This is a genomic window from Streptomyces montanus, assembly GCF_005786655.1.
Taxonomy (GTDB): Bacteria; Actinomycetota; Actinomycetes; order Streptomycetales; family Streptomycetaceae; genus Streptomyces; species Streptomyces sporangiiformans.
In genome coordinates this window covers 1-57,671 of sequence record NZ_VBZC01000003.1, presented here as the reverse complement: position 1 = coordinate 57,671, position 57,671 = coordinate 1, and the positions used below count along the sequence as shown (strand labels likewise).

The window sequence follows — 57,671 nt, the reverse complement described above, 5'->3', positions numbered from 1 at the left end:
CCTTGTTGATCACCACGATCTCGGGCACGCCGGTCGCGCCCACGTCGCGGACCACCTCGCGTACGGCGGCCAGCTGCTCCTCCGGCGCCGGGTGCGAACCGTCGACCACGTGCAGGATCAGGTCGGAATCGCCGACCTCCTCCATGGTGGAACGGAACGCCTCGACCAGGTGGTGCGGCAGGTGTCGTACGAACCCGACGGTGTCCGCGAGCGTGTAGAGCCGCCCGCTGGGCGTCTCGGCCCGGCGCACGGTCGGGTCGAGGGTCGCGAACAGCGCGTTCTCGACCAGCACACCCGCGCCCGTCAGCCGGTTGAGCAGCGAGGACTTGCCCGCGTTGGTGTAGCCGGCGATGGCGACCGAGGGCACCTTGTTGCGCCGGCGCTCCTGGCGCTTGATCTCGCGGCCGGTCTTCATGGCCGCGATCTCCCGGCGCATCTTCGCCATCTTCTCGCGGATACGGCGCCGGTCCGTCTCGATCTTGGTCTCACCGGGACCACGGGTGGCGAGGCCGCCGCCCTTGCCACCGCCCATCTGACGGGACAGCGACTGACCCCAGCCTCGCAGCCGCGGCAGCATGTACTGCATCTGCGCGAGCGCGACCTGCGCCTTGCCCTCGCGGGACTTGGCGTGCTGGGCGAAGATGTCGAGGATCAGGGCGGTCCGGTCGATCACCTTGACCTTGACGACGTCCTCGAGGTGGATCAGCTGGCCCGGCGAGAGCTCACCATCACAGATGACGGTGTCCGCGCCGGTCTCGAGCACGATGTCGCGCAGCTCGTAGGCCTTGCCGGAGCCGATGTACGTGGCCGGGTCCGCCTTGTCACGGCGCTGGATCACGCCGTCGAGCACCAGAGCGCCCGCGGTCTCGGCGAGGGCGGCCAGCTCCGCGAGGGAGTTGTCCGCGTCGGCCGCGGTCCCCGAGGTCCACACACCGACGAGCACCACACGCTCCAGCCGAAGCTGCCGGTACTCGACCTCGGTGACGTCCTCGAGCTCGGTGGAGAGGCCCGCGACGCGGCGCAGTGCCGCGCGGTCGGAGCGGTCGAACTGGTCGCCGTCCCGCTCTCCATCGATCTCGTGGCTCCAGGCGACGTCCTCTTCCATCAGGGCATCGGCCCGAAGACCTTCGGGGTAGTTCTGCGCGAGGCTCTGCGAGTCCTGGGAAGGGGAAGAAGAGGAGGTCATTGGGTCCTTACGTCGATGGGGTACCTGTGGTGCGACGGACTGCGATCCGTCACTTGCGACAACGTCCGGAGGTGCCGGGAGATTCCCGGCCCCCAGGTCTGTCCGGAGGGCCGCGTCGTCGACCCGGGTCCGAAAGGCCGCGTCGTCGACGTGAAGATATTCGCACGGCACGGCCCGTCTCGTCACCCGAGTTATCGCGCGCTCCCCGCGCCCTGCCCGGCGGGCGCGGCACTGCGCCAGTCCGGGTGCCCCGGCATGGGCGGGGTCTTCTCTCCGTAGAGCCAGGCCTTGAAGAACCCGCCCAGATCGCGGCCCGCGACGGCTGACGCGAGGCGCTGGAAGTCCGCGGTCGTCGCGATGTCGTCACGGTGGGCGTTCACCCATGTCCGTTCCAGCCGCTCGAATGCCGGGTGCCCGATCTCCTGGCGCAGCGCGTACAGGACCAGAGCGCTGCCGTCATAAACGTTCGGCCTGAAGATGCTCATCCCCTCGTCCGAGCCGGGTGCCTTGGGTGCCGCGGGCGGGCCTCCGGCGGCCCGCCATGTGTCGGACGCGCGGTAGGCCGCGCGCATGCGCTTCTCCAGGGGCCTGTCCGCCGTTTCCTCCGCGTAGAGGGCCTCGTACCAGGTGGCGTGTCCTTCGTTGAGCCACAGGTCGGACCAGGTGCGTGGGGTGACACTGTCGCCGAACCACTGGTGCGCCAGCTCATGCACCATGATCGACTCGACGTACCACTTCGGGTACTCGGGGCGTGTGAAGAGCTCTCTCTCGAAGAGAGAGAGTGTCTGCGTCTCGAGTTCGAAGCCTGTTCGCGCCTCGGCGACCAGCAGCCCGTACGTCTCGAAGGGATAGCGGCCGACCTTCCTCTCCATCCAGGCGATGTGGTCGGGGGTCTTCTCGAGCCAGGGCTCCAGCTGCTCGCGGTCCTTGGCGGGCACCACGTCCCGTACGGGAAGGCCGCCCGGTCCGCTCCGGCGCAGCACGGAGGAGCGGCCGATGGACACCTGGGCCAGCTCGGTGGCCATGGGGTGGGCGGTTCGGTACGCCCAGGTGGTGGTCGCCGCGCGGCGGGCCACGGCCACCGGCAGTCCGTTGGCCACGGCCGTGTAGCCGTTGGGCGCGGTGATCCGGACGGTGAACATCGCTTTGTCGGACGGGTGGTCGTTGCCCGGGAAGACCCGGTGCGCGGCGTCGGCCTGGTTGGCCATCGCGAGACCGTCACGCGTCCGCACCCAGCCGCTCTTCACGTCCTCTTCGGGCACCGGGTTGCTGTCGTGTCGCACGGTGATCCTCATCCGGCTCCCGGGCGGCAGCGGCGTCGCCGGCGTGACCACCAGGTCCTCGCCCGCGCCCCGGTACTTCGCGGGCGCCCCGTTGACCTCGACGGATCTCACGCTCCCGTTCGAGTAGTCAAGGTTGACCTGATCGAGCCACTCCGTCGTCCGGGCGGCGATCGTGGTGACCGTCGGCAGCGGCTTGGTGTTGCTGCCGGGATAGGTGAAGGCGAGGTCGTACGCCAGCACGTCGTACCCGGGGTTGCCCAGGTGAGGGAAGAGGCGGTCGCCGATGCCGAGCGGTGCCGGGGCCGGGGCGCTCGCGGCGATGAGACAGACGGAGACGGCGGAGGCCGCTGAGGCGATCAGCGCCGTACGGATGCGTCTGGAGGGCTTCGGGAGCGCTCTGGGGGCCTTGGGGAGCGGGGGGCGGGTCCTGGGGGTGAGCAGCATGGACCACGGCTATCAGCGCCCGCCCCGAGCGCTGCGACGACTCGCGTCGTGCCCACCCGAACGGGTCCCTACGGGGCCGTCGCCTGATGCTGGGCCCGGTTCACGTCGTACACACCCGGCACGTTGCGCATCGCCCGCATCAGCGCGGGAAGGTGTGCGGCGTCCGGGAGTTGGAGCGTGTACGTGTGGCGTACGCGCTGCTGGCTGGGGGGTTCGACGGTCGCCGAGACGATGGCGACGTCCTCCAGGGCGATCGCTTCGGTGAGGTCGGCGAGCAGATGGGGCCGCCCGAAGGACTCGGCGACCAGCGTGACGCGGCACTCCGTGGTGTCGCCCCAGCGCACCTCGACCTCCGTGCGCCCCACGCCTTTCATGCGCGCCACGGCGGAGCACTCCACGCGGTGCACGGTCACCACTCCCCCGCGTACGGCGAAGCCGGTGACCGTGTCGGGCGGTACGGGCGTACAGCAGCCGGCGAGGCGTACGGTCGCGCCGGGCTGGTCGACGACGGCGTTCGCTTCGGTCGGGCGCACGGTGAGCCCGTCGACCGGAGGCCTGGGAGACGCGGCGGGGACCTCCGCGTCCGGCGCGTCGCCGGGCGAGGGGTGTGCGGCGAGCCAGCGCTGGATGGCGATGCGCGCGGCGGGCGTGTGCGCATGCTCCAGCCACTCCCTGGAGGGCTCCGAGGACGCGTCCTGGCCCATGAGCAGTTGCACGGTGTCGCCGTCCTGCAGAACCGTGCTCAGCGTCGCCAGGCGGCCGTTGACGCGCGCGCCCATGCAGGCGTGGGCGTCGTCGCCGTACTGGGCGTACGCGGCGTCCACACAGCTGGCGCCCGCGGGCAGGCCGAGCGTGCCCCCGTCGGGGCGGAAGACGGTGATCTCCCGGTCCTGGGCGAGGTCCTCGCGCAGGGTCGACCAGAACGTGTCGGGGTCCGGGGCGGCCTCCTGCCAGTCGAGAAGACGGGAGAGCCAGCCGGGGCGGGTGGGGTCGGCGCGCTCGCCGTCACTGTCGGCCTGCTGCTCCTCCGAAGGAGGAGCGTACGGATTGCCGAGCGCGATGACGCCGGCCTCGGCGGACTTGTGCATCTGGTGCGTGCGGATGAGGACTTCGACCACCTGGCCGTCCGGGCGGGCGACGGCCGTGTGCAGCGACTGGTACAGGTTGAACTTGGGGACGGCGATGAAGTCCTTGAACTCCGAGACCACCGGTGTGAGACAGGTGTGCAGTTCGCCGAGGACTCCGTAGCAGTCGGCGTCCTCGTTCACGAGCACCAGGACACGTCCGAAGTCGGCGCCGCGCAGTTGTCCGCGCTTGCGGGAGGTGCGGTGCACGGAGACGAAGTGCCGTGGCCGGATGAGGACTTCGGCCTGCAGCCCGGCCTCGCGAAGGACCGCGCGCACGTCTTCCGCGATCTCCGCGAGGGGGTCGTCGGCACGCGCCGCGTTGTCGACGATCAGCTCCCTGGTGTGCTCGTACTCCTCGGGGTGCAGGATCGCGAAGACGAGGTCCTCGAGCTCGGTCTTGAGCGCCTGGACGCCGAGACGTTCGGCGAGCGGGATCAGAACATCCCTTGTCACCTTGGCGATTCGGGCCTGCTTCTCGGGGCGCATGACGCCGAGCGTGCGCATGTTGTGCAGCCGGTCGGCGAGTTTGATCGACATCACGCGTACGTCGTTGCCGGTGGCCACGAGCATCTTACGGAAGGTCTCGGGCTCGGCGGCCGCGCCGTAGTCGACCTTCTCCAACTTGGTGACGCCGTCGACGAGATAGCGGACCTCTTCGCCGAACTCCTCCCGGACCTGGTCGAGCGTCACATCCGTGTCCTCGACGGTGTCGTGCAGCAGAGACGCCGTCAAGGTCGTGGTCTCCGCGCCGAGTTCGGCGAGGATCAGGGTCACGGCGAGCGGATGCGTGATGTAGGGCTCGCCGCTCTTGCGCATCTGGCCGCGGTGCGAGGACTCGGCGAGGACGTACGCCCGGCGCAGCGGATCCAGGTCGGCGTCGGGGTGGTGGGCACGATGGGCCTCGACCATGTGACTGATCGCGTCCGGCAGCCGGTCGCGGGCCGCCGGACCGAGCAGCGCGGCTCGGCCGAGGCGGCGCAGGTCGATCCGGGGGCGGCTCTTCCTGCGATGCGCTGTGGGCGTCACAGGGCCGGGCGTCGCGGGGTTCGTGGCCTCCGCACTCATGGGCACCTCCGGCTGCGTTGACCGGCGGACGGGCGCCCCATGGCGTACACGGCTCTGAGGATGTGTCATTCCCCCGTCCGGCCGGTGCTTGATGCTACCGAGCTCAACACGCCCGGCTGACCACCTCTCGCCGAGCGTGAAACGGATCACCCATTCGAGCGAAGGTTCAGGGGGTGATGGTTTCGAGCCACTCGGCGTCGATCTCGCCCTCGGCGACGATCACGGCGGGGCCGGTCATCTCGATCTCGCCGTCGGGCCGCTCGGTGATCACCAGGCGTCCTCCGGGCACGTCGACGGTGTACGTCGCCGGGGTGCCGGTCACGGCGGGGTCGGCTCCGTCCCGTCGCGCCGCGGCCACGGCGACGGCGCACGCGCCGGTGCCGCACGAGCGGGTTTCGCCGGCGCCGCGCTCGTGCACGCGCAGGGCGACGTGCCGGGGGCCACGGTCGACGACGAACTCGACGTTCACCCCGTCCGGGTACGCGGACACCGGGCTGAACGGCGGGGGTGCGTACAAGTTTCCGGCGTGGCCGAGGTCGTCGACGAAGGCGACCGCGTGGGGGTTGCCCATGTTCACGTTGCGCGCGGGCCAGCTGCGCTCCCCGACACTCACGGTCACGTCACCTTCGGGAAGGAACGCCTTGCCCATGCCGACGGTGACGTCGCCCTGCTTGGCGATGTGGACCGACTTCACGCCCCCGCGCGTGGCGATCGCGAGGTCCCCTTCGGTCACCTGGCCGGCGCGCTGGAGGTAGCGGGCGAACACCCGCACTCCGTTGCCGCACATCTCCGCGATCGAACCGTCGCCGTTGCGGTAGTCCATGAACCACTCCGCCTCGGCCGCCATGTCCTTGGCCTCGGGATGCGCGGCGGACCGTACGACATGCAGCAGACCGTCCCCGCCGATGCCCGCGCGGCGGTCGCAGAGGGCGGCGACGGCGGCCGGGGGCAGGTCGATGGCATTCTCGGGGTCGGGGACGATCACGAAGTCGTTCTCGGTCCCGTGTCCCTTGAGGAAGGCGATCCGCGTGCTCATTCCTCGATCGTACGGGGTCGGTACGACACCGTGTCCGCTCCGGGGCCTCAGCGCAGGCGGGCCACGCGCCACACGGCGAGGACGACGACCACGGCGACCACCACGGCGTACGCGATCACGACCCGCCAGTCCGAGCGACGGTCGGAGCCGCGCTGCGGCAGGCCCGGCCAGGTGTGGCCGACGCGGCGGGCGGCCATCATGCCCCAGCCCGCGGCGCAGGAGGAGATCAGCAGACCGAGCATGGCGATCATGGCGCCGCTGTCGCCGAAGTTGAACGCCAGGGGGAAGGCGAACATCAGGGACCCGAGGGCGGCGAGGCCCACGATGGGCGCGAGCTGCCAGATGCGCAGCCGGCGCTGCGGGCGCAGCTCGACCTCGACCTCGGGCTCCGCGAACATCTCGCCGGGCTCGGGTCCGTCGGCGGTCACGCCGCCCGACGTCTCGTCGGGCCCGTCGGGGCTCAGTCGGTCCCCTTCCGGATCCCGCGGATCCTGCGCGGTGTCACGCTCCGCGCCTTGTGCGGTGTCGCGAGGGCCGGCCTCCATCGCCACGCGCCCTCCCAACTCGGACTCCACTTGGTCGATCGAAGCTCGATGATGGCACGGCCCCGGCGGCCGGGATGGCGGCCGGAGCGTCCCGATGCCATGACGTGATCAGGCTGTAACCGGTCGTTCGACCAACGCCAGCGCACGCTGCGGAAGTTCCGTGAGATCCGTCGCGGCCCCACTCAGCCAATGCACCCGCGGGTCGCGCCTGAACCAGGAATCCTGGCGGCGCGCGAAGCGCTTGGTGGCGCGTACGGTCTCGGCTCGCGCCTCGTCCTCGGTGCACTCCCCGGAGAGCGCCGCCAGTACCTGCTGGTAACCGAGCGCCCGCGATGCCGTACGCCCCTCGCGCAACCCCTGTGCTTCCAGTGCGCGCACCTCCTCGACCAGTCCGGCCTGCCACATCCGGTCCACCCGGCGGGCGATGCGCTCGTCGAGCTCGGGGCGCGCCACGTCGACGCCGATCTGCACGGTGTCGTACACGGAGTCGTGGCCGGGGAGGTTGGCGGTGAAAGGCTGGCCGGTGATCTCGATGACTTCGAGGGCACGGACGATACGGCGGCCGTTGCTGGGCAGGATCGCGTGGGCGGCCTCGGGGTCGGTGGCGGCCAGCCGGGCGTGCAGCGCGCCGGAGCCGCGCAGGGTGAGTTCGTCCTCGAGTCGGGCCCGCACCTCGGGGTCGGTGCCGGGGAACTCCAGGTTGTCGACGGCCCCGCGGACGTACAGGCCGGAGCCGCCGACGAGAATCGGCCAGCGCCCCTCGGCGAGCAGCGCGTCGATACGGGCACGGGCGAGCCGCTGGTACTCGGCGACACTCGCGGTCACCGTCACGTCCCAGATGTCCAGAAGGTGGTGGGGGATGCCGGCGCGCTCCTCGGGCGTCAGCTTGGCGGTGCCGACGTCCATCCCCCGGTAGAGCTGCATGGAGTCGGCGTTGACGACCTCACCCCCGAGACGCTGGGCCAGGTGGACACCCAGATCGGACTTTCCTGCGGCGGTCGGACCGACGACGGCGATGACCCGCGGAGCGGGGGCTGAACTACTCACCGCAACAGTCTCGCAAACCCCAGGGCCTCTTCTCGAACGAGATACGTGACGCCGCGGGCCCGGGGTCGTTGCCTGTTGGGAGGTTCCAGCCGCCGGTTTTGAGGGCCGGCGACCCGGGCGAGGCAATGGGACGCACCGGGCGACGCGGAATTTCGCCCGCACGAGTAGTGTATGGAGATGATATGGGCGTTTTTGCAAGGCTTCTAAGGAAAGATGGATCTAAGTCCAAGAAGTCCGAAGATACGTCAAGCACCGAGGCGCAGGCCGACACACCGACGGCCGAACCCGAGGTGAAGGCCGAGACGAAGGAAGCCGCGAAGGGGGCGAAGGGGTCGGCCGAGACGGAGACCGAGTCCGCGGCAACGTCGGGCGAGCCCGCCGAAACTGCGTCGGGGGACGGCGTCGAGATCCCCAAGCAGCAGTCCGCCGAGGAGGCGGCCGACAACCAGGCCGACGAGGGCGCCCACAAGTAACTGTCCCGCGAGGGTGGGTGAACCATGGGTCTCCTGGACAATCTGAAGGGCAAGCTCGCGCCTGCCAAGGAGAAGGTCTCAGACCTCGCACAACGGCATCCCGGCAGGATCGACAAGATCGAGCACGGTCTCGACAGGGCCGCCAAGCTGGCCGATGACAAGACCAAGGGCAAGTACAGCGACAAGATCCACACAAGGGCCGACAAGGCCAAGGACGCCCTGGACCGGCTCGCGCACAAGGAGAGTGGCGGGACGGAGGGCGGCGCTGCGCCTCCGCCGCCCCCGACCTCGTGAAAACAGCACGCCGGCGGACGGCTTCGCGGAGCACCTGAGGCTCCGGGCCGTCCGCCGCGTGCTTGGCCAATGCCATCTGCTGCCGCGCGAAGCCACGCCCCGCGCCTCAACCGGCGACCATGCCCGGGGGCCAACCGACCACTGCGCCCCGGGGCCAACCGACCGCCACGCCCGGAGGCCAACCGACCACCACGCACCGCGCCTCAACCGGCCACCACGCCCAGTGCCTCAACCGACCACCACGCCCTAGGACCAACGGGCCACCGCACCCTCGGGGACCAAGCGGCCACCCGCCCTGGGACCAACTCGCCACCACACCCCGGGGGGCCAACCGGCCACCACACCCAGCGCCTCAACCGGCCACCACGCCCTAGGACCAACGGGCCACCGCACACCCCGGGGCGAACCGGCCACCGCGCCCCGCGCCTCCACCGACCACCACGCCCCGGGGCGAACCGGCCACCACATCCCACACCTCAACCGACCACCACGCCCGGGGGGCCAACCGACGACCACGCACCGCGCCTCAACCGACCACCACGCCCCGGGGCGAACCGGCCACCACGCACCGCGCCTCCACCGACCACCACGCCCCGAGGCGAACCGGCCGCCACGTCCCGCGCCTCCACCGGCCGTCACGCATCTGTGCCCGCGAGAGGTCCTGCGGCGACGGCTCCGTGTAGCGGCTCTCCGCCCCGCAGAACAGCATCTGCGGGCGATCGCGCCGGCCACCGCCATCCCGCCCGGATACTGCGGCGCCCCGAGGACCGCGCCCCGTAGCCGGCCGGCGTCGGGCGACGGGCGCCTACGACCAGGCCGTCACCAAGTACCCCACGCCGTAGGGCGCGTCCTCGTACAGCAGCGTGCCGCCGAGGCCCGCGCCCTCGGCCGCGCCCGCGAGCACGTGCCAGGAGGCGCGGCCGGAGGCCTTCAGCTCGTACGCCAAGTCGGCGTCCAGTGCCTTGAGGGCCGCCACGTCCGCCGTCCCCAGCGCACGCGCGGCCGCCGCGTCGAACTCCGCCGCCCGATCGTCCAGATACCCCGGCGCCTTGACCGTCCGGCACGCGCTGGCGTCGCCCATCACCAGCAGCGCCACCCGTCCGGCCCGCGCGGCGATTTCCCTTCCGGCCCGAAGGCAGCGCTCGACCGCGAGACGTTCCTCCACGCCGAGACCCTCGACCGGGGCGTAGGACCAGTCCGTTCGTCGGAGCAGCCAGGCCGCGACGGCCAGCGAGAGCGGAAGTTCACGTACCGACGTGTCGGACGGGTCGACGCCCGGCCCGTTCCCGCCGAGGCGCACATCGAGGTCCACGCCGAAGCCGCGGAACGAGCCGCGCGAGCCTTCCGGATGCGGTCCGCGTCCGCTCGGCTCGGCGGGGCCGACGACGATCAGCCGGTCGGGCCGCGCCGCGGCGAGCACCCCGAGGGCGTCCTCGCAGGCCGCTCGCGCGGCGTCCAGCTCGGGGGCCGCGCCCGCCGCGACCTCCGGCACGAGCAGGGGCGGACAGGGGCAGACGGCGGCGGCGACCAGCATGATCGCAGCCTACTGCCGCGGTTCCCCGTCGCAGTGGGCGCGCTCAGTGCGGTCAGTGGGCGGAGCAGCCGCCCGTCGGGGCCGGCAGCGGCGCCGGGACGCCCACGGCGGGCAGCCCGAGCATCACGCCCGCCGGCTTGGTGGTCTCGGCCGCGTTGCGCTTCTCCCAGGCGTCTCCCGCGCGCGTGCGGCGCACGTCGAGGACGGCACCCTCGGCGAGCAGGTGGTGCGGGGCGGCGTACGTGATCTCCACGGTGACCACGTCGCCGGGGCGGACCTCGACGTCGGGCTTGGTGAAGTGCACCAGACGGTTGTCCGGGGCACGGCCGGAGAGGCGGTGCGTGGCGCCGTCCTTGCGGCCCTCGCCCTCGGCGGCCATCAGCTCCAGGGTGCGGCCGACCTGCTTCTTGTTCTCCTCCCAGGAGATCTCCTCCTGGAGGGCGACGAGGCGCTCGTAGCGCGACTGCACGACCTGCTTGGGGATCTGGTTCTCCATGGTGGCCGCCGGGGTGCCGGGGCGCTTGGAGTACTGGAACGTGAACGCCTGGGCGAAACGCGCCTCGCGGACCACGTGCAGGGTCTGCTCGAAGTCCTCCTCGGTCTCGCCGGGGAAGCCCACGATGATGTCCGTGGTGATGGCGGCGTGCGGGATCGCGGCACGGACCTTCTCGATGATCCCGAGATACCGGTCCTGCCGGTACGAGCGACGCATCGCCTTCAGGACGGGGTCGGAGCCGGACTGCAGCGGCATGTGGAGCTGGGGCATCACGTTCGGCGTCTCGGCCATCGCCGCGATCACGTCGTCCGTGAAGTCACGGGGGTGCGGCGAGGTGAACCGCACGCGCTCCAGGCCGTCGATCTTCCCGCAGGCCCGCAGCAGCTTGCTGAAGGCCTCTCGGTCGCCGATGTCGGCGCCGTAGGCGTTGACGTTCTGGCCGAGCAGCGTGATCTCACTGACGCCCTCGCCGACCAGCGCCTCGATCTCGGCGAGGATGTCACCGGTCCTGCGGTCCTTCTCCTTGCCGCGCAGCGCCGGGACGATGCAGAACGTGCAGGTGTTGTTGCAGCCGACGGAGATGGAGACCCACGCGGCGTAGGCGCTCTCGCGGCGGGTCGGCAGCGTCGAGGGGAACGCCTCGAGCGACTCGGCGATCTCGACCTGTGCCTCTTCCTGGACGCGGGCGCGCTCCAGGAGGACGGGCAGCTTGCCGATGTTGTGCGTGCCGAAGACGACGTCCACCCAGGGCGCCTTCTTCACGATGGTGTCGCGGTCCTTCTGCGCGAGACAGCCACCGACGGCGATCTGCATCCCGGGCCGCTTCGACTTCATCGGCGCGAGACGGCCGAGATTGCCGTACAGGCGGTTGTCGGCGTTCTCCCGCACGGCACACGTGTTGAAGACGACGACATCCGCGTCGCCGTCCGCGCCCTCGGGCGCACGCACGTAACCTGCGTCCTCCAGCAGCCCGGAGAGCCGCTCGGAGTCGTGGACGTTCATCTGGCACCCGTAGGTGCGCACCTCGTAAGTCTTCGCGCTCATCTCGTACACCAGGGTACGGGGTCGCCACGCGCGCGTGGCCGGGTATTCGCGGCGGGCAAGGCCGACACCGGCGCATGGAGGGTGGCTCATGGACCCTGCCCTGGTCATCGCCGCCGGTGAGCTGGCAGGATCGCGCGCATGTTCCAGGCACTCGGCCGTATCGGCAGACGCCGCGTCCTGCAGGGTTCGACCGCCGCCTTCGTGGCCTTCGGGCTGCTGTTGTGGTGGCTGCTGCCCCTGGGCGAGAGCTCGCCGGGCGGGACGGTCACCTTCAGCACGGGTACGCGGACCGGGGTCTACCAGCTCTACGGGGAGCTGCTGCAGAAGGCACTGGCGAAGGACATGCCACGCCTGGACGTGAAGCTGCTGAACAGCGAGGGCTCGCAGGAGAACGTGGCGCGGGTGGCCACCGGGAAGGCGGACTTCACGATCGCGGCGGCCGATGCGGTGGAGAAGTACAAACTGGCGGGCGGACCGGGTGCGGACCAGCTGCGCGGCTGCGCCCGGCTGTACGACGACTATGTGCACGTGGTCGTTCCGCGCGCGTCCTCCGTGGACTCCATCAAGGATCTCCGGGGGAAGAAGGTGGCCGTGGGGCAGCCCGGCTCGGGCGTACGGCTGATCGCGGGGCATGTGCTCGAGGCGGCCGGTCTCGACCTGGGGAAGGACATCACCCCGGTCTCCGAGGGCATAGGAACCATGCCGAAGCTGCTCGAGGAGGGCAAGATCGACGCCTTCTTCTGGTCCGGCGGGCTGCCGACCAGTGCCGTGACCGACCTCTCGACGAGCGTGGACATCAGGCTGGTCCCGATCGACGAAAACCTCATCGAGAAGCTGCACAAGCAGGGCCGCGAGTCCCGCTACTACCGCGCCGCCGTCATGCCCGCGGACGCCTATCCCAAGGCACAGGCGGGCGCCGCCGTACCGACGTTGGCGGTGGCGAACCTGCTCGTGACGCGGGCCGACACCGACGCCGAGCTGACCGAAGGGCTGACGCGTACGGTGATCGACAGCCGCGACCGCATCGGCGGCGAGGTGCACGCGGCGCAGCTCGTGGACCTCCGGACGGCGATCTACACCGATCCCCTGGGCCTGCACGAGGGCGCGCGCCGCTACTACCGCTCGGTCAAGCCGTAACCCGGTTGAGCCCTGGCAGCAGGCCATGGACGCCGAGTCATCAGGCCGTGGACGCCGGGTCATCAGGCCGTGGACGCCGGGTCATCAGGCCGTCGGCGCCGAGTCATCAGGCCGTAGGCGCCGAGCGCGGCACAATCACTGTCACCTTCAGACCGTGCGGCTCGTGATGGGCGTACGCGATCGACCCGCCGCCCGCCGCGAGCAGCGCCCGTGAGATCGATAGTCCGAGACCCGAACCCTTGATGTTCTGGTGGCCGGCGCTGCGCCAGAACCGGTCGCCGATACGGGTGAGTTCGTCGTCGCTGAGCCCCGGACCGCGGTCGGTGACCACGATGGTCGAGGTCTCTCCGTTGGAGGCCACCTCGACCTCGACGCACTTGCCCTCGGGCGTGAACTTCAGCGCGTTGTCGATCACCGCGTCCAGTGCGCTGGAGAGGGCGACCGGGTCGGCCCAGGCGGTCGTGGCCGGGCAGTTCCCGACCAGGCGTACGCCCTTGTCGTCGGCGACCGGCGACCAGGACGCCACGCGTTCGGCGGCCAGTTCGCCGATGTCGGTGAGCCGCAGATCCGCCTCGGCGTGCTCGGCCAGAGCCAGATCGAGCAGGTCGTCCAGGACGTTGGCGAGGCGCTTGCCCTCGGTGCGGACGGAGGCGATCTCCTCGTTGCCCTGGGGGAGTTCCAGGGCGAGCAGCTCGATGCGCAGCAGCAGGGCGGACAGGGGGTTGCGCAGCTGGTGCGAGGCGTCGGCGACGAAGGCGCGCTGCTGTTCCAGGACGTCCTCGACGTTGTCGGCCATCTCGTTGAACGAGCGGGCCAGACGCCGGAGTTCCGGTGGGCCTCCGGCGACCGCGACCCGGGACTTGAGGCGTCCGGTCGCGATGTCGTGCGTGGTGGCGTCGAGGACGCGTACCGGCCGCAGCACCCAGCCGGTGAGGCGCAGCGCGGCGCCGAGGGCGAGGAGCATCGCGGCGGCCTCTCCCGCGCCGATGATGAGCCAGGCGTGGAGGATCTTCGAACGCATCTGTCCGGTGGGCGAGTCGGTGACCACGACCGCGATGACGTCGCCGTCCCGGATGACCGGGGACGCGACGACGAGCCGGTTGCGCTGCCAGGGCCAGACCTGCTCCGGGTCGTGGCTGCGGCGGCCCAGGAGCGCCTCGTTGAACGCCTGGAGGCCTTCGCTCTCGTCGGGCAGGTACCAGTCCGTAGGCGCGTTGGCCATGGGTTCTTTGCTGCGGTAGAAGACCCCGGCCCGGATGTCGTACACGCCGTGGTACTTGGTGAGTTCCTGGCGGAGGGTCTCGCGGCGCTCGTCCGTGGGGGTGGAGGCGACCCGGGAGCCGGTCGGGCGGTCGGTGACGAACTGTGCCAGCGACGCGAAGCGTGCCGTGTCGTCGATGCGGTCGACGACCACTTTCTGCTGCTCGGCCGCCGCCACGCTGATGGCGAGCGGGAGACCGAGAGCGAGCAGTACGGCCGCCATCAGAACGATGAGCAGCGGAAGGAGGCGTGCGCTCACCCGGGCCCGCTACGACGCAGGGGCGACGAGCCGGTAGCCGACTCCGCGCACGGTCTCGATCAGGGTCGGCATCCGCAGCTTGGAACGCAGGGAGGCGACGTGCACCTCCAGGGTGCGGCCTGTTCCTTCCCAGCTGGTGCGCCACACTTCGCTGATGATCTGTTCCCGTCGGAACACGACTCCGGGGCGCTGGGCGAGGAGCGCGAGAAGGTCGAACTCCTTGCGGGTCAGTTGGACGACCGAACCGTCAACACTGACCTGTCGGGTGGGCAGTTCGATGTGCACGGACCCGAGTTTCAGCGCGGTCTCCCCGGGGACCGCCGCGTCGTCGGGAGCGGTGCGCCGGCTGACGGCGTGGATACGGGCGAGCAGTTCCCCGGTGTCGTAGGGCTTCACCACGTAGTCGTCGGCGCCGAGGTTGAGGCCGTGGATCCGGGAACGTACGTCGGAACGCGCGGTCACCATGATCACCGGAGTGCTGGTGCGCTTGCGGATCTTGCCGCAGACCTCGTAGCCGTCCTGGTCGGGGAGGCCGAGGTCGAGAAGTACCACGCCGAAGCCCTCGCCTTCCGGGACGAGCGCCTGCAGGGCCTCCTCGCCGCTGCGGGCGTGCACGACCTCGAAGCCGTGCCGTGCGAGGACCGCGGACAGCGCGGCGGCGACATGGTTGTCGTCCTCGACGAGGAGCAGTCTCATTCCGGCCCCCTTCCCTTCATCAGTCATACAATGTCGGCACATATACGTGCGCACGCGCGGGTTCTCCAAGGAAGTCACGCCGATGGACAAGGACGGCGTCAAGGGGGAGCGGGGCGAGGGCGGTTTCCGTTACTCAGCCGGTACTCAGCTCGTGCTGGTACACCCTGGATGGCTCCCTTCACGAAGAGTGTCCGCTTGCTACCAGATCGTTATGCTCAATTTCCCCTCAGATGTAATGACGCTGGTCGTACGGCGTTACTACTGTCTCCGCAACCGAGGAGGACGGAGCAAGAGGCCGATGACCGAAGTATCGGTGACCAAGGACGCCGTACCCATGGCCGACGATCTGGTCGTGCTGAAGAACGTCAACAAGCACTTCGGCGCGTTGCACGTGCTCCAGGACATCGACTTGACCATCACTCGTGGTGAGGTTGTCGTGGTCATCGGGCCCTCCGGGTCCGGAAAGTCCACCCTGTGCCGCACGATCAACCGTCTGGAGTCGATCGATTCGGGAGCCATATCGATCGACGGCAAACCACTGCCCGAGGAGGGCAAGGCGCTCGCCCGACTGCGTGCCGACGTCGGCATGGTCTTCCAGTCCTTCAATCTCTTCGCCCACAAGACGGTGCTCGAGAACGTGACGCTGGGCCAGCTCAAGGTCCGCAAGGCGGACAAGAAGGCCGCCGAGGAGAAGGCACGCGCGCTGTTGGACCGGGTGGGCGTCAGCACACAGGCGGACAAGTACCCCGCACAGCTCTCGGGCGGTCAGCAGCAGCGTGTCGCGATCGCCCGGGCGCTGGCCATGGACCCCAAGGTGATGCTCTTCGACGAGCCGACATCGGCCCTCGACCCAGAGATGATCAACGAGGTCCTGGAAGTCATGCAGCAGCTCGCCCGTGACGGCATGACGATGATCGTCGTCACGCACGAGATGGGCTTCGCCCGTTCGGCTGCCAACCGTGTCGTTTTCATGGCTGACGGCAGGATCGTCGAGGAGGCTGTGCCGGACCAGTTCTTCAGCAACCCGCGCAGCGACCGTGCCAAGGACTTCCTCTCGAAGATCCTGCACCACTGAGGCGCCTGCGCACGGGTCCACGAAGAGCCCGTGCCACCCGCATCGAACGGCCCGCATCTCTTCACCAGCAAAGGATGTTCACCATGAAGCTTCGCAAGGCTACCGCCGTGGCCGCCACTGCACTCGTCCTCTCCGTGACGGCGACCGCCTGCGGCGGTGACGACAGCAAGAGCTCCGCCTCCGGCAGCGGTTCCGGTGGCGGCGACAAGATCAAGATCGGCATCAAGTACGACCAGCCCGGCCTCGGCCTGAAGGAGCCGGACGGTTCCTTCTCGGGCTTCGACGTGGACGTCGCGACCTACGTGGCCAAGGAACTCGGTTACGACGCCGACCAGATCGAGTGGGTCGAGACGAAGAGCGCCGACCGTGAGAACGCGCTCTCCCGGGGCGACGTGAAGATCATCGCGGCGACCTACTCGATCACCGACGAGCGCAAGGCCAAGGTCGACTTCGCCGGCCCCTACCTGCTGGCCCACCAGGACCTGCTGGTCAAGTCGGATTCCGACATCTCCAAGGGCACGGACCTCAACGGCAAGAAGCTGTGCTCCGTGACCGGTTCCACCTCGGCGCAGAACGTCCATGACACGATCGCCCCGAAGGCCCAGCTGCGTGAGTACAGCGGCTACTCGGAGTGCATCGCCGGCCTGCAGAGCGGCGCCGTGGACGCGGTGACGACCGACGACTCGATCCTTGCGGGCTTCGCTGCCCAGGACAAGTACAAGGGGCAGTTCAAGCTCGCCGGGCTCAAGTTGAGCAACGAAAACTACGGCATCGGTGTCAAGAAGGGCGACACCAAGACCGTGAACAAGATCAACACCGCACTGGAGAAGATGGTCAGCGACGGTTCCTGGGAGAAGGCCGTCGAGAAGAACTTCGGTCCCGCCGACTACAAGAACGAGCCGGCGCCGAAGATCGGGAACATCGTCAAGTAACGCAGGGATCCGCAGGCACGCCGCCGCCCGCCGCGACCTCGGTGGCGGCGGCGCGCCGCGCCCGCCTCGTACTCCACACACCCGGAAGCGCGGGAGATCGTGTTCGACTTTCTTGAAGGCTACAACGTCCTAGGGGCGTTCTGGATGACGGTGAAACTCACCGCCCTCTCCGCCCTCGGCTCCCTGATCTGGGGCACCCTGCTGGCAGCCATGCGGGTCAGTCCGGTCCCGCTCATGCGCGGCTTCGGCACCGCTTATGTGAACATCGTCCGGAACATCCCTCTGACCGTCATCATCGTCTTCAACTCACTGGGCCTCGCCGACATCTTCGGCGTGACGATGGGTGCGGCCGACGACTTCAAGGTCCAGGGTTTCCGGCTGGCCGTGCTCGGTTTCGTCCTCTACACCGCGGCCTTCGTCTGCGAGGCGGTGCGCTCCGGCATCAACACGGTGCCCGTCGGGCAGGCCGAGGCGGCACGCGCCATCGGGCTGAGCTTCAGCCAGGTCCTCTGGCTCATTGTGCTGCCGCAGGCCTTCCGCTCGGTCATCGGACCGCTGGCGAACGTGCTGATCGCGCTGACCAAGAACACGACCGTGGCGGCCGCGATCGGCGTGGCCGAGGCCGCCTACCTGATGAAGACGATGATCGAGAACGAGGCCCAGACGCTGCTCATCGGCGCGATCTTCGCCTTCGGGTTCGTGGTACTGACTCTGCCCACCGGCCTCATCCTCGGCTGGCTGAGCAAGCGACTGGCGGTGAAGCGATGACCTCCGTTCTCTATGACGCCCCCGGCGCTCGCGCCAAGCGGCGCAATCTGATCTTCTCGGTCGTCTTCTTCGTCCTGCTCGCCCTGTTCCTGTGGTGGATCTGGCGGACGATGGACGACAAGGAACAGCTGCACTGGGCCTTGTGGGAACCGTTCACCCAGGCCCAGGCCTGGACGACTTATCTTCTGCCCGGCCTCGGCAACACCCTGAAGGCCGCGGCGCTCGCCATGGTGATCGCCCTGCCGCTCGGTGCGATCTTCGGCATCGCGCGTCTCTCCGACCATCGGTGGGTGCGGGTTCCGGCCGGTGCGGTGGTCGAGTTCTTCCGGGCGATCCCAGTGCTGCTGTTGATGCTGTTCGCCAATGAGGTGTACGTCCGCTCCACGGACATCAGCAGCGAGACCCGGCCCCTTTACGCAGTCGTCACTGGCCTGGTGCTCTACAACGCCTCGGTGCTCGCCGAAGTCGTACGGGCCGGCATCCTCGCTCTCCCGAAGGGCCAGACGGAGGCCGCCAAGGCGATCGGCCTGCGCAAGGGGCAGACGATGAACAGCATCCTGCTTCCGCAGGCGGTCACCGTCATGCTGCCGGCCATCGTCAGTCAGCTCGTCGTCATCGTGAAGGACACCGCGCTCGGCGGCGTGATGCTCCAGTTCCCCGAGCTCCTCAACTCGCGCCAGACGCTCGCGGCCAACTACGCCAATGTCGTGCCCAGCTTCATCATGGTCGGTGCCATCTTCATCCTGCTGAACTTCATCCTCACCAGCTTCGCGAGCTGGCTGGAGGGCAGGCTGCGGCGCGGCAAGAAGTCGACCGGAGCGGTGGTTCCGCCGGCGGCGGTCGAAGGCACCGCGGCTACCGGCGCGGGAGGCGGCGGCTTCGGTGTGGGGGGCGTCGGGGACACCAACACTTGACGCGTGATCGGACAGGACTGTGTGAACAGGACTGTGTGAGGGGCCCGCCGGATGTTCCGGCGGGCCCCGCACTCACGCATGACTCGGAGACGAGCGGCGCCTGTCGCCGGGCGGTCCGAAGCCACGGCCGGGCCTCGTCCCGCGCCCGGCCCACCGCAAGCCGCCTCTGAGAGGGACCACTCGCATGAGCCCGGCTTGACCAGGTGGCACTCAGTCTGTTGCATACGTTTTGTGATCGTGCACCCGGCTTCAACTGCCCGTTTCCATACGTCCCTCGGGACACCGCTCCGGGCAGGGGGAGCCACGCCGTGGACCCGGTGATCATCGTCGGATCTGGGCCCGTCGGGCTCACGCTCGCCCTGGCGCTGGCGCGTCAGGAGGTGCCGTCCGTCGTCCTGGACGAGGGATCCGGCAAGGACGAACAGAGGCTGGCACGAACCGTCGTGCTGCGCGAGGACACCGCGGCACTGGTGGCGCGGCTCACGGGATCCTCCCTCACCGAGACCGGCTTCCGTTGGTCCGGATGGCGTTCGATGCGGCGCAAGCAGGTGATGCGGCAGATCACGTTCAGCGACGACGATCCCGCTCCCCTGCACATCGCCCAGCACGAGCTGACCGGCGCCCTGCGGGAAGCGATCGCGAACGAGCGCCTGATCAAGGTCGCCGTGGAGAGCCGCCTCGACTCGATAGAGCAGGAGAAGGGAGGCGTGACCGCACACACGCGCGGCCCCAAAGGCACGTGGTGGCGCGGCAGTTACCTGATCGGCTGCGACGGCCCACGCTCGACGGTGCGCAAGCTGGAGGACATCCGCTTCCCGGGACGTACGGCCGTGGAGCGACACGCCGTCGCGGCGCTGCGTACGGAACTTCCGTGGCCGGGTGAGGCGTTGTTGCATCGGATGCCGCCGTGGCGGACGTCAGGGCCTTCGGCCGGGGAGGTGACCGGGCGTCCCCTCGCCAACGGTGTCTGGCGTCTGGACTGGCTGCTGCCGCCGGGGAAGGACCTGGTCACGCCCGACCTGCTGGTGGCGCGCGTCCGGGAGACCCTCGCGGGCTGGAGCGGAGGTTCCACACCGCCGTACGAACTGCTCGACACCGGAGTCCACATCGTCCACCACCGCCTCGCCCGCCGGTGGCGGGTCGGCCGTGTCTTCCTCGCCGGGGACGCCGCGCATCTACTCGGCGCGCTCGGCTCCCAGGGCCTCGACGAGGGCCTGCGCGACGCCGACAACCTCGCCTGGAAGCTTGCCCTCGCCTGGCATCACGGGCCGCACGAGGCGCTGCTCGACAGCTACCAGGTGGAGCGGCGTGCCATCGTCGCCGCACGGCTCCGTGCGGCCGACCAGGCGCTACCGGTGCTGCGGTCCGGCGGAGGCCTGCGCGCTGTCGTGCCCGGGTCGGCGCGTGGCCATGACGCGCTGCTCACAGATGGGCACCTGGGGCGCGGCCCGCTGGGTGAGCCGGGGGCGTACGCCGATTCGCCCCTCGCGCCTCCACGCGCCGAGTCGGCTCTCGATGTCGCCACAGCGGTGGGTGCTCCGGTCACCGATGTGCGAGTCACGGCGGAGGACGGCTCGTTCGTACGGCTGCGGGAGAGGCTGGGGCGCGGGGCACTCCTCGTGCTGCTGATCGCGCCGGGCACCGGTGTGTGGGAACGAAGGCACTGGGTGACGGCTGGGATCATGCCCCGGCTCGCGGCCGCCGTGACCGCGCTGCCGCACCGTGCCGAACTACTGGTCGCCGAGAGCTACCCGGGAGCCGCCGCGCACACGGTGCTGCTGATCCGTCCGGACGGCCACCTGGTCACGGCGTTGAACGGGGTGCGCCCGGCCGATCTGTACGAGGCGGCCGAGGCGGCTCTGGGCGGCCCACGAGCCACCACCCAGGCCGCGGGCACCAGTTGAGCCGCCGTCCATTCGGTGACACTGAGTTGACCGGTCCGCACTGTCATGGTGTACTCCGGATCGTGACCGACACCTGTGTGCGCCTGTGGCGGAGGGTCCATATGGACCTCCTCCGCTATGCGGGCTGCGTGTGTCACACGTCCTGCTGAATTCGCCTTCCACTCCCCCGCGCGAGCCGCTTGTGCCGCCGCGCACTCCCGCGAACACTCACTGGACGGTACCCGTGTCTTCGTCACCCTCTGTATCCACCCCGGCTCCCGCTGCCTCCACCCCGGTGCACGACCCCACTCACGCTCCCACTCAGGCCGAGCTGCTCGACTTCGTCCGGCGGACGGCCGCCGACACCGAGTTGATCGAGTCGCTCCCGCTAGACCCCGAGGGCCGTACGTGGGTACGCCTCGAAGGCCCCGGCGGCAGCGAGGCCTGGCTCATCGGCTGGCCCCCCGGCACCGGCACCGGGTGGCACGACCACGCCGAGTCCGTCGGCGCGTTCCTCACCGCGTCGGGCGAGCTCAAGGAGAACTCACTCACCGCCCGGCTGCCCGCCGACGGCTGGAAGACGCTGGAACTCACTGAGGGGGTCGACCGGGAACGGCGGTTGCCGGCAGGCAAGGGCCGCGCCTTCGGTCGCCACCATGTCCACGAGGTGCTCAACGAGTCCACCGATCAGCATGCGGTCTCCGTCCACGCGTACTACCCGCCGCTGCCGCAGATCCGTCGCTACAGCCGCACCGGCCAGGTTCTGCGCCTTGAGCAGGTCGAGCGTCCGGCGGACTGGCAGTGAGCGCCGACCGCCCCGTCGGCATCGATGAGCTGCTGGAACGCGTCCGTGCGGGCCTCGACCGGGTCCAGGCACCCGAGGCCTACCGCGCCGTGCAGGCCGACGAGGCTCTGCTGGTCGACATACGGTACGCCGCCCTGCGCGACCGCGACGGGATCATTCCCGGCGCCCTCGTCGTCGAGCGCAACGAACTGGAGTGGCGGCTCGACCCGCAGGGCAGCCATCGCGCCCCCGAGGCCACGAGCCACGATCTGCGGGTCGTGGTGGTCTGCAACGAGGGCTACGCGTCGAGCCTCGCGGCCGCGTCACTGCGGCAATTGGGGCTCCATCGGGCTACGGATCTGGTGGGCGGCTTCCAGGCTTGGAGGGCTGCCGGGCTTCCGGTGAGTTCTCAGCGCGAGTGTTCAGCGTGAGTTCTTGGCCTGAAGTCTTGGCGTGAGTTCTAAGCCGTCGGCATCCTGGGCATGTATCGCTGTGGGGGTCCCTTCATGTAATGGGCCCCCACCATGGCGTACTGCCCCTTACTTCCTTGGCGTACTGCCCTTTACTCCTTGGCCGTAGCCACCACGACAGCACGGGATTTCAGCGCCACGCGGCCCGGCAGGGCGGTGGCGACAAGGGCCAGGAGTCCGGCCGCCCCCACCACCAGGACGTACAGCAGAGGTGCGATCGCCGGTGCCGCGCTGCCGGTCATGCCGATGCTGAATGCCGTGAGGACGGCGAGCGCGATGCCGCTGCCGAGGGTCACGGCCAAGAGGAGCACCGCCAGCGCCTCGGTGCGCAGCATCCGCAGCACCTGGCGGCGGGTGGCTCCGGCGAGGCGGAGCATCGCGAACTCACGGACGCGCTCGGAGACGGACATGGCGAGCGTGTTGACGACGGCGATGGCGGTGAAGGCCAGAACGAGCCCCATGGCGAGGTAGTTCACCTCGGCGTTCGCCCGCTGGCGCTCGGCCTGCAGGGAGTCCGCGGTGGCCGGCGAGAGAACCCGTAGGCCGGGGAACTTCCGGACGTCGGCCGCGAGTTCTACCTGGGAACGGGTGGTGGAGACAAGGACCGTGGCCGCGAGCGGGTTGTCGACGTGGCGGGCGACCAGGTCATGGGCCATGGTGAGGTCGCCGAAGCCGAGCCCCTTGGCGTAGACAGCGGCGACGGTGAGTGTGACTGGCGTTCCGTCGCCGAGGGTGAGCCTGAGTCGGCTGCCGGGCTTCAAGTGGAGCTGGTCCGCGGCAAGCTCGCTGACGGCGACGGTGTCGTTCGTGAGCTTCGCGAGGGAGCCGGCGGTGACGTCGGGGTCCCAGGTGCGGGTGAGGCCGGCGGTGGTGACGCCCTGTGCCGCGAACTTGTCGAGGCCGGCCCGGACGGTCGTGCGGACGACTTCGGTGGCGACGTCGTGGTCCGTACGGAGCTGCCGTGCGGCCTGCGCCGGTACGCCGGGGCCCTGCCCGGCGAGGACCCAGTCGGCACGGATGCCCTCGCGGGCCTGGGTACGGGCGGCATCCCCGAGGGTCGGCTGGACGAAGAGGACGGTGCAGGTCATACCGATGAGGAGGGTGAGCGGGGTGACGACGGAGGCCATGCGGGCGGCGTTGTCGCGAAGGTTGGCCGACGCGAGCCTGCCGCTCGGACCGGACAGCCGCAGCGGGACACGCAGGACCGCCGCGGCCGCCCTCACCAGGAGGGGTCCCAGCAGCGCCACGGAGGTGGAGAGGACCACAACAGCCAGGAAGGTCACCGGAGTCGAGGCGGGCTCGGTACGCAGGACGCTGAGCACGGTGACGAGAACCACGCCTCCGGCGAGCAACGCGAGACCCGCGAGGATGCGTCCCCAAGCAGGCCGGGTGCGCTCGACCCTGGCCTCGGCGAGTGCCTCGGCCGGACGAATACGGGTGATGCGGCGGGACGAGACACGAGCGGCGGCCCAGGCGCCCAACAAGGTGGCGGCGATCGCGGCGAACACCGGGAAGACGCTCGTCGTGTGCTGAAGCGTGGCGGGGACGGCGCCCATGGCGACGAACCTGCCGTGCAGCCAGTGGCCCAGCGGCAGCCCCGCTAGCGCCCCGGCTGCTCCGGCGGCAGCGCCGACGAGCAGGGCCTCGCGGCCGAGGAGTGTGCGGAGCTGGGCCGGTGTGGCCGCGATGGCCCGCAGCAGAGCGAGTTCGCGGTGGCGCTGCTGCACGGAGAGCGCGAAGGTGCCGACGACCACGAGTACGGCGACGAGCAGGGACGTACCGCCCATCGCGCCGCCCATGCTGACCAGCTTGACGCGAGCGGTGGCCGCGTCCAGGAACTCGACGGGGCCCCGCTCGCCGCCCGCGCTGACCTGCGCGGTGGTGCCGTGCAGCGCCTTGGTCACGGACGTGGTGAGCGTGGCCGTGTCCGTGCCCTTGCTGGGGATGACGCCGAACGCGGTGACCCGACCGGGGTGCGCGGCGAGACGCCGCGCCTCGGAGGTGGAGAAGAAGAGGGAGGTCTGGTGGCGTACGTCGACGGCGGGCGCCGCGATTCCGGTGACGCGGTACGTACGCGGGCTCTGGGTGGACTGGACGGTGAGGCGGTCGCCGGGCTTGAGGCGGGCGCGGTCGGCCAGGTACCGGTCGACGACCACGTCGTTCTGTGCTGTGGGCGGGGTGCCCGTGGTGAGGGTGTACGGGGTGAGGGCGGCGGAGTCCCAGGCGTGGCCGTAGGGGGTCCTGTCGCCTGTGCCTGCCGGTGTCAACGGCTGGGCCATGAAGGTCAGTTCGGGGATGACTCTGTCTACGCCGGCAGCTCTGTTCAGCTTTGCTGCGACCTCGTCCGGCAGCCACGCCCGCTCGGCTATGGGCTTGGCCTTGTGCTTGGTCTTCGTCTTGCCCTTCTTGCGCTTGACGGTGGTCTGGTGGACGTTCTGGTCGGCGGAGACCACGACGGGAGCGGCGGCGTAGCGCTCGGTTTGGATGGTGCCGCGTAGCCCTGTTTCCAGGAGGGTGCCGCAGGCGGTGATGAGGGTGGCAGCGCACATCAGGGCGAGGAAGGCGCCGAGGAAGCCGCCTTTGCGGTCCCGGACGGTCTGCAGGGCGTAGCGCAGCATCATGGGGTCTCGGTCTCTCTTCTGTTGTCGGGGCTGTGGCCGAGGCTGTCGGCGGGGCTGTCGTCCTGCGTGGAGAAGGCGAGGAACCGTGTGAGCACCGTGCGCGCGCCGGGCGGGGTGTCGGCTTCGGGGCGCTTGTAGCGGTTGAGGAGCGCGATGTACTCCTCGAAGAACTCGTGGAGTTCGGGGAGCGTCAGCCGGATGGTGCCGCGCGAGTACGGGAACGCGTCGGCCCACGGGTCGTCGGCCGCGTCCCGCTGGAGTTGCTCGAAGAGTTCGAGGTCGGCGGCGTACGCGTGATGGTTCAACTCGTCCATGACGAGCCGCATTTCGGGGCTCTGGTGGCTGCGCGGCGGGAAGCGGCGGTCGCCGGGGACAGCCCGCCACCAGCGCTCCCGGCCGTGGCCGGCGGTCCCGGTCTCCTCGACGAAGCCGTAGCGGGCGAGCTCGCGCAGGTGGTAGCTGGTGGCCCCCGTGTTGAGGCCGAGGGCCCGGGCAAGCGTCGCGGATGTGGCAGGGCCGTGCACAGTGAGGTGCTGCAACATCCGCTGCCGTCGGGGTTGCGCGAGCGCTTTGAGGGCGGCGAGGTCGGAGAGCTCAATGGGGGCGGGGCGCTCCGGCGAGAGGGTCGCGGGAGGGTGGTCTGTGGGTGTTGTGGCGCCGGGTTCCTGTGCCATGCGTACACAGTCGTCTGTGCACAGGTATCCGTGCATTGCGGCGGCCCGGCGTCTTCGGCGGGGGGTTAACCCCACTCTCCCTGCGGGCTAGGCGAGTTGGGCCGTGCGCCTTGAGGTCCGGGCAGGGATCCGGGCCCTGAACGCGATCGGCGCCCCCGCGCGTCTACCGTGTTCCGGGCCCGGCCGGAGAACTCGGTCCCAAGGTTTTCCGGCCCCAAGGGACCTTGGAAGGACGGCGCTTCCCAAGGTCCTTCGGGTCAGAAGCCCTCTTCTCCCAACCCCTCCGTGTCCTCGCCCTCTTCTTCCAGGGCCTGGCGGACCACCCGTAGGGCCATGCCCTCGGAGTAGCCCTTGCGGGCGAGCATGCCCGCAAGGCGCCGTAGCCGCTTGTCCCGGTCGAGGCCGCGGGTGGAGCGCAACTTGCGGGCGACGAGCTCGCGCGCCGTCGCTTCCTCCTGCTCGGAGTCGAGCTGTCCGACGGCCTCGTCGATCAGCGTCGAGTCCACGCCTTTGGTCCGCAGCTCCTGTGCGAGCGCCCGCCGGGCCAGACCCCGGCCGTGGTGCCGGGACTCCACCCAGGCGTCCGCGAAGGCGCTGTCGTTGATCAGGCCGACCTCTTCGAAGCGGGACAGCACCTCGTCCGCCACGTCGTCCGGGATCTCTCGCTTGCGCAGCGCGTCCGCCAGCTGCTTCCGCGTGCGCGGGGTCCCGGTGAGCAGGCGCAGGCAGATGGCTCGCGCCCGCTCAGCCGGGTCCCCTGGGGGCTCCCCTTTCTCGGCCCTCGACGAGGAAGGGGAGCCCCGGTCCTGCGGGCCGCCGGACGGCTCACCGAATCCGTGCCGTCGACGACCGCGGCCTCGTCCACCACGGCCACCGCCACGCGGATCGTCGTCGCCCGAGTGCCCGGTGTCCAGCGGCCCTTCACCGCCGTACGCCCTGTCGCTGTCTCCTTCGGAGCCGATGCCGCCCCCATGCCCCGGCCCTTCCGGGACACCGGTGGAGATGTATTCGGCCCAGTCGGTTCGTCGCGTCACGGACTAGCTCTTGGCCGCCGCGGCCTTGGACTTGGCGGCCTTGGCCGCAGGAGCGGCCGCCGGCTTCACGGGCGTGTCCGGGACGGCCGAGACCGCCGCGTCAGCTCCCGGCTCGGCGGTCGGCTCCTCCGGCTTCACGCCGACGCCCAGCTTCTCCTTGATCTTCTTCTCGATCTCGTTGGCGAGGTCGGGGTTGTCCTTCAGGAAGTTGCGCGCGTTCTCCTTGCCCTGGCCGAGCTGGTCGCCCTCGTACGTGTACCAGGCGCCGGCCTTGCGGACGAAGCCGTTCTCCACGCCCATGTCGATCAGGCCGCCCTCGCGGCTGATGCCCTGCCCGTAGAGGATGTCGAACTCGGCCTGCTTGAAGGGGGGCGCCACCTTGTTCTTGACGACCTTGACACGGGTGCGGTTGCCCACCGCGTCCGTACCGTCCTTCAGAGTCTCGATGCGGCGGATGTCCATGCGCACCGAGGCGTAGAACTTCAGAGCCCGGCCACCGGTCGTGGTCTCCGGGGAGCCGAACATCACCCCGATCTTCTCGCGCAGCTGGTTGATGAAGATCGCGGTGGTCTTGGACTGGTTGAGCGCGCTGGTGATCTTCCGCAGCGCCTGGCTCATCAGACGAGCCTGCAGACCCACGTGCGAGTCACCCATCTCTCCCTCGATCTCCGCGCGCGGGACGAGCGCCGCGACGGAGTCGATGACGATGAGGTCGAGGGCGCCGGAGCGGACCAGCATGTCCACGATCTCCAGGGCCTGCTCGCCGTTGTCGGGCTGGGAGAGGATCAGGTTGTCGATGTCGACGCCGAGCTTCTTCGCGTACTCGGGGTCGAGGGCGTGCTCCGCGTCCACGAAGGCGACCTGGCCTCCGGCCTTCTGTGCATTCGCCACCGCGTGCAGGGTCAGGGTCGTCTTACCGGAGGACTCCGGTCCGTACACCTCCACGACTCGGCCGCGTGGGATGCCGCCGACGCCGAGGGCGACGTCGAGCGCGGTCGACCCGGTGGGGATGACCTCGATGGGCTCGTTCGGCCGCTCGCCCATGCGCATGACCGCGCCCTTGCCGAACTGCCGTTCAATCTGTGCGAGCGCGGCGTCGAGCGCCTTCTCGCGGTCGGTTCCTGCCATGGGTTCCACCCGATTTGCTTGAGTCGATCGCTTCACGTCAAAGACGCTAACGCCTGCCACTGACAATGCGTCCCGACAGCCGCCCAGCCTGTGGATAACTCGGGCACTTCCCGGCGAAATCGCCGTCGAGAACCCCGCCGGAGACTCCATAAGAATGGATGTTCGATTTTTGTGTCAAGCGCACGACACGGCTCCGCCGCGGGCAGCTTCACGGCTCAACGCCCGGGCGATTCCAGCCCGTACAGGCAGTGTCGCGGGGATGCGCGGACCGTTCGGGGGCCCGCTACGAAGACTCCCGCGCCGCGTCGTCGGCGACCGGCTGCGACGCCCCCGGCCCGCGCACAGCCCCGCGCAGCCGCGCGATGAAGGTGCCAGAGCCCCGCTCGCGGCGCCCGTGCACCCGGGGGTCGTCCGTGACGACGTACCGCTTCACATACGCCCCCAGGAACGCCTGCAGCGTGGCGACCGCGGGAATGGCGATCAGCGCGCCGACGGCGCCGAGCAGCGCGGTGCCCGCGATGACCGACCCGAAGGCGACCGCCGGGTGGACGTCCACCGTCTTCGCGGTCAGCTTGGGCTGCAGCACATAGTTCTCGAACTGCTGGTAGATCACGACGAAGATCAGCACCCACAGCGCGTACCAGGGGTTGACCGTGAAGGCGATCAGCATCGGCAGGGCGCCGGCGAGGTACGTACCGATGGTGGGGATGAACTGCGAGACCAGGCCCACCCAGACGGCGAGCACGGGCGCGTAGTTCACATCGAGGGCCTCCAGCAGGATGAAGTGCGCTATGCCCGAGATCAGTGCCATCAGACCGCGCGAGTACAGATAGCCCCCGGTCTTCTTGACGGCGATCTCCCACGCGCGCAGCACCTCGGCCTGGCGGGCGGGCGGCAGTACCGAGCACAGCGCGCGCCGCAGTCGCGGCCCGTCGGCGGCGAAGTAGAACGCGAACAGCACGATCGTCAGGAGCTGGAAGAGACCGCCCACCACCTGCGCGGACACGTCCAGAACACCGCTCGCGCTGTTCTGCACGTACCTCCGGAGCCAGTCGGAGCGGAGCACACTGTCCTGGATGTCGACGCGGCTGAGCTCTGTGTGAAAGGTCGTGTTGACCCAGCTGATCACCGAGTCGACGTACTTCGGGAAGTCCTCGACCATGTCGATGATCTGTCCGGCGAGCATCGAGCCGAGCAGCGTGACGAAGCCCGCGCTCACGATCATCACGGCGAAGAACACGAGCGCCGTGGCCAGCCCTCGGCGCATGCCGTACGAGGCCATCCAGCTCACCGCGGGCTCGATGGCGAGCGCCAGGAAGAACGCGATCAGAATGTTGATCAGCAGCCCGGTCAGCTGGTGGAAGGCCCAGCTGCCCAGCTGGAACGAGGCGATGAGGGCGAGAGCGAGCACCATGGCGCGCGGCAGCCAGCGTGGCATGCGGGCGCCCCCGCGGCCCCCGACCGCCCCTTCGGCCGGGGGCCGCGGGGGCGGCGTCATGCCGGGCGGGGATGCGTCCTGTCCGGCCTGGGCGGACTCTTCTGTCGATGCCACGGTCCAAGTTTCACCCACGCCGCCGACAATCGGTCCCGGCCCCTCAGATGTTCGTGGCCGGTCAGCGCTTTTCGTAGGGAACGTTCACCGCCGTGCACACCGCGCGCCACACGTCCTTGGCCTCCCAGCCCGCGTCGAGCGCCTCGTGCACCGTGCGCCCGCCGAGCTCCGACATCACGTGATCGCGCGCGAAGGTGTCGGCGTATCCCTTACCGAAGTGATTCGACATCAACTGCCAGAAGACCGTCAACCGCATGACTCCAGTATCCCGCCCCTGAGAGTGGGGCCGAGCCGGGACCGCTTGCCGAGAACGTTTTCCGTCCTACGGTCGGAGCATGGCCGAAACAGGAGCATCCCCACTCCCCCCGACGCCCCCGGCGCGTTCACCGCTCGCCCGCGCCGAGCACTTCGTCTGGCTCACCGCGCGCGTGCTGGAGCAGCGGCGTTTCGCGTACCACTTCCTCGGTGGCGGTGCCGACGCGGTCGAGACCGCGCTGGCCGCCTACCGCAACGAGGACGAGGGGTACGGTCACGCGCTCGAACCCGATCTGCGCGGTCCGGTCAGCCAGCCTCTGCACACCGGGCACGCACTGCGCGTCCTGGACTCGATCGGGCGCTGCGGCGGACAGCGCGTGGAGCGCGTGTGCCGCTATCTGACCGCCGTGTCGACGCAGGACGGCGCGCTGCCGGCGATCCATCCCAGCCAGCGCGGCTATCCGGCGGCCCCCTTTGTGCCGATCATGGACAACCCGCCCAGTGAGCTCCTCTCCACCGGCCCCGTGGTGGGCCTGCTGCACCACAACGAGGTGTGGCACGCCTGGCTGTTCCGGGCCACCGACTTCTGCTGGCAGGCGGTGGAGTCCCTGGACAAGTCGCATCCGTACGAGATCGAGGCGGCCGTGGCCTTCCTGGACTACGCACCCGACCGCCCGCGCGCGGAGGCGGCCGCCGACCGGATCGGCCGCCTCGTGCGTGAGCAGCGGCTCGCGGCGCTGGACCCCGACCGCCCTGAGGAGTTCCCGGTGGCGCCCGGCTATGCGCCGGGCGAGCGTCACTTCGCGCACGACTACGCGAAGACTCCGGACTCGCTCGCGCGCGCGTGGTTCACCGACGAGGAGATGGCACGCTCCTTGGACTTCCTGGCGAGCGAACAGCAGGAGGACGGCGGCTGGCCGATCCGCTGGCGTCAGTGGGCACCGGGCACCGCCCTCGAAGCGCGCCCGATCGTGACGATCGAGGCGCTGCGCACCCTGCGGGCGTACGGAATGCCGATCGCCTGACAGCCTCCGAGAAGGGCACGCACGCACGCGCGCGAGGGAAAACCTCACGCGCGCGTGCCGCCCCCGGAATCAGCCCGTCATCGCCCGTACCCCTGCCGTCACCGCCACGGCCGCGGAGACGACGAGCAGGAAGGGGGCCCGCAGGAGCAGCGCCACGACGGCCGCCGCGAGGCCGGCGACCTTCGCGTCCACCACCAGGACGCGGCCGTCGGCGAAGGTCTGCTGGGCCGTGAGAGCGGCCAGGAGGGCGACGGGAAGCAGGGCGGCCAGCCGTTTGACGAGCGGTCGTTCCAGGACACCGGCGGGGACGAGCAGACCGACGAGCTTGACGGCGTAGCAGCCGACGGCGGTCACACCGATCGCGATCCAGATGTTCAACGGTCGTCCCCAAATGCGTCGTCGGCGGGCTTCCCATCGGTCGTACGTTCCCCGCGGCGGCCCTCGGCCCAGAGCACGGCCGGGGCGGCGAGCGCGGCCACCAGGACGGGGACACCGGCGGGCAGCACCGGAAGGAGCCCGATGCCGAGGACCACCGCGAGACCGGCGACGGCCCGCTCCGTGGTGGTCCTGAGCATCGGCGCGAGCAGGGCCAGGAAGACGGCGGGCCCTGCGGCGTCCAGGCCCCATGCGTCGGTGTCGCCGATGGCTTCGGCCCCTGCCGCGCCGAGCAGCGTGGTGAGATTCCACAGCACATAGAGCGTGAGTCCGGTGACGGTGAAACCGATCCGCGCACTGCGTCGGGTGGCCTGGGCGAGCGCTACGGCCGCGGTCTCGTCGATGACCCACTGGGCGGCGAACGGCCGCACCGCGCGCGGGAGGGCCAGCAGCTGCGACAGACGCAGCCCGTAGAAGGCGTTGCGCACCCCCAGGAAGAACGCGCCCGCGGCGGCGGTGAACGGGTTGCCTCCGGCCGCGAGCGCTCCCACCAGGGCGAACTGCGAGGCACCGGTGAACACCAGGAGGCTGAGCGCGCAGGTCTGCAGCAGGGTCAGCCCGCTGCCGGCCGAGGTCACCCCGAAGGCGAAACCGGACAGTCCGACGGCCACCCCGACTCCGAGGGCGTCTCGTACGACGGCGGCGTCGGGTTTTCCGCCGTCCTTGGTGCGCGTGTCTGCGTGAGCTGTCTGTTCTGCCACGCTCCGGACGGTAGAGGGAGCCGCTCCCGCGGGTCTTGTACGTTCTTGCGCTCGCGCTGGTACGCCCCCGGGGGCACGCCCACGATCCGGGTGAAGTGGCGGTTGAGGTGCGGCTGGTCGGTGAAACCCACGGCGAGCGCGGCTTCCGCGGGTGTGGTGCCCGAGTCCAGGAGGTGGCGGGCGCGGCGTACGCGAGCGTCGGTCAGCCAGGTGTGGGGCGGCATCCCGTAGGTGGCCCGGAAAGCGCGCAGCAACGCGAAGGGGCTGGTGCCCAGGTCGGCGGCGAGTCGTTCCAGGGAGGGCGGCTCGGTCATCCGGGCTTCGAGGAGGGCACGCGCGCGTGCCGCGACTCGCGCGCCCGCCGTGCGCGGGGCGCGCTGCGGGAGCGACCCGCCGTTCCGTCGCAGCAATCTGGTCACGGCGACCCTGAGCAGGGTGTCGGCGGCGAGCGCGTTGCCCTCGTCCGCGGCGCGCAGCACCTGGTGGACCAGATGGGCGGCGTACGGGTCGTCGAGCACAGGGCTGGTGAATCCGGGAGTGCCGCGGATCGCTGTGGTCTCGGCGGCGATCTCGGCCACCAGGTCCGGCGACGGGTAGACGGCCCCGTACCGCCAGCCCTCGGGGACGCCGGCGCGCCCCGTGTGCGGGGTGTCGGGGTTGACCAGGGCCAGGGAGCCCGGTCCGGCGTACTGGTCCGCGCCGCCGTGGTGGAACACCTCGACGCCGTCGGCGATGGCGGCGATGACGAAGTTCTCGTGGGTGTGCCGCACGAAGGTCTTGTGGATGTACCGGGCCCGCAGCAGGTCGACGCCGGGCAGTTCCTCGTACCGCCAGTGCCGCGCTCTCTCCCCCGAACGTGCCATGTCCTCATTCTGCGCCACGAGCCGAGACGGGCCCGCGCCCGGGCCCGCGCCGTTCGGACGGCCGGTGCGTCCCCACCCGTGAGGCCGTTTCCGCAGGTCCGGGCCATTGTCAGTGGGCGGGTGCAGGATGGGGGCATGGTCAGGTCTGCACACGGCGCCCTCGACGGCTTCTCCCCCGCGACCCGCGGCTGGTTCACGGGGGCCTTCTCCGCGCCCACCGACGCCCAGGCCGGGGCATGGCGGGCCATCGGAGAGGGTTCGGACGTGCTCGTGGTCGCCCCGACCGGTTCCGGCAAGACGCTGGCCGCGTTCCTCGCCGCGCTGGACCAGCTGGCCTCGACTCCGCCGCCGGCCGACCCGAAAAAGCGCTGCCGGGTGCTCTACGTGTCACCACTCAAGGCGCTCGCGGTGGACGTCGAGCGAAACCTGCGAAGTCCGCTGACCGGCATCAGGCAGGAGGCGGTGCGCCTCGGACTGCCCGAGCCCGAGGTGAAGGTCGGTATCCGCTCCGGCGACACCCCGCCCGCCGAGCGCCGCGCGCTGGCCACGCGCCCGCCGGACATCCTGATCACCACGCCGGAGTCGCTGTTCCTGATGCTCACGTCGGCCACGCGCGACGCGCTGACCGGTATCGAGACGGTGATCCTGGACGAGGTGCACGCGGTCGCGGGCACCAAGCGCGGCGCCCATCTCGCGCTGACTCTGGAGCGGCTCGACGAACTGCTGCCGAGGCCCGCGCGCCGCATCGGCCTGTCGGCGACGGTCCGGCCCGTCGACGAGGTCGCGCGCTATCTCTCGCCGCAGCGCAAGGTGAAGATCGTCCAGCCCGCCTCCGGCAAGGAGTTCGATCTGTCGGTGGTCGTCCCGGTCGAGGATCTCGGGGAGCTGGGCGGCTCCCCGGTGGCCGACTCGGAAGGCGGCGCCGAGCGGCCGTCGATCTGGCCGCATGTCGAGGAGCGGATCGCCGACCTCGTCCAGGCCCACCGCTCGACGATCGTGTTCGCGAACTCGCGGCGTCTCGCGGAGCGGCTCTGCAACCGGCTCAACGAGATCGCGTACGAGAGGGCGACGGGCGAGCCCCTCGATGAGCACCATGCCCCGGCCGAGCTGATGGGCGGCTCGGGCGCGGCCCAGGGCGCCCCGCCGGTCATCGCCCGCGCCCACCACGGCTCGGTCTCCAAGGAGCAGCGCGCGCTGGTCGAGGAGGACCTGAAGGCCGGCCGCCTGCCCGCGGTGGTCGCCACCTCCAGCCTCGAACTCGGCATCGACATGGGCGCGGTGGACCTCGTCGTACAGGTCGAGTCACCGCCGTCGGTGGCCTCCGGGCTCCAGCGCGTCGGCCGCGCTGGCCACCAGGTCGGAGCGGTCTCCACCGGCGTCGTCTTCCCCAAGTACCGAGGGGACCTCGTCCAGGCGGCCGTCGTCACCGAGCGGATGCGCACCGGTTCGATCGAGTCCCTCCGTATCCCCGCCAACCCCCTGGACGTGCTGGCCCAGCAGCTGGTCGCCATGACCGCGCTCGACACCTGGCAGGTCGACGACTTGCTCGCGACGGTCCGCCGGGCCGCCCCCTTCGCATCGCTTCCGGAGTCCGCGTTCACGGCGGTGCTGGACATGCTCGCGGGCCGCTATCCGTCCGACGCTTTCGCGGAGTTGCGGCCACGCGTCGTCTGGGACCGAGTGGCCGGGACGATCACCGGCCGCCCCGGCGCGCAGCGCCTCGCCGTCACCTCCGGGGGCACGATTCCGGACCGCGGCCTCTTCGGAGTGTTCCTCGCGGGCGCCGATCCCAAGAAGGGCGGAGGCCGGGTCGGCGAGCTCGACGAGGAGATGGTCTACGAATCCCGGGTCGGCGACGTCTTCACGCTCGGCACCAGCTCCTGGCGTATCGAGGACATCACGCGCGACCGCGTCCTCGTCTCACCCGCGCCCGGCGTGCCCGGCAGGCTGCCGTTCTGGAAGGGCGACCAGCTGGGCCGCCCGCTCGAACTGGGGCGCGCGGTGGGCGCGTTCCTGCGCGAGGTCGGTTCCTTGCCCCAGGACGACGCCCGGCTCCGGCTCCTGGCCGCGGGCCTCGACGCCTGGGCCGCCGACAACGTCCTGTCCTACCTGGCCGAGCAGCGCGAGGCCTGCGGCCACGTCCCGGACGACCGCACCATCGTCGTCGAGCGGTTCCGCGACGAGCTGGGCGACTGGCGGGTCGTCGTGCACTCCCCCTTCGGCGCCCAGGTCCACGCGCCGTGGGCCCTCGCGCTGGGCACCCGCCTCTCCGAGCGGTATGGCATGGACGCGCAGGTCATGCACGCCGACGACGGCATCGTGCTGCGTCTGCCGGACGCCGACCTGCTGGGCCTGGACCTGCTCGACCAGGAACCCATGAAGGCGGGGACGGAGTACGACTCCGAGCAGGCCCCCGTGGGCGCCGCGGACGTCGCCTTCGACAAGGGCGAGGTCGACCAGATCGTCACGGACCAGGTCGGTGGCTCCGCCCTGTTCGCGTCCCGCTTCCGCGAGTGCGCCGCCCGCGCGCTGCTGCTGCCGCGCCGCAACCCCGGCAAGCGGACCCCACTGTGGCAGCAGCGCCAGCGGGCCGCCCAACTGCTCCAGGTGGCGAGCGAGTTCGGCTCCTTCCCCATCGTCCTGGAAGCGGTCCGCGAATGCCTCCAGGACGTCTTCGACGTCCCCGGCCTCGCGGAGCTCATGGGCGACCTCGAATCCCGCAAGGTGCGACTGGTCGAGGTCACGACAGCGGAGCCGTCCCCGTTCGCGCGGTCCCTGCTGTTCGGGTACGTGGCTCAGTTCCTGTACGAGGGCGATTCCCCACTCGCCGAGCGACGCGCCGCCGCGCTGTCGCTGGACTCCCGGCTTCTCGCCGAACTCCTCGGCCAGGCCGAGCTGCGCGAGCTCCTGGACGCCGACGTCCTGACCGAGCTGGAGCGCGAACTCCAGTGGCTCACCGAGGACCGCCGCGCCAAGGACGTCGAAAGCGTCGCCGACCTGCTGCGCCTGCTCGGCCCGCTCACGGACGCCGAACTGACCGAGCGCGGCGCCGAACCGGAGTGGGTCCGCGAGCTGGCCTCGTCCCGCCGCGCCATCCGGGTCCGGATCGCCGGAGCCGACCACTGGGCGGCGATCGAGGACGCGGGCCGACTGCGCGACGCGCTCGGCACAGCGCTGCCCGTCGGCGTCCCGGAAGCCTTCACCGATCCGGTCAAGGACCCCCTCGGCGACCTCCTCGCCCGGTACGCCCGCACCCACGGCCCGTTCACCTCCACCGCGGCGGCGGCGCGCTTCGGCCTCGGCACGGCGGTCACCGAGGGCGCCCTCCAGAGGCTCACCGCGGGCGGCCGTGTCGTACAGGGAGAGTTCCACCCGGCGGGGATCGGCCAGGAGTGGTGCGACGCGGCGGTGCTGCGCCGGCTGCGGCGCCGTTCGCTCGCCGCGCTGCGTCATGAGCTGGAGCCCGTGCCGCCCGCCGCGCTCGCCCAGTTCCTGCCGCAGTGGCAGCACATGGGCGGCGGGCACGGGCTGCGCGGCATCGACGGCCTCGTACGCGCCATCGAGCAGTTGCAGGGCGCCTCGGTCCCCGCGTCCGCCCTCGAGAAGCTCGTCCTGCCGTCCCGTGTCGCGCACTACGCTCCGGCGATGCTCGATGAGCTGACCGCCGCCGGAGAGGTCGTGTGGGCCGGAGCGGGCTCACTGCCCGGCAAGGACGGCTGGGTGTCCTTGTATCTGGCGGACGCGGCCCCCCTGCTGCTGCCACCCCCGCACCCTCTGGAGCTGACCGCGCTCCATCAGTCGGTCCTGGACACCCTCTCGGGAGGCTACGGTCTCTTCTTCCGTCAGATCGCCGACCAGATCCGTGCCACCACCCACCCCGACGCCACCGATCCCCAACTGTCCGACGCCCTTTGGGACCTGGCCTGGTCGGGCCGCCTGACGAACGACACACTCGGGCCGATGCGCTCCCTCCTGGGCTCGGGCCGAACCGCGGGCTCCACCGCCCATCGAGCGAAGCGCACGGTGCCGCGCGGGCGGTACGGCACTCTGACGGCTGCCGCGCGCCCCGCCTCCCGGACCGGCCCACCCACCGTCGCGGGCCGCTGGTCGCTGCTCCCCGACATCGACCCCGACCCCACCGTGCGCGCTCACGCCCTGGCCCGCACCCTGCTCGACCGGCACGGCGTGGTCACCCGGGGCGCGGTCGCCGCGGAGGGCGTCGAGGGCGGCTTCTCAGCGACGTACCGCATCCTGTCCGCCTTCGAGGAGAGCGGCCAGGCGCGCCGTGGCTACGTGGTGGAGGGACTCGGTGCGGCGCAGTTCGCGATGGACGGCGCGGTGGACCGGCTGCGCGCGGCGGCGAGCGCCGGCGAACGGGGCGAGGCCCTTCCCGGGCCGGGATTCCCGGGCACGCCGACAGCCGGGTTCTCGGACCCCACCGGACTCGACCTCACGGCCCCCCTCACCACCCGCACCGACACCGGCTACGCGGGCGGCCCCGCCTCCCGCCCCCGCCCGGGAAACTCCACGCGTGCGGTCGTCCTGGCCGCCGCCGACCCGGCGAACGCGTACGGTGCGGCCCTCCCCTGGCCCGACCCTCCGACCGGAGCTGGCCACAAACCCGGCCGCAAAGCGGGCTCCCTGGTCGTGCTGGTCGACGGCGAACTGACGCTCTACATGGAGCGCGGCGGCAAGACCCTCCTGGCCTGGCCCTCGGCCCCGGAGCACACGCCGCTGGACGACCCACGCCTGCGCATAGCCGCCGAGACGCTCGCCACGGCCGCCCGCGCCGGTTCACTCGGCACGGTCACGGTGGAGCGTGTGAACGGCGTCTCGGCCCTGACGTCCCCGTTCGGCACGCTCCTGGAGGGAGCCGGCTTCCACGCGACCCCACGAGGCCTACGCCTCCGCGCGTAACTCCAGCACCGGCGCTGGTCCGCCTCACCAGGGCAACGGGACGGCGGGACAAGACGCCTTCTCCCAGCGCATGCCACTCTGGATCCCATGCCCGAAGGAGACACCGTCTGGCAGACCGCCCGGCGCCTGCACACCGCCCTTGCGGGTCATCTGCTCACCCGCTTCGACCTCCGGGTGCCCAAGTACGCCACGGCCGACCTCACCGGGCGCACCGTCCTGGACGTCACCCCGCGCGGAAAGCACCTGCTCACCCGTATCGATGGCGGGCTGACGCTGCACTCTCATCTGCAGATGGACGGCTCCTGGAAGGTGTACGCACCCGGCGAGCGCTGGAGCGGCGGCCCAGGTCACCAGATCCGCGCGATCCTCGGCACCGCGGAGCGCACGGCCGTCGGCTACCGGCTTCCCGTACTGGAGCTGCTGCGCACCACCGACGAACACCGGGCCGTGGGCCACCTCGGCCCCGACCTCCTGGGCCCGGACTGGGACCCTGACAAGGCCCTGGAGAATCTCCTGCACGACCCTGCCCGCCCCCTCGGTGAAGCCCTCCTCGACCAGCGAAACCTCGCCGGGATCGGCAACGTCTACAAGAGCGAGCTCTGCTTCCTCCTCCGGACCAGCCCGTGGCTGCCCATCGGCCAACTTCCCGGCGAACGCGCCGCCCAACTGCCCACCCTCGCCAGGAAACTCCTGGAAGCCAACCGCGACCGGCCGATCCGCAGCACCACGGGCCACCGCGACCAGAACCACTACGTGTACGGTCGCGCACCCCGCCCCTGCCTGCGCTGCCGCACCTCGATCCGTGTGGCGAGCCAAGGTGACGGTTCCCGCGAGCGCCCCACCTACTGGTGCCCGGCATGCCAGCCGGGCCCAGCCCCCCAGACGCGGACGGAACCGTCACGCACGCACAATTGACGATCCGTCAGAAACTCTCGTACCGTCAACTTCATGCCCGTCACGGCGTACGACCTCACCGGACGCACCGCATTCGTCACCGGCGCCGCGAGCGGAATCGGCCGCGCCAGTGCCGTGTTGCTCGCGGAAGCGGGCGCCGACGTGCACTGCGCGGACCGCGACGCCCAGGGTCTCGACGAGACGGCCGCCCTGATCAAGGACAAGGGCGGCACGCCCCACACACACCCCCTCGACGTCACCGACCGAACCCAGTTGGGCCAGGCGGTCGCGGCCTGCGAGCGCCTCGACGTGATGGCCGCCATCGCCGGGATCATGCACAGCAGCCCGGTCCTGGAGACCCGGGACGAGGACCTCGACCGCGTGCTCGACGTCAACTTCAAAGGTGTGCTGTACGCCTGCCAGGAGGCGGCCCGGGCCATGATCGCGTCCGGTACTCGCGGCAGCATCATCACCATGGCCTCGGGCGCCGTCGACACCGGCGGACCCGGGCTGCTCTGCTACGGCGTCACGAAAGCGGCCGTCGTCCAGCTGACGAAGACCCTGGCGACCGAGATGGGACCGCACGGCATCCGCGTCAACGCGGTCGCGCCGGGCTGGATCCGCACGCCCATGACGGACCGCCACGACGGCGAGGCCCAGGCGCGGACCGAAGCGTTCATGGCCCGGATGTCACCGCTGGGCAGGGTCGGCGAGCCGGAGGACATCGCGTACACGGTCCTGCACCTCGCCTCCGACGCCTCGGCCTTTACGACGGGCCAGATCCTGCGCCCGAACGGCGGCGTGGCCATGCCTTGGTAGCGATGGCGACCACCCGGACACCCCTTCACCCACTCCAAGAGAAAAGCCCCTCCTGCGCCCCCAGAAGGGCCTGACCGCCCCTCGGTCACACCCGGGAGGTCAAAGTGCACCCCGAGAGCCCCCAGGCGCCCGGGAACGCCCCTGAGCCTCCGAAATCCACTGCCCCCACCGACTCAGTGACTCGACTCACTCACTCACTGATCCGACCCGGCCAGACCCGCGCCCCGCGCCTCGGACACCGGCCTCACGGCCGCCCGCGCCTTGGGCGCGCAGTGAACCGGAAGCAGGCTCAGCCCCCACCCACCCGCCATGACCGCCCCCTCCAGCACACCCGCGTCCGCCGTGAAGGCCAACCGCGTCGCTCCCCACCACCACAGCACCCCGCCCCCCAAAGCCAGCCCCCACCGCCCCATGCGCCCGACGTGCTCCATGCGCCCCATGCGCCCTATTCGCCCAGCCGGCCGACCCCGCCCAGCCCATCCTGTCCGCCCCGCCATGGCGCCACCTCCAACCCGCCAACCGAAGCCAGACCGCAACGTCACACACCGGGAGGGCGCAGCCACCCCAACGGGGCGTACCCGGCCCCTCCACCATGGCCGCAGCACGACACACCGGCAAACGGGGTAAGAACGCAAAAACCCCGACCGCACCTCTCCAGGTGGCCCTGGAGAAGCCCCCGGCCGGGGCTCTCACACCATTCTCAGCTCATGGGCTCGCACCCATGGCCTGCACGCCCACGAGCACGGAGCTCATGACCGCACGCCCGCAAGCGTCAGGCGGCGACCACGTCCACCGCCTCGGCAGGCGCCTTGATTGTCACTCGTTCCGGTGGCACACCGGTTACCGACACAGAATTGAGCATCGGGCGTACCGGCGTGGGCACCGGCTCAGTGACCGCTGCCGACCGGGCCAGCTCGGCGAGGGCAAGCTCGTCGCTCACTTCTCGCATGAGCTCGGACATCCGTACGTCCAGCGCGTCGCAGATCGCGGAGAGCAGCTCGGAGGAAGCCTCCTTCTGCCCCCGCTCCACCTCGGAGAGATAGCCGAGCGAAACTCGGGCGGACGAGGAGACTTCGCGCAGAGTACGGCCCTGGCGCTGGCGCTGCCGACGCAGCACGTCACCAAGCAGGCGACGGAGCAGAATCATCGGTGGCTCCCTCCTCGGACCGCGTAGCCGCATCCTTCTCGCCCCACCGTACCGCCTCGCGCCGCGGCCGTGCGGGGAGCGATGTCGTGTTCACTCAGGGCTGCAAACATCAAGTCCCCCCGTTCTGTTCCGTATCCTGTGCCCGCTCATTCCCGGTCTGTTCGCCCGCAAGCTCCTTCAGGAGCAGTGCGAGTACGCTCCGTACACTCTCCATACGGATTTCCGTCCGGTCGCCGTTCAACCGCAGCGACGCCACTTTCTCGCCATCAGCCGGCCCGGAATCCGGGCCGAGCGGCCCGTCGACGGCCACGAAAACGGTCCCGACCGGCCGGCCGTCCTGGGGCTCGGGCCCCGCGACACCGGTGGTCGCGATGCCCCAGTCCGCGCCGAGCAGCTTGCGTACGCCCGCCGCCATCTGGGCCGCGACCTGCGGATCCACCGCCCCGCGCTGATCCAGCAGGGTGGCGTCGACGCCGAGCACGTCCCGCTTCAGTTCGGTGGCATACGCGGTCACGGAACCGCGGAAGGCCTCGGAGGCCCCGGGCACCGCGGCGATCTCCGCCGCCACGAGTCCACCCGTCAGCGACTCGGCGACAGCGAGCGTCTCGCCCCTCACCTTGAGTAGTCGCAGCACTTCAGCGGCCCCGGAAGTCATCCTTCCGCCTCCTCCGCCGCGGCCTTTCGGTCGGCGAGACCCTGGCGCCGCAACACAATGGCTTGTCTCACATAGTCGAGTCCGGTCACCACGGTCAGGGCGACCGCCACAGCCATCATCCAGAACCTCAGGGTCGCCAGCGGCCCCGTGAGCGCCAGGACGTACATGCCGACCGCCGTGCCCTGAGCGAGCGTCTTCATCTTTCCGCCGCGGCTCGCGGGGATCACGCCGTAGCGGATCACCAGGAAGCGCAGCAGTGTGATCCCGAGCTCACGCCCGAGGATGACCGCTGTCACCCACCACGGCAGATCGCCGAGCGAGGACAGACAGATCAGCGCCGCTCCCATGATCGCCTTGTCGGCGATCGGGTCGGCGATCTTCCCGAAGTCGGTGACGAGGTTGTACGTCCGCGCCAGGTGACCGTCGAAGATGTCGGTGATCATGGCGACCGCGAAGGCGGCCCAGGCCCAGGCTCGCCAGACGGGGTCGTATCCCCCCTCGGCCAGCATCAGCGCCACGAAGCCCGGTACGAGCACGAGGCGGAGCATGGTCAGGAGATTGGCGACGTTCCAGAGGCTGGCCTGGTTGACGGCCGCGGCACCCAGCTTTCCGCCGCGCGGCGACTTCGAGCCCTGAGCACCGGCAGGGCCCGTACCGGAAACGCCGGCGGCACCGTGCGTACCGGGCGTGCCGGGGCCGCCCGCCGCGGATGCCGGGACTCCCGTCATCTGGCCGCCTCCTCAGGACATGCGAGCGAGCCGAGCAGCGGCTCGGCCACCAGGTCGACACCTTCCGTACCGACCACCTTCGCTTCGACCATACGGCCGACGGTCAAACCCTCACCGCTCGTGAACAGCACCTGGCCGTCGGTCTCCGGCGCCTGGTGCGCCGCACGGCCGGTCACGCCCTCCACGGCGTCGACCGACTCGACGAGCACCTCCAGGGTTTCGCCGACGCGTTCCTCCGCCCGCTGGGAGACCAGTTCCTCCGCGAGCCGTGAGACCCTCGCGAGCCGCTCGGCGACGACGTCCTCGTCCAGCTTGTTCTCGTACGTCGCTGCCTCCGTGCCCTCCTCGTCGGAGTATCCGAAGACGCCGATCGCGTCCAGCCGCGCGCCGTTCAGGAACCGCTCCAGCTCGGCCAGGTCGTCCGCGCTCTCGCCGGGGAAGCCCACGATGAAGTTGGACCGCACACCGGCCTGCGGGGCCTTGGCGCGGATCGTGTCGAGCAGTTCCAGGAACCGGTCGGTGTCCCCGAAGCGCCGCATCGCACGCAGTACACCGGGAGCGGAGTGCTGGAAGGACAGGTCGAAGTAGGGCGCGACCTTGGGCGTGGAGGTCAGCACGTCGATGAGCCCGGGCCGCATCTCGGCGGGCTGCAGATAGCTGACTCGCACCCGCTCGATCCCGTCGACGTCGGCGAGCTCGGGAAGGAGCGTCTCCAGGAGCCTGATGTCGCCGAGGTCCTTGCCGTACGAGGTGTTGTTCTCGGAGACCAGCATGATCTCCTTGACGCCCTGTTCGGCAAGCCAGCGCGTCTCGCCCAGGACGTCGGACGGGCGCCGCGAGATGAAGGAGCCGCGGAAGGACGGGATGGCGCAGAAAGAGCAACGCCGGTCGCAGCCGGAGGCCAGCTTGACCGAGGCGACCGGGGAGCCGTCGAGACGGCGCCGCAGGGGCGCACGGGGGCCCGAAGACGGAGCGAGGCCCTCCGGAAGATCGGCAGGGCCGTGCCCCGGAAGCGCGACCTCGGGGGCGGACTCCTGCCGCTCCGCAGGGCTGATCGGCAGGAGCTTGCGCCGGTCCCGTGGCGTGTGTGCGGCGTGGATGCCGCCGGACAGGATGGTCTGGAGCCGGTCGGAGATGTCCGCGTAGTCGTCGAAGCCCAGCACGCCGTCGGCCTCGGGCAGTGCCTCGGCGAGCTCCTTGCCGTATCGCTCGGCCATGCAGCCGACAGCGACCACGGCCTGGGTTCTGCCCTCTCCCTTGAGGTCGTTGGCCTCCAGGAGCGCGTCGACGGAGTCCTTCTTGGCGGCCTCGACGAAACCACACGTGTTGACGACGGCGACGTCCGCGTTCTCGGCGTCCTCCACGAGGTGCCAGCCGTCCGCCTCCAAACGGCCCGCGAGCTCCTCCGAGTCCACCTCGTTACGAGCGCAGCCAAGAGTGACAAGTGCGACGGTACGGCGTTCAGGCATGGGCTCAAGACTACTTCGTCCCACTGACAGCCCACGTCGACGGGGTTGGCCGAGCTTGGCCAACCCCGTGCCCGCCTGCCCGAAAAGCCTGAGCCCGTTCGTCCGGAACGGCCTGCCCTCGTCCGAACGGAAGAACCCTGCGGAAGAACCGCGCGGCTCAGCCGACCTCGGGATCACCCTTCGTGTACCTCAGACGCTCGACCTGCCCCGTCTGGAACTCGTCCTCGATCTGCTTGCCGTTCACGAACAGCTGGATCGCGCCGGCGTTGCCCAGGATGAGGTCGATCTGCTCCTTGTCCTGGAAGGTCTGCGAGTCGCCCTGCTGCAGGGTGCCGTCGAAGATCGTCCGGCCGTTGTGGTCCTTGGCCGAGATCCAGCTGCGGCCGTCGGCCGCGTTCACCTTGACGGTGACCTTGTCCCGGGGCGCGGCCGCGATGGCGCTGTCCGACGGGTCGGGCTTGGGGTCGTTGGGCTTGGTCGGTTTGGGCTTGGGGGACTTGCTGGTGGTGGGCGTGGATCCCTCGGCGACCTGCGTCTTCGTACCGGGCTCGTCATCGCCGCCGTTGAGCAGCGTGAACCCGACGAAGCCGATCACGGCGACTATCGCGGCGACCATGGCCGCGGTCCAGTTGGGCCGCTGGCGCTCCGGACGGATCCGCTCCGCCTCGAACAGCGGTGCCGCCGGCGTCGGCGACGGGCGCCCTCCGTGGTCATCGTCGTACTGCGCGAGCAGCCGCTCAGGATCGGTGTGGACGGCGCGTGCCAAGGTCCGGATGTGACCGCGCGCGTAGACGTCTCCGCCGCAGGCGGCGAAGTTGTCCTGTTCGATCGCGTGCACGATGGCGACGCGGACCCGGGTGGCGTTACTGATTTCGTCAACGGTCAGCCCTGCCTCGACACGTGCCTGTTGCAAGGCACGGCCGATCGAGGGACGGTCGTCCTCTGCGAAGGGACGCTCATCCTCAGGGGAGTTGTCCTCAGGGGAGTTGCCGATGGACACGGGGGCGCCTTTCGAGCGTGTAGCCACCTGTGCTGGAGGTTCAGTTTAGGGGGGTTGCGAAAGGGTGGGGCAACCGGGCGGTAGGACTTTGTACGCCATCAGAATGGCCGGACATCCGATGGTGGGACATCAACCCGTACCCTCCCTCAACTTGACGCGCACCGAAGGGAAACGGTTGCTCACGCTTCCCTAACGGGTGAGTCACGTTCGAATACCCACGCACCTCGACCCACTCCGCACAGGGACCCGGCCCGCACCAGTTCCTCACGGTGATTCCTTACGGTTGAGCCTCCCCACGGATCACCGCGAGCACGCCGTCCAGCTCATCAGCTTTCACCAAAACGTCACGGGCCTTGGAACCCTCGCTCGGGCCCACGATGTTGCGGGACTCCATGAGGTCCATCAGCCGCCCGGCCTTGGCGAATCCGACGCGCAGCTTGCGCTGGAGCATCGAGGTGGACCCGAACTGCGTGGAGACGACCAGCTCGGCGGCCTGGCACAGCAGGTCGAGGTCGTCGCCGATGTCCTCGTCGATCTCCTTCTTCTGCTTGGTGCCCACGACGACGTCGTCCCGGAAGACCGGTGTCATCTGGTCCTTGCAGTGCTGGACGACGCCGGCGATCTCCTCCTCGGTGACGAAGGCGCCCTGCATGCGTGTGGGCTTGTTGGCCCCCATCGGCAGGAAGAGGCCGTCGCCCTTGCCGATCAGCTTCTCGGCGCCCGGCTGGTCGAGGATGACCCGGCTGTCGGCGAGCGAGGAGGTGGCGAAGGCGAGGCGGGAGGGCACATTCGCCTTGATCAGGCCGGTGACGACGTCCACCGAGGGGCGCTGCGTGGCCAGCACGAGGTGGATGCCGGCCGCGCGGGCGAGCTGGGTGATGCGTACGATCGCGTCCTCGACGTCCCGGGGCGCGACCATCATCAGGTCGGCCAGCTCATCCACGATGACCAGCAGATACGGGTACGGCTGCAGCTCGCGCTCGCTGCCCTCGGGCAGCTTGACCTTGCCCTCGCGGACGGCTTTGTTGAAGTCGTCGATGTGGCGGTAGCCGAACGCCGCGAGGTCGTCGTAGCGCAGGTCCATCTCCCGCACCACCCACTGCAGCGCCTCCGCGGCCCGCTTCGGGTTGGTGATGATGGGCGTGATCAGGTGCGGGATGCCCTCGTACGCGGTCAGCTCGACGCGCTTGGGGTCGACGAGGACCATCCGGACGTCCTCGGGGGTCGCGCGCATCATCACCGAGGTGATCAGGCAGTTGATGCAGGACGACTTGCCGGAGCCGGTGGCGCCCGCGACCAGGACGTGCGGCATCTTCGCCAGGCTGTGCATGACGTAGCCGCCCTCGACGTCCTTGCCGAACGCGACCAGCATCGGGTCGTCGTCCTCCGCGGACTCCGCGAGGCGCAGCACAGCGCCCAGATTGACCATTTCGCGGTCGGTGTTGGGGATCTCGATGCCGACCGCGGACTTGCCGGGGATCGGGCTGATGATCCGCACGTCCGGACTGGCGACGGCGTACGCGATGTTCTTGGTGAGCGCCGTGATGCGCTCGACCTTCACGGCCGGGCCCAGCTCGACCTCGTACCGCGTGACCGTCGGGCCGCGCGTGAAGCCGGTGACGGAGGCGTCGACCTTGAACTCGGTGAAGACCGTGGTGAGCGAGTCGACTATGGCGTCGTTGGCGGCGCTGCGCGCCTTGCCGGGGCCGCCGCGCTCCAGGAGGTCGAGCGAGGGCAGCGCGTACGTGACGTCGCCGGAGAGCTGAAGCTGTTCGGCGCGCGGCGGCAGCTCGCGCGGCGCGTCCGGCGCGGACTTGGTCAGATCGGGGACTTCGGCCTTCAGCATCTCCTGCTTGGGCTTGCCGCCCTTGGTCCCCTTGGCGCCCTTGGTGCGCGCGGCGGGTACGGGCGTGGTCTCGTCGCGCCCGTCCGTGTCCTCGCGCTCGCCGCGATCGGTCCCGACGCCCTGTGTCAGATCGGCCACCAGCGCCGAGGGCGGCATCCCGTGCATGACGGCGCCGTCGAGTGCCGCCGCGGCGGCCGCCGCCACGTCGACCGCGTCCATCGGCCGGTCCAGGGCGGGCTGCTGCACCGCGGGCCGCCTGGGGCGACTGCGGCGCTTGGAGAGTGCCTCCTGCTCGGCCCTGTCCGGGTCGTACGTCTCAGGCGCGGAGCGGCGCTTGCGGGAGCGCGCGGGCAGCGCCTGGCGCCACTGGTCGTCGTAACGCTCGTCGTCGTAACGCTCGTCGTCCTCGCTGAAGCCGTCCGCGGCCTCGTGGGACCGTGCGAGGCCGAGCTTGGCGCCGAGCAGCCGAAGGCGATGGGGAATGGCGTTGACGGGAGTCGCCGTGACCACCAGGAGACCGAAGATCGTGAGCAGCACGAGCAGCGGTACGGCCAGGACATCGCCCATCGTGAACGTCAGGGGCGTCGCCGCACCCCAGCCGATGAGCCCGCCGGCGTCCCTTATCGCCTGCATGCCCTCACCGCGCGCGGGCGCCCCGCAGGCGATGTGGACCTGGCCCAGCACACCGATGACGAGCGCGGACAGGCCGATGACGATGCGCCCGTTGGCGTCGGGCTTCTCGGGGTGCCGGATGAGCCGTACGGCGATGACCGCGAGCAGAATCGGTACGAGCAGGTCGAGGCGGCCGAACGCGCCGGTCACCAGCATTTCGACGAGGTCGCCGACGGGGCCGCGGAGGTTGGACCAGGTACCGGCGGCGACAACCAGCCCCACGCCGAGCAGCAGGAGGGCGAGACCGTCCTTGCGGTGCGCCGGGTCGAGCCCCTTCGCGCCCCGCCCTATGCCGCGGAACAGGGCGCCGACGGCGTGCGCGACTCCGAGCCAGAGGGCGCGCACCAGCTTGTACACGCCCCCGGTGGGATTGGGTGCCGGCTTGGGCGCGGCTTTCTTGGCCGCGGCCTTCTTCGCAGGCGCCTTTTTCGCCGGGGCTTTCTTCGCGGGGGCCTTCTTCGCCGCAGCCTTCTTAGGAGCGGCCGCCTTCTTCGCGGGCGACTTCTTGGCTGCGGACTGACGTGGGGCCATGGGTGTGAGGTTACCGGTGGAGGCCCCTGTGGACACGTGTGCCCACTGCTTCACTCGTTCGTGTCGCGCCGACCGAGGCGTCAGGCTGACGCAGCCGCGTCGGGCGTAGGCGAGTTGGCGGCCGCCGGGCAACGCCATTCGGCTCAGCTCACACCGGACACGATGGCGCTGTGAGAACCCGCGGGGCATGCTGTCGCCCCGGCCCATGGGCCCAGCGGCACGGCGACCAGGCGCACACCCAGCCCCGCGATCCAGCTCTGTCGACGGGCGGCGTGGCCGTGGGGCCGCGCCCGCCGCCCGCTCTCAGCCGAGCCGAGGCGAGCCGACGTCGGAACACCCGTTCAGTTTTGCGAAGGCAGCGAAGCCGCCCCGTTGTTCCCTGTCCCCGGCTCCAGCGCGTCAAGAGCCCTGCGCAGGCCGGTGAGTTTGCGCTCGAGATGAGCCGCCGTCGCCACCGCCGCCGCGTCCGCCGAGTCGTCGTCGAGTTGCTTGGAGAGCGCCTCGGCCTGCTCCTCCACGGCCGCGAGCCGCGCGGAGAGTTCGGCGAGCAGCCCGGCGGGCTCCTTGGCATCGCCGACCTCGGCCTTGCCGCCACCGCCGCCCTCGAGCTGGAGCCTCAGCAGCGCCGCCTGCTCCCGAAGTTGACAGTTCTTCATATAGAGCTCGACGAAGACCGAGACCTTCGCGCGCAGCACCCACGGATCGAACGGCTTGGAGATGTAGTCCACCGCACCCGCCGCGTACCCCCGGAAGGTGTGGTGGGGCCCGTGGTTGATGGCCGTGAGGAAGATGATCGGGATGTCCCGGGTCCGTTCTCGCCTCTTGATGTGCGCGGCGGTTTCGAAACCGTCCATGCCCGGCATCTGGACGTCCAGCAGAATGACCGCGAAGTCGTCCGTGAGCAGTGCTTTGAGCGCTTCCTCCCCGGACGATGCCCGAACCAGTGTCTGATCGAGCGCAGAGAGGATGGCCTCCAGCGCCAGCAGATTCTCCGGCCGGTCATCGACCAGGAGGATCTTGGCCTTCTGCACCATGGCCCGCCCTCCTCGCCCCGGCAGTGCACCGGGCGCCGCCCCAGGGGACGACTCCCTTACGCCGCCCGTCCTTGTGCCGGTCATGGTAGCCGCACCCTGCCTGTCGCCACACCCTGTCACCGCGATGTCACTGTGCACGTAGCAGAAACGTAGCGGGAGACCAGAAGGTTCCCCGAATCCCGGGTTTCTACACGGCCCCGGGCACAGTCAGTCAGCAACTCTGTGTGCCCTGCCCGATGTCGAGCTCTCGGCCTCGTCCGAAGAGGATCCCATCCACTCACACCTCGCGCATCCACTGATCCATCACCTCGAGCAGATGATCGGGATCGACCGGCTTTGTGACGTAGTCGGAAGCGCCCGACTCGATCGCCTTCTCCCGGTCGCCCTTCATCGCCTTGGCCGTCAGCGCGATGATCGGCAGTCCGGCGAACTGGGGCATCCGACGGATCGCCGTCGTGGTCGCGTACCCGTCCATCTCGGGCATCATGATGTCCATCAGAACGACCGTCACATCGTCGTGCTGCTCCAGGACTTCGATGCCCTCGCGGCCGTTCTCGGCGTACAGCACCGACAGGCCGTGCTGCTCCAGGACGCTGGTGAGCGCGAACACGTTGCGGATGTCGTCGTCGACGATCAGCACCTTCTCGCCCTCGAAGTGGAAAACCCCGCGCGGCTGGGCGGACTTCTCCTGGCCGCCCGCGGCCCAGGACTCCGGTACCTGGGCCTGCTGCGCCGACAGCGCGGGCCGCGGTTCGGCCGCGGACACCGCCTTGCGGCGCCGCCTGAAGAGCGCGGCGGCCCCGTTCTGGGTCTCCCGGTACGACTTGACCTCTGCGGGCGTCTCCACGGGCCCGTCCCCGTTCGTCACGGCATCGAGGAGCTCCCTGCCCTCCATCGCCGGCGCCGCCAGCTGCGGGTAGCCCTGAGGCGGCAGTTCACTCGGGTGCAGCGGCAAATACAGCGTGAACGTGGAGCCGCGCCCCGGCTCGCTCTGCGCGTGGATCTCACCGCCCAGCAGCCGCGCGATCTCCCGCGAGATGGACAGCCCCAGTCCCGTACCGCCGTACTTGCGGCTCGTGGTTCCGTCCGCCTGCTTGAAGGCCTCGAAGATGACCCGCATCTTGCTGGCCGCGATACCGATGCCGGTGTCGGTCACGGAGAACGCGATCAGATCGCCGTCCGCCTCCCGCAGCGAACCCGCCTCCAACAGCTGCTCCCGGATGGCGACGGGCACATCGGCGCCCGCGGGCCGGATGACGAGCTCGACCGCTCCGGAGTCGGTGAACTTCACCGCGTTGGACAGCAGGTTGCGCAGCACCTGAAGGAGCCGCTGCTCGTCCGTGTGCAGCGTGGCGGGCAGCTCGGGCGACACGCGTACGGAGAAATCGAGGCCCTTCTCTGCCGTCAGCGGACGGAAAGTGGCCTCTACGTAGTCGACGAGCTGGACCAGCGCGATACGGGTCGGCGACACGTCCATCTTGCCCGCCTCGACCTTCGACAGGTCGAGGATGTCGTTGATCAACTGGAGCAGGTCGGAGCCCGCACCGTGGATCGTCTCGGCGAACTCGACCTGCTTCGGAGTGAGGTTGGAGTCCGCGTTGTCGGCGAGCAGCTTGGCCAGGATCAGCAACGAGTTGAGCGGCGTACGCAGCTCGTGCGACATGTTCGCGAGGAACTCGCTCTTGTAGCGCATGGAGACCGCGAGCTGTTCGGCGCGCTCCTCCAGCACCTGACGGGCTTCCTCGATCTCGGTGTTCTTGACCTCGATGTCGCGGTTCTGCTGGGCCAGCAGCTCGGCCTTCTCCTCCAGTTCGGCGTTGGACGCCTGGAGTGCCTTCTGCCGGTTCTCCAGCTCGGCCGACCGCTCCCTCAGCTGCTCGGTCAGCTCCTGCGACTGCTTGAGCAGTACCTCGGTCTTCGTGTTGACGGCGATCGTGTTGACGCTCGTCGCGATCATCTCGGCGATCTGATTGAGGAAGTCCTTCTGGATCTGCGTGAACGGCTGGAACGATGCCAGCTCGATCACGCCCAGAACGGTCCCCTCGAAGAGCACCGGCAGCACGATCACATGCGCCGGTGGCGCCTCCCCGAGTCCGGACGCGATCTTCAGGTACCCCGGCGGCACGTTCTCGACGAGAATCGTGCGCTTTTCCTTGCCGGCCGTCCCGATGAGGGTCTCACCGGGCCGGAACGACGTCGGCATGGACCCCATGGAGTAGCCGTAGGACCCGAGCATGCGCAGTTCGTACGAGTCGTCCTGCGCCGCGCCCAGCTCCTTGCCGTCATCCAGCGGCATCGCCAGGAAGAACGCTCCGTGCTGCGCCGAGACGACCGGAGTCAGCTCGCTCATGATGAGGGAGGCCACGTCGGCGAGGTCGCGGCGGCCCTGCATCAGTCCGGAGATCCGGGCCAGGTTGCCCTTCAGCCAGTCCTGTTCCTTGTTGGCGATGGTGGTGTCGCGCAGGTTGGCGATCATCTTGTTGATGTAGTCCTGAAGTTCCTGGATCTCGCCGGAGGCGTCCACATCGATCTTCAGGTTGAGGTCGCCACGGGTCACCGCGGTCGCCACGCGCGCGATGGCGCGTACCTGCCGGGTCAGGTTCCCGGCCATCTCGTTCACCGACTCGGTGAGGTCGCGCCAGGTGCCGTCGACGTCGCGTACGCGTGCCTGGCCGCCCAACTGCCCTTCGGTGCCCACCTCTCGGGCGACTCGGGTGACCTCTTCGGCGAAGGACGAGAGCTGGTCGACCATGGTGTTGATGGTGGTCTTGAGCTCCAGGATCTCGCCGCGCGCGTCGATGTCGATCTTCTTGGTCAGGTCGCCCTTCGCGATGGCCGTGGTGACCATGGCGATGTTCCGCACCTGGCCCGTCAGGTTCGACGCCATGCCGTTCACGGACTCCGTGAGGTCCTTCCACGTACCGGCGACGCCCGGGACATGTGCCTGACCGCCGAGGATGCCGTCCGTGCCCACCTCACGGGCCACCCGGGTCACCTGCTCGGCGAACGAGCTCAGCGTCTTCACCATCGTGTTGACGGTGTCCGCGAGCTGGGCGACCTCGCCACTCGCCTCCACCGTGACCTTCTTGGTCAGGTCACCGTTGGCCACCGCCGTCGCGACCTGGGAGATGTTGCGCACCTGGTTGGTCAGGTTGGCCGCCATCACGTTGACGTTGTCGCTCAGGTCCTTCCAGATGCCCGTGACACCGGGCACCCGCGCCTGTCCGCCGAGGTTGCCGTCCGTGCCCACCTCGCGGGCCACCCGGGTCACCTGCTCGGCGAAGTTCGACAGCTGGTCCACCATCGTGTTGACGGTGGTGACGAGCGCGAGGATCTCGCCCTTCGCGTCGACGGTGATCTTCTTGGAAAGGTCACCGTTGGCGACCGCCGTGGTGACCTCGGCGATGTTCCGCACCTGGATGGTCAGGTTGTTCGCCATGAAGTTCACGGACTGCGTGAGGTCCTTCCAGGTGCCGGAGACACCCTGCACCTCGGCCTGACCGCCGAGGATGCCCTCCGTGCCCACCTCACGGGCCACCCGCGTGACCTGCTCGGCGAAGTTCGACAGCTGGTCCACCATCGTGTTGAGGGTGTTCTTCAGCTCCAGGATCTCGCCGCGGGCGTCCACATCGATCTTCTGCGACAGGTCACCGCGGGCCACCGCGGTCGCCACCTGGGCGATGTTGCGCACCTGGGCGGTGAGATTGCCCGCCATGCCGTTCACGGAGTCGGTCAGGTCGCGCCACACACCGGCGACGCCGGGCACCTGCGCCTGACCGCCGAGCCGGCCGTCCGTACCCACCTCGCGGGCCACCCGGGTCACCTGCTCGGCGAAGGCGCTGAGCTGGTCGACCATGGTGTTGATGGTGTTCTTCAGCTCCAGGATCTCGCCGCGGGCGTCGACCTCGATCTTCTGCGACAGGTCGCCGCGCGCCACCGCCGTCGTCACCTGGGCGATGTTGCGGACCTGGGACGTCAGGTTGCCCGCCATGAAATTGACGGAGTCGGTGAGGTCCTTCCAGGTGCCGCTGACGCCGTCCACGCGCGCCTGACCGCCCAGGCGGCCCTCCGTGCCCACGTCACGCGCCATCCGCGTCACCTGGTCGGCGAAGGACGACAGCTGGTCCACCATCGTGTTGACGGTGTTCTTCAGCTGGAGCATCTCGCCGGAGACGTCCACGGTGACCTTCTGCGACAGATCACCGTTGGCCACCGCCGTCGTCACCTGGGCGATGTTGCGGACCTGCCCGGTGAGGTTGCGGAACGCCGTGTTGACGGAGTCCGTCAGGTCCTTCCACGTACCGGCGGCGCCCGGCACCTGCGCCTGACCGCCCAGCTCGCCCTCGACGCCGATCTCCCGCGCCACCCGCGTGACTTCGTCACCGAAAGACGACAACTGGTCCACCATCGTGTTGACGGTGTTCTTCAGCTCCAGCATCTCGCCGGCCACATCGACGGTGACCTTCTGCGAAAGATCACCGTTGGCCACGGCCGTCGTCACGGCGGCGATGTCCCGCACCTGGGTGGTGAGATTCCGGAAGACCGTGTTCACCGAATCGGTGAGGTCTTTCCACGTTCCCGCCGCACCCGGCACATTCGCCTGACCGCCGAGCCGCCCCTCGCCGCCTACCTCGTTGGCGACCCGCGTCACCTCGTCCGCGAACGTACGGAGCGTCTCGGTCATCTGGTTGATCGTCTCGGCGAGCTGCGCCATCTCACCGCGCGCCGAAACAGTCACCTTCTGCGACAGATCACCGTTGGCGACAGCGGTCGTCACCTGGGCGATCCCACGCACCTGGGCCGTCAAATTACCGGCCATAAGATTCACCGAATCGGTGAGGTCCTTCCACACTCCCGCCACACCTGGCACCTGCGCCTGACCGCCGAGCTCACCCTCGGTGCCGACCTCGCGCGCGACTCGGGTCACCTCGGAGGAGAAGGAAGAGAGCTGATCCACCATCGTGTTGACGGTGTTCTTGAGCTCCAGCATCTCACCGGCCACGTGAACCGTGACCTTCCGGGACAAGTCACCCTTGGCGACCGCCGTCGTCACGAGAGCGATGTCACGCACCTGTGCGGTCAGCCGGTACGCCATCGTGTTGACGGAATCCGTGAGATCCTTCCACGAACCGGACATACCGCGCACCCGGGCCTGCCCGCCCAACTTGCCCTCCGTGCCCACCTCGCTGGCCACGCGCGTGACCTCGTCGGTGAACGTGGACAGCTGGTCGACCAGGTTGTTGACCGTGCGCCCGACCTTCAGGAACTCCCCGCGCAGCGGATGCCCGTTGCCGTCCGCCGCCGGCGCCCGCAGCTCCATACGCGGCGACAGGTCACCGTCGGCCACCGCGGACAACACCCGTCCGACCTCGGAAACGGGCCGTACGAGGTCGTCGACCAGCGCGTTGGACGCATCGATCGCCGAGCCCCAGGAACCCTCGCAGACGCCCGTCTCCAGGCGTTCGGTGAGCTTCCCCTCGCGACCCACCATGCGCCGTACGCGCGACAACTCGCCCGTCAGATGCAGATTGCGGTCGGCCACCTCATTGAAAACCGCCGCGATCTCGGCCATCACGCCGTCGCCGGACACTGTCAGGCGCTTGCGGAAGTTCCCGTCCCTCATCGAGACAAGGGCCGCCATCAGCCTGTTCAGCGCCGCGGTGTCCACCGTGGTGGTTCCGTTGCGTGGTTTGCGCTGGTTACTCAGGGACTGTCCGCCTTTCGCGCGCGATTTAGTGCCCTGCGTCGCTGCGCCAGACTCCACTGTGTCCCTCCCGCAAGGGTCGACCATTACTGCTCGGCGTGCTCGGGTACTGCTCTGCGTGTTCGGACCGTCTCATGAAGCTTGCCCAGTGTTTCACCATGGCTGAACCAGGCCATAACAGTTCGGCAGCTTCGCACATCGTCCGCACACACCCTCCGGACGGAAACACGGGTGACCGGCATCCGCATGGACCGCGAAGGTAAGTAACCTTGCATGCGGCTGTCCAGCCACGCCGGTCCGTCCGGCCTGGGCGGTGGCACGAGCACGAGCGGGCAGGCATCGGAGGGGCGGCCGCATGACCACCGGACTGCATCCTGGGGGACAGCCTCAAGACCCCGGGCCGACGGGGAACCGTCTTCTGCCACGGCAGGAGCGAGTCGGCCACGAAGCCCTGCACGTCGAGAACCGGACAAGGAGTTCTGTGATCACCGCGCGCGCGGCTGCCAGTTTCGACCCGGTCGGGCGGTCCGTCGCGACCGCCCGCTCCTTCGTCCGTGACACCCTCCAGGGCTGGGGGTTCGCCGATATCGTCGACGACGCCGTGGTCCTCACCAGCGAACTCGTCACCAACGCCGTGGTGCACGCGGGCACATCCGCGGACGTCCTGTGCCTGCGCAGTGACGACGGCGTGCGCATCGAGGTCGCGGACCGCTATCCGGAGCGTGAGATCCCGCTCCAGGCGGCGGCGATCAACATGGGCAGTCCCGACCGTGAGGGTGGTCGCGGCCTGCAGCTCTGCGCGGCCCTGTCCGGCCGCTGGGGCGTCGAGTACACGCCCACCCACAAGCAGGTCTGGTTCCAACTCGACCTGCCCGAACGCTCGGTGGGCACCCGAACCGCCGGCCCCTCGCTGCCCGCCAACCTCCTGCCCCTCGCCGACGGCCGCGTACGCGTCGCCGTGGTCCAGATCGACCGAGCCGGCGCCATCTCCGCCTGGAGCGAGGACGCCGAAGATCTCTTCGGGTACCCGGCCGACCAGGTCATCGGCAAACCACTGACCGACCTCGCGGCCTGGCCGCACACCCCCGGCACCAGTACCGGCATCGCCGATGCCCTCCAACTCTCGCGCTGGGAGGGCAGTTACGGCATCCGCGGCGCCAACGGCCGCGTGACGCCCGTCTACGCCTCGCATCTGCGCGTCCGCGACACCGGCGGCGATCCTTCCACGGTCTGCCTTCTCGTACGAGATCACGAACGCGCCGTCCTTCAGACTCCCCTGCGCGTACCCGCCCCTGACACGGCGAACCACTCGGAAGGGGGCCAGCCCACCGACCCCTTCGAGGTCTTCATCGGCTCCCCGGCACCGGACGACCTCGACGGCCTTCTCCAGCGCACCGTTGAGCGCGCCCGCGACATGCTCGACGGCGACTCCGCCTTCCTGCTGCTGGCCACCGACGACGAGACCGAGCTGGAGGTGCGCGCCTCCACCGGACTCCCCTCCGCCCGCCAGCGCTTCGCACGCGTCCCCGTCGAGGCGGGCCCCGGCCGCTACGGCTCGGCACGGATGCCGGCCGTCCACGACGACCTCACGGCCGTCCCGGGCGCCGTACCGCTGCTGAGCGGCACGGGCATGCGATCGGTCGTCACGGTCCCGCTGAAGGTCGAGGGCCGCCTCACCGGCTCGCTCGGCGTCGCGGCCGAGGCACCCACGCGGTACTCCAACGAGGAAGCCCTGCGCCTGCAGTTCGCCGCCGACCGCATCGCGCTCGCCGTCGAATCGGCCCGCCTGGGCGAGCTGGAGCGCCTGCGCCGCGGCTCGTTGTCCTTCCTCGTCGAGGCCTCGGACCTCCTCGCGGGCACCCTGGACCGCGACCAGACACTGGCCCTGATGGCACAGATGACGGTCCCGACCCTGGCCACTTGGTGTGCCGTCTACACGATCGCCGACCAGGCCTCGGACCCGTATCTCTCGTACGTTCTGCATGAGGACGAGGAGCGCATCGACGGACTCAAGGCCCTGTTGTCGAAGATCGCCCCACCGGACCCCGTACCGACTCCGGGCGCCCGAGTCTGGTCGGCACCGGCGGAGGCCGCCCATCAGGCGGCCCTGAGGACCTCCATGCGCAACCTCGGCCTGGGCGAACCCGCGACGGTGAGTTCGGGCATCGGGACGACCCTGGAGACGGCCTCGGCGGTCGGCGGCGAGACGGTCGTACTCCCCCTGGTGGCCCGCAACCGCGTCATCGGCATGCTGACGCTCGGCAAGCCGTCGGACGAACACTTCCGTCAGGAGATCCTGGAACTCGCCGAGGACCTCTCCCGAAGGGCCGCCCTGGCCCTGGACAACGCCCGCCTGTACTCGGAGCGCATGGCCATCAGCCAGTCCCTCCAGCGCAGCCTCCTGCCCCCCGAACTCCCGGACATCGAGGGCGTGGAGGTCGAGGTCATCTATCGCGCGGCGGGCGAGGGCAACGAGGTCGGCGGCGACTTCTACGACCTCTTCCCGATCCGCGACGGCGCGTACGGCTTCGCCATCGGCGACGTGTGCGGTACGGGCCCGGAGGCGGCGGCGGTCACAGGACTGGCCCGCCACGCCCTCCGCCTCCTCGCCCGCGAGGGCTTCGGCGGTCCGGCCGTACTGGAGCGCCTCAACTCCGCGATCCTCGACGAGGGCGCCCGCAGCCGCTTTCTGACGCTGCTGTACGGCGAGTTGTGGCCCCAGGAGGACGGCAGCGCCGTGCTGAAGGTCGTGTGCGCCGGCCACCCGCTCCCGCTGCGCCTACGCCAGGACGGCACCGTCGAACCGGCCGCCGAACCACAGCCCCTCCTCGGCGTCATGGACGACCTCGAGTTGTACGAGCAGACGGTGACGCTCGATCCCGGAGACGTCCTCCTCTGCGTGACGGACGGCGTCACGGAACGCCGCGAGGGCACAAGAATGTTGGGCGACGACGGCCTCACGGACGTTCTCACCACCTGCACGGGTCTGACGGCCGGCGCGGTCGCCGCCCGCATCATGCGCGCGGTCGAGCGCTTCGCGTCCGATGCGCCGTCCGACGACATGGCCATCCTGGCCATGCGCGTTCCGGGCCTCCACAAGGACTGAGGCACCGAAGTTCCGGAGCACGAAAAAGGCCTCCGCCCATTGGGGCGGAGGCCTCTCCTGTCAGAGCCCCCAAACGGAATCGAACCGTTGACCTTCTCCTTACCATGGAGACGCTCTGCCGACTGAGCTATAGGGGCCTGTTGCGCCTTCGGGTTTCCCCGCCGCAACGACATAGATCATACCCCGAACGGCTGAGTGCTCCCAACCGCGTTCGTCTAGAAAGCGGGCTGCAGCAGCCCACCGAGGGCATTGCACGCGGACACGATCCGATGCATCTCACGCTTCGTCAAAGACGCGTCCACAGGCAGCGTCAGCGTCTCGTCGGCCGCTCGCTCGGTCTCCGGCAGACACACGTCCCGTCGGAATCCCGGCATCCGGTGCACCGGTGTCTTCACTGGCACGCGGCAGTCGACTCTTCTGGCCCGTACGGCCCGTGCGAAGGCGTCCCGGTCCGGCCGCCCGTTGCCCGGCACGCGCACGACGTACTGCTGGTACGTGTGCCCCTTGCCGCGCTCCGGCGTCCGCACCCCGCTCAAACGCCCGTCCAGATACGCCGCGTGCGCCCTGCGCTGCTCGATCTCGTCGTACGGTGCCTCGGACTCTGCCTGCTCCAGCACCAGCAGACCGTGCCGCTGCACCACGTCCCGCAGCCGCGGGACGTCAGCGGGCCTGCCGAAGCGGTGTACGGCGACGACGGCCACCGTCCGCGGGCCGACGACGGCGTCGACAGCTGCGGCGTCGAGGCAGTACGTCGTCGGATCTATGTCGGCGAACACCGGCATCGCACCGGTCCGGCTCACGGCCTCAGCGACCTCGACGTTCCCGAACGCCGGCACGATGACCTCGTCACCTACGCCGACGCCCGCTGCCCTGAGCATTCCCACAGTCCCCATGCCGCAGATGCTTCGCGCGCAACGTGAACTTCAAGTGACGCACAACAAAAAAGAGCTGGTCACCGAACCGAAATTCGGGGACCAGCTCTTTCAAAGATAGTTCGGCGGCGTCCTACTCTCCCACAGGGTCCCCCCTGCAGTACCATCGGCGCTGTAAGGCTTAGCTTCCGGGTTCGGAATGTAACCGGGCGTTTCCCTCACGCTATGACCACCGAA

At 69.9% G+C, this 57,671-nt stretch carries 45 protein-coding genes, 1 tRNA gene and 1 rRNA gene (1 of these 47 running past the window's edge); 16 read left to right on the top strand and 31 right to left on the bottom strand.

The genetic code is table 11. The features are described 5' to 3' along the window. The 6 genes from hflX to miaA all read right to left on the bottom strand — a co-directional run. Window positions 1-1,186: the 5' portion of a GTPase HflX gene (gene hflX / locus FE633_RS02940; RefSeq protein WP_138043488.1), read on the bottom strand. The gene continues 308 nt to the left of window position 1, outside the view; only the first 1,186 of its 1,494 coding nucleotides appear in the window; the start codon lies at window positions 1,184-1,186; its stop codon lies off the left edge, out of view. A gap of 191 nt (window positions 1,187-1,377) precedes the next feature. Further along, complete coding sequence (locus tag FE633_RS02935) at window positions 1,378-2,913, bottom strand: M1 family metallopeptidase (protein ID WP_138043487.1); 1,536 nt, start codon at window positions 2,911-2,913, stop codon at window positions 1,378-1,380. 68 nt (window positions 2,914-2,981) lie between these two features. After that, window positions 2,982-5,105, bottom strand: a complete 2,124-nt coding sequence (locus FE633_RS02930; RefSeq protein WP_138043486.1) for a RelA/SpoT family protein — start codon at window positions 5,103-5,105, stop codon at window positions 2,982-2,984. A 166-nt stretch (window positions 5,106-5,271) separates the two neighbouring features. Next, entirely contained in the window at window positions 5,272-6,141 is an 870-nt protein-coding gene (gene dapF, locus FE633_RS02925; protein ID WP_138043485.1) for a diaminopimelate epimerase, read from the bottom strand. Window positions 6,142-6,188: 47 nt separating this feature from the next. Next, complete coding sequence (locus FE633_RS02920) at window positions 6,189-6,686, bottom strand: hypothetical protein (protein ID WP_138043648.1); 498 nt, start codon at window positions 6,684-6,686, stop codon at window positions 6,189-6,191. 108 nt (window positions 6,687-6,794) lie between these two features. Beyond that, window positions 6,795-7,733, bottom strand: coding sequence for a tRNA (adenosine(37)-N6)-dimethylallyltransferase MiaA (miaA, locus tag FE633_RS02915; protein WP_138043484.1), 939 nt, complete (start codon window positions 7,731-7,733; stop codon window positions 6,795-6,797). Window positions 7,734-8,023: 290 nt separating this feature from the next. Here miaA and FE633_RS49410 point away from each other — a divergent pair, with 290 nt between their 5' ends. Together FE633_RS49410 and FE633_RS02905 are read left to right on the top strand one after the other, a co-directional pair. After that, the gene (locus FE633_RS49410) at window positions 8,024-8,206 is read left to right on the top strand and encodes a gliding motility protein (RefSeq protein ID WP_342790759.1); all 183 of its coding nucleotides are present in this window, start codon (window positions 8,024-8,026) and stop codon (window positions 8,204-8,206) included. 24 nt (window positions 8,207-8,230) lie between these two features. Further along, window positions 8,231-8,500: an antitoxin gene (locus FE633_RS02905; RefSeq protein WP_138043482.1), complete on the top strand. Its 270-nt coding sequence runs from the start codon at window positions 8,231-8,233 to the stop codon at window positions 8,498-8,500. Between the two features lie 805 nt (window positions 8,501-9,305). Here FE633_RS02905 and FE633_RS02900 read toward each other — a convergent pair. Together FE633_RS02900 and miaB are read right to left on the bottom strand one after the other, a co-directional pair. Then, the gene (locus FE633_RS02900) at window positions 9,306-10,034 is read right to left on the bottom strand and encodes a class III extradiol dioxygenase subunit B-like domain-containing protein (RefSeq protein WP_138043481.1); all 729 of its coding nucleotides are present in this window, start codon (window positions 10,032-10,034) and stop codon (window positions 9,306-9,308) included. 52 nt (window positions 10,035-10,086) lie between these two features. Next, a complete protein-coding gene (gene miaB / locus FE633_RS02895) occupies window positions 10,087-11,574 on the bottom strand; it encodes a tRNA (N6-isopentenyl adenosine(37)-C2)-methylthiotransferase MiaB (RefSeq protein WP_138043480.1) in 1,488 nt (495 codons plus the stop codon). A gap of 138 nt (window positions 11,575-11,712) precedes the next feature. Here miaB and FE633_RS02890 point away from each other — a divergent pair, with 138 nt between their 5' ends. After that, the gene (locus tag FE633_RS02890) at window positions 11,713-12,711 is read left to right on the top strand and encodes a TAXI family TRAP transporter solute-binding subunit (protein ID WP_138043479.1); all 999 of its coding nucleotides are present in this window, start codon (window positions 11,713-11,715) and stop codon (window positions 12,709-12,711) included. A 106-nt stretch (window positions 12,712-12,817) separates the two neighbouring features. Here the strand turns inward: FE633_RS02890 and FE633_RS02885 are convergent, their stop codons facing one another. After that, window positions 12,818-14,230, bottom strand: coding sequence for a sensor histidine kinase (locus FE633_RS02885; protein ID WP_138043478.1), 1,413 nt, complete (start codon window positions 14,228-14,230; stop codon window positions 12,818-12,820). 9 nt (window positions 14,231-14,239) lie between these two features. Next, a complete protein-coding gene (locus tag FE633_RS02880; RefSeq protein WP_138043477.1) occupies window positions 14,240-14,926 on the bottom strand; it encodes a response regulator transcription factor in 687 nt (228 codons plus the stop codon). Between the two features lie 298 nt (window positions 14,927-15,224). Here FE633_RS02880 and FE633_RS02875 point away from each other — a divergent pair, with 298 nt between their 5' ends. The 8 genes from FE633_RS02875 (at window position 15,225) to FE633_RS02845 (ending at window position 21,713) form a co-directional block, all read left to right on the top strand. Continuing rightward, on the top strand, window positions 15,225-16,001 hold the full coding sequence (locus FE633_RS02875) for an amino acid ABC transporter ATP-binding protein (protein WP_138043476.1): 777 nt from the start codon (window positions 15,225-15,227) through the stop codon (window positions 15,999-16,001). A gap of 83 nt (window positions 16,002-16,084) precedes the next feature. Next, window positions 16,085-16,933, top strand: a complete 849-nt coding sequence (locus FE633_RS02870) for a glutamate ABC transporter substrate-binding protein (RefSeq protein WP_138043475.1) — start codon at window positions 16,085-16,087, stop codon at window positions 16,931-16,933. Between the two features lie 99 nt (window positions 16,934-17,032). Next, window positions 17,033-17,701 (top strand): amino acid ABC transporter permease, encoded by a 669-nt coding sequence (locus FE633_RS02865; RefSeq protein ID WP_138043474.1) that lies wholly within the window; start codon window positions 17,033-17,035, stop codon window positions 17,699-17,701. Next, window positions 17,698-18,615 carry an amino acid ABC transporter permease gene (locus tag FE633_RS02860; RefSeq protein WP_138043473.1) on the top strand — a complete coding sequence of 306 codons (918 nt, stop codon included), beginning with the start codon at window positions 17,698-17,700 and terminating at the stop codon, window positions 18,613-18,615. The genes FE633_RS02865 and FE633_RS02860 overlap by 4 nt, the downstream gene beginning before the upstream one ends. 308 nt (window positions 18,616-18,923) lie before the next feature. Continuing rightward, entirely contained in the window at window positions 18,924-20,519 is a 1,596-nt protein-coding gene (locus FE633_RS02855; RefSeq protein WP_138043472.1) for an FAD-dependent monooxygenase, read from the top strand. A 101-nt stretch (window positions 20,520-20,620) separates the two neighbouring features. Continuing rightward, window positions 20,621-20,668 carry a hypothetical protein gene (locus FE633_RS49670; RefSeq protein WP_425473146.1) on the top strand — a complete coding sequence of 16 codons (48 nt, stop codon included), beginning with the start codon at window positions 20,621-20,623 and terminating at the stop codon, window positions 20,666-20,668. A 74-nt stretch (window positions 20,669-20,742) separates the two neighbouring features. Then, window positions 20,743-21,303 (top strand): cupin domain-containing protein, encoded by a 561-nt coding sequence (locus FE633_RS02850; RefSeq protein WP_171059773.1) that lies wholly within the window; start codon window positions 20,743-20,745, stop codon window positions 21,301-21,303. Continuing rightward, window positions 21,300-21,713, top strand: coding sequence for a rhodanese-like domain-containing protein (locus FE633_RS02845; protein ID WP_425473138.1), 414 nt, complete (start codon window positions 21,300-21,302; stop codon window positions 21,711-21,713). The genes FE633_RS02850 and FE633_RS02845 overlap by 4 nt, the downstream gene beginning before the upstream one ends. Window positions 21,714-21,844: 131 nt before the next feature. On the opposite strand, the gene FE633_RS02840 is transcribed toward FE633_RS02845, so the two are convergent. The 6 genes from FE633_RS02840 to FE633_RS02815 form a co-directional block, all read right to left on the bottom strand. Next, window positions 21,845-24,373: an ABC transporter permease gene (locus FE633_RS02840; protein ID WP_138043469.1), complete on the bottom strand. Its 2,529-nt coding sequence runs from the start codon at window positions 24,371-24,373 to the stop codon at window positions 21,845-21,847. Continuing rightward, window positions 24,370-25,047, bottom strand: a complete 678-nt coding sequence (locus FE633_RS02835; RefSeq protein WP_138043468.1) for a winged helix-turn-helix domain-containing protein — start codon at window positions 25,045-25,047, stop codon at window positions 24,370-24,372. The genes FE633_RS02840 and FE633_RS02835 overlap by 4 nt, the downstream gene beginning before the upstream one ends. Before the next feature lie 257 nt (window positions 25,048-25,304). After that, window positions 25,305-26,081: a recombination regulator RecX gene (gene recX, locus FE633_RS02830; protein ID WP_138043467.1), complete on the bottom strand. Its 777-nt coding sequence runs from the start codon at window positions 26,079-26,081 to the stop codon at window positions 25,305-25,307. A 3-nt stretch (window positions 26,082-26,084) separates the two neighbouring features. Further along, window positions 26,085-27,209, bottom strand: coding sequence for a recombinase RecA (gene recA / locus FE633_RS02825; protein ID WP_138043466.1), 1,125 nt, complete (start codon window positions 27,207-27,209; stop codon window positions 26,085-26,087). A 283-nt stretch (window positions 27,210-27,492) separates the two neighbouring features. Then, the gene (locus tag FE633_RS02820) at window positions 27,493-28,761 is read right to left on the bottom strand and encodes an AI-2E family transporter (protein ID WP_138043465.1); all 1,269 of its coding nucleotides are present in this window, start codon (window positions 28,759-28,761) and stop codon (window positions 27,493-27,495) included. Window positions 28,762-28,822: 61 nt separating this feature from the next. After that, window positions 28,823-29,017: a DUF3046 domain-containing protein gene (locus FE633_RS02815; RefSeq protein ID WP_138043464.1), complete on the bottom strand. Its 195-nt coding sequence runs from the start codon at window positions 29,015-29,017 to the stop codon at window positions 28,823-28,825. 79 nt (window positions 29,018-29,096) lie between these two features. Between FE633_RS02815 and FE633_RS02810 the strand changes: the two genes are divergently transcribed. Beyond that, the gene (locus tag FE633_RS02810) at window positions 29,097-30,041 is read left to right on the top strand and encodes a hypothetical protein (protein ID WP_138043463.1); all 945 of its coding nucleotides are present in this window, start codon (window positions 29,097-29,099) and stop codon (window positions 30,039-30,041) included. 69 nt (window positions 30,042-30,110) lie between these two features. Here FE633_RS02810 and FE633_RS02805 read toward each other — a convergent pair whose 3' ends face one another. The 3 genes from FE633_RS02805 to FE633_RS02795 are packed head-to-tail and all read right to left on the bottom strand — an operon-like array spanning window position 30,111 to window position 32,040. Continuing rightward, window positions 30,111-30,419, bottom strand: a complete 309-nt coding sequence (locus FE633_RS02805; protein ID WP_138043462.1) for an AzlD domain-containing protein — start codon at window positions 30,417-30,419, stop codon at window positions 30,111-30,113. Further along, on the bottom strand, window positions 30,416-31,087 hold the full coding sequence (locus FE633_RS02800) for an AzlC family ABC transporter permease (RefSeq protein ID WP_246113378.1): 672 nt from the start codon (window positions 31,085-31,087) through the stop codon (window positions 30,416-30,418). The genes FE633_RS02805 and FE633_RS02800 overlap by 4 nt, the downstream gene beginning before the upstream one ends. Next, entirely contained in the window at window positions 31,051-32,040 is a 990-nt protein-coding gene (locus tag FE633_RS02795) for an AraC family transcriptional regulator (protein ID WP_246113377.1), read from the bottom strand. The genes FE633_RS02800 and FE633_RS02795 overlap by 37 nt, the downstream gene beginning before the upstream one ends. Window positions 32,041-32,175: 135 nt before the next feature. On the opposite strand from FE633_RS02795, the gene FE633_RS02790 reads away from it, so the two are divergent. The 3 genes from FE633_RS02790 to FE633_RS02780 all read left to right on the top strand — a co-directional run bounded on the left by FE633_RS02790 (window position 32,176) and on the right by FE633_RS02780 (window position 38,670). Further along, window positions 32,176-36,957, top strand: a complete 4,782-nt coding sequence (locus FE633_RS02790) for an ATP-dependent helicase (protein ID WP_138043460.1) — start codon at window positions 32,176-32,178, stop codon at window positions 36,955-36,957. An 87-nt stretch (window positions 36,958-37,044) separates the two neighbouring features. Continuing rightward, entirely contained in the window at window positions 37,045-37,872 is an 828-nt protein-coding gene (locus tag FE633_RS02785; RefSeq protein ID WP_138043459.1) for an Fpg/Nei family DNA glycosylase, read from the top strand. Between the two features lie 33 nt (window positions 37,873-37,905). Continuing rightward, the gene (locus FE633_RS02780) at window positions 37,906-38,670 is read left to right on the top strand and encodes an SDR family NAD(P)-dependent oxidoreductase (RefSeq protein WP_138043458.1); all 765 of its coding nucleotides are present in this window, start codon (window positions 37,906-37,908) and stop codon (window positions 38,668-38,670) included. Window positions 38,671-38,864: 194 nt separating this feature from the next. Here the strand turns inward: FE633_RS02780 and FE633_RS02775 are convergent, their stop codons facing one another. The 9 genes from FE633_RS02775 to FE633_RS02735 all read right to left on the bottom strand — a co-directional run bounded on the left by FE633_RS02775 (window position 38,865) and on the right by FE633_RS02735 (window position 53,516). Next, complete coding sequence (locus FE633_RS02775; protein WP_342790747.1) at window positions 38,865-39,101, bottom strand: hypothetical protein; 237 nt, start codon at window positions 39,099-39,101, stop codon at window positions 38,865-38,867. Window positions 39,102-39,442: 341 nt separating this feature from the next. Further along, the gene (locus FE633_RS02770; RefSeq protein WP_138043457.1) at window positions 39,443-39,817 is read right to left on the bottom strand and encodes a helix-turn-helix domain-containing protein; all 375 of its coding nucleotides are present in this window, start codon (window positions 39,815-39,817) and stop codon (window positions 39,443-39,445) included. A gap of 109 nt (window positions 39,818-39,926) precedes the next feature. After that, the gene (locus FE633_RS02765; protein ID WP_138043456.1) at window positions 39,927-40,472 is read right to left on the bottom strand and encodes a CinA family protein; all 546 of its coding nucleotides are present in this window, start codon (window positions 40,470-40,472) and stop codon (window positions 39,927-39,929) included. After that, window positions 40,469-41,200 (bottom strand): CDP-diacylglycerol--glycerol-3-phosphate 3-phosphatidyltransferase, encoded by a 732-nt coding sequence (gene pgsA / locus FE633_RS02760; RefSeq protein ID WP_138043455.1) that lies wholly within the window; start codon window positions 41,198-41,200, stop codon window positions 40,469-40,471. Before pgsA ends, FE633_RS02765 begins: the two co-directional genes overlap by 4 nt. After that, complete coding sequence (rimO, locus tag FE633_RS02755) at window positions 41,197-42,669, bottom strand: 30S ribosomal protein S12 methylthiotransferase RimO (RefSeq protein WP_138043454.1); 1,473 nt, start codon at window positions 42,667-42,669, stop codon at window positions 41,197-41,199. Before rimO ends, pgsA begins: the two co-directional genes overlap by 4 nt. Window positions 42,670-42,826: 157 nt before the next feature. Then, window positions 42,827-43,669 carry a helix-turn-helix domain-containing protein gene (locus FE633_RS02750; protein ID WP_138043453.1) on the bottom strand — a complete coding sequence of 281 codons (843 nt, stop codon included), beginning with the start codon at window positions 43,667-43,669 and terminating at the stop codon, window positions 42,827-42,829. 277 nt (window positions 43,670-43,946) lie between these two features. Then, window positions 43,947-46,718: a DNA translocase FtsK gene (locus FE633_RS02745; RefSeq protein WP_138043452.1), complete on the bottom strand. Its 2,772-nt coding sequence runs from the start codon at window positions 46,716-46,718 to the stop codon at window positions 43,947-43,949. A 341-nt stretch (window positions 46,719-47,059) separates the two neighbouring features. Further along, entirely contained in the window at window positions 47,060-47,752 is a 693-nt protein-coding gene (locus FE633_RS02740) for a response regulator (protein ID WP_138043451.1), read from the bottom strand. Between the two features lie 277 nt (window positions 47,753-48,029). Then, complete coding sequence (locus FE633_RS02735; protein WP_138043450.1) at window positions 48,030-53,516, bottom strand: HAMP domain-containing protein; 5,487 nt, start codon at window positions 53,514-53,516, stop codon at window positions 48,030-48,032. A 295-nt stretch (window positions 53,517-53,811) separates the two neighbouring features. Between FE633_RS02735 and FE633_RS02725 the strand changes: the two genes are divergently transcribed. Then, a complete protein-coding gene (locus tag FE633_RS02725) occupies window positions 53,812-56,562 on the top strand; it encodes a SpoIIE family protein phosphatase (protein WP_138043449.1) in 2,751 nt (916 codons plus the stop codon). 64 nt (window positions 56,563-56,626) lie between these two features. On the opposite strand, the gene FE633_RS02720 is transcribed toward FE633_RS02725, so the two are convergent. The 3 genes from FE633_RS02720 to rrf form a co-directional block, all read right to left on the bottom strand. After that, window positions 56,627-56,699: transfer RNA gene (locus FE633_RS02720), tRNA-Thr, on the bottom strand. Between the two features lie 78 nt (window positions 56,700-56,777). Then, on the bottom strand, window positions 56,778-57,440 hold the full coding sequence (locus FE633_RS02715) for a DegT/DnrJ/EryC1/StrS family aminotransferase (protein ID WP_138043646.1): 663 nt from the start codon (window positions 57,438-57,440) through the stop codon (window positions 56,778-56,780). A gap of 114 nt (window positions 57,441-57,554) precedes the next feature. Next, window positions 57,555-57,671: ribosomal RNA gene (gene rrf / locus FE633_RS02710) — 5S ribosomal RNA — on the bottom strand.

What these genes read in the sequence shown, in the direction of transcription:
- FE633_RS02935 (WP_138043487.1), bottom strand. Translation starts at nt 2,913, where the DNA reads ATGCTGCTCACCCCCAGGACCCGCCCCCCGCTCCCCAAGGCCCCCAGA.
- FE633_RS02930 (WP_138043486.1), bottom strand. Translation starts at nt 5,105, where the DNA reads ATGAGTGCGGAGGCCACGAACCCCGCGACGCCCGGCCCTGTGACGCCC.
- dapF (WP_138043485.1), bottom strand. Translation starts at nt 6,141, where the DNA reads ATGAGCACGCGGATCGCCTTCCTCAAGGGACACGGGACCGAGAACGAC.
- FE633_RS02920 (WP_138043648.1), bottom strand. Translation starts at nt 6,686, where the DNA reads ATGGAGGCCGGCCCTCGCGACACCGCACAAGGCGCGGAGCGTGACACC.
- FE633_RS02905 (WP_138043482.1), top strand. Translation starts at nt 8,231, where the DNA reads ATGGGTCTCCTGGACAATCTGAAGGGCAAGCTCGCGCCTGCCAAGGAG.
- FE633_RS02900 (WP_138043481.1), bottom strand. Translation starts at nt 10,034, where the DNA reads ATGCTGGTCGCCGCCGCCGTCTGCCCCTGTCCGCCCCTGCTCGTGCCG.
- miaB (WP_138043480.1), bottom strand. Translation starts at nt 11,574, where the DNA reads ATGAGCGCGAAGACTTACGAGGTGCGCACCTACGGGTGCCAGATGAAC.
- FE633_RS02890 (WP_138043479.1), top strand. Translation starts at nt 11,713, where the DNA reads ATGTTCCAGGCACTCGGCCGTATCGGCAGACGCCGCGTCCTGCAGGGT.
- FE633_RS02880 (WP_138043477.1), bottom strand. Translation starts at nt 14,926, where the DNA reads ATGAGACTGCTCCTCGTCGAGGACGACAACCATGTCGCCGCCGCGCTG.
- FE633_RS02875 (WP_138043476.1), top strand. Translation starts at nt 15,225, where the DNA reads ATGACCGAAGTATCGGTGACCAAGGACGCCGTACCCATGGCCGACGAT.
- FE633_RS02870 (WP_138043475.1), top strand. Translation starts at nt 16,085, where the DNA reads ATGAAGCTTCGCAAGGCTACCGCCGTGGCCGCCACTGCACTCGTCCTC.
- FE633_RS02860 (WP_138043473.1), top strand. Translation starts at nt 17,698, where the DNA reads ATGACCTCCGTTCTCTATGACGCCCCCGGCGCTCGCGCCAAGCGGCGC.
- FE633_RS02840 (WP_138043469.1), bottom strand. Translation starts at nt 24,373, where the DNA reads ATGATGCTGCGCTACGCCCTGCAGACCGTCCGGGACCGCAAAGGCGGC.
- FE633_RS02835 (WP_138043468.1), bottom strand. Translation starts at nt 25,047, where the DNA reads ATGGCACAGGAACCCGGCGCCACAACACCCACAGACCACCCTCCCGCG.
- recA (WP_138043466.1), bottom strand. Translation starts at nt 27,209, where the DNA reads ATGGCAGGAACCGACCGCGAGAAGGCGCTCGACGCCGCGCTCGCACAG.
- FE633_RS02815 (WP_138043464.1), bottom strand. Translation starts at nt 29,017, where the DNA reads ATGCGGTTGACGGTCTTCTGGCAGTTGATGTCGAATCACTTCGGTAAG.
- FE633_RS02810 (WP_138043463.1), top strand. Translation starts at nt 29,097, where the DNA reads ATGGCCGAAACAGGAGCATCCCCACTCCCCCCGACGCCCCCGGCGCGT.
- FE633_RS02795 (WP_246113377.1), bottom strand. Translation starts at nt 32,040, where the DNA reads ATGGCACGTTCGGGGGAGAGAGCGCGGCACTGGCGGTACGAGGAACTG.
- FE633_RS02790 (WP_138043460.1), top strand. Translation starts at nt 32,176, where the DNA reads ATGGTCAGGTCTGCACACGGCGCCCTCGACGGCTTCTCCCCCGCGACC.
- FE633_RS02785 (WP_138043459.1), top strand. Translation starts at nt 37,045, where the DNA reads ATGCCCGAAGGAGACACCGTCTGGCAGACCGCCCGGCGCCTGCACACC.
- FE633_RS02780 (WP_138043458.1), top strand. Translation starts at nt 37,906, where the DNA reads ATGCCCGTCACGGCGTACGACCTCACCGGACGCACCGCATTCGTCACC.
- FE633_RS02775 (WP_342790747.1), bottom strand. Translation starts at nt 39,101, where the DNA reads ATGGAGCACGTCGGGCGCATGGGGCGGTGGGGGCTGGCTTTGGGGGGC.
- FE633_RS02770 (WP_138043457.1), bottom strand. Translation starts at nt 39,817, where the DNA reads ATGATTCTGCTCCGTCGCCTGCTTGGTGACGTGCTGCGTCGGCAGCGC.
- FE633_RS02765 (WP_138043456.1), bottom strand. Translation starts at nt 40,472, where the DNA reads ATGACTTCCGGGGCCGCTGAAGTGCTGCGACTACTCAAGGTGAGGGGC.
- pgsA (WP_138043455.1), bottom strand. Translation starts at nt 41,200, where the DNA reads ATGACGGGAGTCCCGGCATCCGCGGCGGGCGGCCCCGGCACGCCCGGT.
- rimO (WP_138043454.1), bottom strand. Translation starts at nt 42,669, where the DNA reads ATGCCTGAACGCCGTACCGTCGCACTTGTCACTCTTGGCTGCGCTCGT.
- FE633_RS02745 (WP_138043452.1), bottom strand. Translation starts at nt 46,718, where the DNA reads ATGGCCCCACGTCAGTCCGCAGCCAAGAAGTCGCCCGCGAAGAAGGCG.
- FE633_RS02740 (WP_138043451.1), bottom strand. Translation starts at nt 47,752, where the DNA reads ATGGTGCAGAAGGCCAAGATCCTCCTGGTCGATGACCGGCCGGAGAAT.
- FE633_RS02725 (WP_138043449.1), top strand. Translation starts at nt 53,812, where the DNA reads ATGACCACCGGACTGCATCCTGGGGGACAGCCTCAAGACCCCGGGCCG.
- FE633_RS02715 (WP_138043646.1), bottom strand. Translation starts at nt 57,440, where the DNA reads ATGCTCAGGGCAGCGGGCGTCGGCGTAGGTGACGAGGTCATCGTGCCG.